52 protein-coding genes (1 of these 52 cut by a window edge) are annotated in these 56944 nt (G+C 60.0%); 17 read left to right on the top strand and 35 right to left on the bottom strand.

The genetic code is table 11. The features are described from left to right. The 9 genes from JQF37_RS12865 to JQF37_RS12825 form a co-directional block, all read right to left on the bottom strand. On the bottom strand, positions 1-2187 hold the 5' portion of the coding sequence (locus JQF37_RS12865) for a malto-oligosyltrehalose synthase (RefSeq protein WP_130206156.1). Its footprint begins 588 nt before the window's first position; 2187 of the gene's 2775 nt are visible here — the first part of the coding sequence; it begins with the start codon at positions 2185-2187; its stop codon lies beyond the left edge, outside the window. Beyond that, positions 2184-4262: a 4-alpha-glucanotransferase gene (gene malQ / locus JQF37_RS12860; RefSeq protein ID WP_130206154.1), complete on the bottom strand. Its 2079-nt coding sequence runs from the start codon at positions 4260-4262 to the stop codon at positions 2184-2186. The genes JQF37_RS12865 and malQ overlap by 4 nt, the downstream gene beginning before the upstream one ends. After that, the gene (gene treZ, locus JQF37_RS12855; RefSeq protein ID WP_130206152.1) at positions 4255-6054 is read right to left on the bottom strand and encodes a malto-oligosyltrehalose trehalohydrolase; all 1800 of its coding nucleotides are present in this window, start codon (positions 6052-6054) and stop codon (positions 4255-4257) included. Before treZ ends, malQ begins: the two co-directional genes overlap by 8 nt. Before the next feature lie 12 nt (positions 6055-6066). After that, positions 6067-7653 (bottom strand): glycogen synthase GlgA, encoded by a 1587-nt coding sequence (gene glgA, locus JQF37_RS12850; protein WP_103406084.1) that lies wholly within the window; start codon positions 7651-7653, stop codon positions 6067-6069. Between the two features lie 554 nt (positions 7654-8207). Further along, a complete protein-coding gene (locus JQF37_RS12845; protein ID WP_130206150.1) occupies positions 8208-9161 on the bottom strand; it encodes a D-2-hydroxyacid dehydrogenase family protein in 954 nt (317 codons plus the stop codon). A gap of 13 nt (positions 9162-9174) precedes the next feature. Then, the gene (locus tag JQF37_RS12840; RefSeq protein ID WP_130206148.1) at positions 9175-10200 is read right to left on the bottom strand and encodes an alpha/beta hydrolase; all 1026 of its coding nucleotides are present in this window, start codon (positions 10198-10200) and stop codon (positions 9175-9177) included. Positions 10201-10283: 83 nt separating this feature from the next. Then, positions 10284-10718 carry a YqaA family protein gene (locus JQF37_RS12835; protein WP_130206298.1) on the bottom strand — a complete coding sequence of 145 codons (435 nt, stop codon included), beginning with the start codon at positions 10716-10718 and terminating at the stop codon, positions 10284-10286. Continuing rightward, complete coding sequence (locus JQF37_RS12830; RefSeq protein ID WP_130206146.1) at positions 10718-11164, bottom strand: DUF411 domain-containing protein; 447 nt, start codon at positions 11162-11164, stop codon at positions 10718-10720. Before JQF37_RS12830 ends, JQF37_RS12835 begins: the two co-directional genes overlap by 1 nt. 384 nt (positions 11165-11548) lie before the next feature. After that, positions 11549-11689: a hypothetical protein gene (locus tag JQF37_RS12825; protein ID WP_167361821.1), complete on the bottom strand. Its 141-nt coding sequence runs from the start codon at positions 11687-11689 to the stop codon at positions 11549-11551. Between the two features lie 169 nt (positions 11690-11858). Between JQF37_RS12825 and JQF37_RS12820 the strand changes: the two genes are divergently transcribed. Next, positions 11859-12047, top strand: coding sequence for a hypothetical protein (locus tag JQF37_RS12820; protein ID WP_130206144.1), 189 nt, complete (start codon positions 11859-11861; stop codon positions 12045-12047). 20 nt (positions 12048-12067) lie between these two features. Here the strand turns inward: JQF37_RS12820 and JQF37_RS12815 are convergent, their stop codons facing one another. The 3 genes from JQF37_RS12815 to JQF37_RS12805 form a co-directional block, all read right to left on the bottom strand. Beyond that, positions 12068-12439 (bottom strand): fe2+ zn2+ uptake regulation protein, encoded by a 372-nt coding sequence (locus JQF37_RS12815; RefSeq protein ID WP_130206142.1) that lies wholly within the window; start codon positions 12437-12439, stop codon positions 12068-12070. Positions 12440-12688: 249 nt separating this feature from the next. Continuing rightward, positions 12689-13693, bottom strand: coding sequence for a FecR family protein (locus JQF37_RS12810; RefSeq protein ID WP_130206140.1), 1005 nt, complete (start codon positions 13691-13693; stop codon positions 12689-12691). A gap of 176 nt (positions 13694-13869) precedes the next feature. Continuing rightward, positions 13870-18696, bottom strand: a complete 4827-nt coding sequence (locus JQF37_RS12805; RefSeq protein ID WP_204149675.1) for a DUF6543 domain-containing protein — start codon at positions 18694-18696, stop codon at positions 13870-13872. 241 nt (positions 18697-18937) lie between these two features. Here JQF37_RS12805 and JQF37_RS12800 point away from each other — a divergent pair, with 241 nt between their 5' ends. Next, on the top strand, positions 18938-19978 hold the full coding sequence (locus tag JQF37_RS12800) for an Ldh family oxidoreductase (protein WP_130206136.1): 1041 nt from the start codon (positions 18938-18940) through the stop codon (positions 19976-19978). A 143-nt stretch (positions 19979-20121) separates the two neighbouring features. On the opposite strand, the gene JQF37_RS12795 is transcribed toward JQF37_RS12800, so the two are convergent. After that, on the bottom strand, positions 20122-20439 hold the full coding sequence (locus tag JQF37_RS12795; RefSeq protein WP_130206134.1) for a DUF883 family protein: 318 nt from the start codon (positions 20437-20439) through the stop codon (positions 20122-20124). A gap of 163 nt (positions 20440-20602) precedes the next feature. Between JQF37_RS12795 and JQF37_RS12790 the strand changes: the two genes are divergently transcribed. Then, positions 20603-20857, top strand: a complete 255-nt coding sequence (locus JQF37_RS12790; protein ID WP_130206132.1) for a hypothetical protein — start codon at positions 20603-20605, stop codon at positions 20855-20857. 3 nt (positions 20858-20860) lie between these two features. Here the strand turns inward: JQF37_RS12790 and JQF37_RS12785 are convergent, their stop codons facing one another. Beyond that, positions 20861-21769 (bottom strand): LysR family transcriptional regulator, encoded by a 909-nt coding sequence (locus tag JQF37_RS12785; protein ID WP_130206130.1) that lies wholly within the window; start codon positions 21767-21769, stop codon positions 20861-20863. 84 nt (positions 21770-21853) lie between these two features. Here JQF37_RS12785 and JQF37_RS12780 point away from each other — a divergent pair, with 84 nt between their 5' ends. Next, positions 21854-22777 (top strand): carbon-nitrogen hydrolase family protein, encoded by a 924-nt coding sequence (locus JQF37_RS12780; RefSeq protein ID WP_130206128.1) that lies wholly within the window; start codon positions 21854-21856, stop codon positions 22775-22777. 42 nt (positions 22778-22819) lie between these two features. Here JQF37_RS12780 and JQF37_RS12775 read toward each other — a convergent pair whose 3' ends face one another. The 3 genes from JQF37_RS12775 to JQF37_RS12765 form a co-directional block, all read right to left on the bottom strand. Next, a complete protein-coding gene (locus JQF37_RS12775; RefSeq protein ID WP_130206126.1) occupies positions 22820-23293 on the bottom strand; it encodes an LEA type 2 family protein in 474 nt (157 codons plus the stop codon). Positions 23294-23352: 59 nt separating this feature from the next. Then, positions 23353-24825 carry a nucleobase:cation symporter-2 family protein gene (locus JQF37_RS12770; RefSeq protein ID WP_130206124.1) on the bottom strand — a complete coding sequence of 491 codons (1473 nt, stop codon included), beginning with the start codon at positions 24823-24825 and terminating at the stop codon, positions 23353-23355. Positions 24826-25043: 218 nt separating this feature from the next. After that, entirely contained in the window at positions 25044-25937 is an 894-nt protein-coding gene (locus tag JQF37_RS12765; protein ID WP_130206120.1) for a LysR family transcriptional regulator, read from the bottom strand. Between the two features lie 101 nt (positions 25938-26038). Here JQF37_RS12765 and JQF37_RS12760 point away from each other — a divergent pair, with 101 nt between their 5' ends. The 5 genes from JQF37_RS12760 (at position 26039) to JQF37_RS12740 (ending at position 30854) form a co-directional block, all read left to right on the top strand. Beyond that, positions 26039-27130, top strand: coding sequence for a polyamine ABC transporter substrate-binding protein (locus tag JQF37_RS12760; RefSeq protein WP_130206118.1), 1092 nt, complete (start codon positions 26039-26041; stop codon positions 27128-27130). A gap of 13 nt (positions 27131-27143) precedes the next feature. Then, on the top strand, positions 27144-28103 hold the full coding sequence (gene speB, locus JQF37_RS12755) for an agmatinase (RefSeq protein WP_130206116.1): 960 nt from the start codon (positions 27144-27146) through the stop codon (positions 28101-28103). A gap of 444 nt (positions 28104-28547) precedes the next feature. After that, positions 28548-29666, top strand: coding sequence for a cell division protein ZapE (zapE, locus tag JQF37_RS12750; RefSeq protein WP_130206114.1), 1119 nt, complete (start codon positions 28548-28550; stop codon positions 29664-29666). An 18-nt stretch (positions 29667-29684) separates the two neighbouring features. Further along, positions 29685-30266: a DinB family protein gene (locus JQF37_RS12745; protein WP_130206112.1), complete on the top strand. Its 582-nt coding sequence runs from the start codon at positions 29685-29687 to the stop codon at positions 30264-30266. Between the two features lie 96 nt (positions 30267-30362). Continuing rightward, positions 30363-30854, top strand: coding sequence for a GNAT family N-acetyltransferase (locus JQF37_RS12740; RefSeq protein WP_130206110.1), 492 nt, complete (start codon positions 30363-30365; stop codon positions 30852-30854). Positions 30855-30948: 94 nt separating this feature from the next. On the opposite strand, the gene JQF37_RS12735 is transcribed toward JQF37_RS12740, so the two are convergent. The 3 genes from JQF37_RS12735 to JQF37_RS12725 form a co-directional block, all read right to left on the bottom strand. Then, on the bottom strand, positions 30949-31164 hold the full coding sequence (locus tag JQF37_RS12735) for a hypothetical protein (protein WP_130206108.1): 216 nt from the start codon (positions 31162-31164) through the stop codon (positions 30949-30951). A gap of 270 nt (positions 31165-31434) precedes the next feature. Beyond that, positions 31435-33171, bottom strand: a complete 1737-nt coding sequence (locus tag JQF37_RS12730) for a phosphoethanolamine transferase CptA (protein ID WP_130206107.1) — start codon at positions 33169-33171, stop codon at positions 31435-31437. A 203-nt stretch (positions 33172-33374) separates the two neighbouring features. Further along, a complete protein-coding gene (locus JQF37_RS12725) occupies positions 33375-33551 on the bottom strand; it encodes a DUF6026 family protein (protein WP_189340362.1) in 177 nt (58 codons plus the stop codon). A gap of 271 nt (positions 33552-33822) precedes the next feature. On the opposite strand from JQF37_RS12725, the gene gnd reads away from it, so the two are divergent. From gnd to JQF37_RS12710, 3 genes are read left to right on the top strand one after another with little or no spacing between them, the layout of a single operon-like run. Beyond that, complete coding sequence (gene gnd, locus JQF37_RS12720) at positions 33823-34803, top strand: phosphogluconate dehydrogenase (NAD(+)-dependent, decarboxylating) (protein ID WP_130206105.1); 981 nt, start codon at positions 33823-33825, stop codon at positions 34801-34803. Beyond that, on the top strand, positions 34800-36323 hold the full coding sequence (gene zwf, locus JQF37_RS12715) for a glucose-6-phosphate dehydrogenase (RefSeq protein WP_130206103.1): 1524 nt from the start codon (positions 34800-34802) through the stop codon (positions 36321-36323). Before gnd ends, zwf begins: the two co-directional genes overlap by 4 nt. Continuing rightward, entirely contained in the window at positions 36320-37141 is an 822-nt protein-coding gene (locus JQF37_RS12710; protein WP_130206101.1) for an HAD family hydrolase, read from the top strand. Before zwf ends, JQF37_RS12710 begins: the two co-directional genes overlap by 4 nt. Positions 37142-37195: 54 nt before the next feature. Here the strand turns inward: JQF37_RS12710 and nhaB are convergent, their stop codons facing one another. The 3 genes from nhaB to JQF37_RS12695 all read right to left on the bottom strand — a co-directional run bounded on the left by nhaB (position 37196) and on the right by JQF37_RS12695 (position 40617). After that, complete coding sequence (gene nhaB, locus JQF37_RS12705; RefSeq protein WP_130206099.1) at positions 37196-38698, bottom strand: sodium/proton antiporter NhaB; 1503 nt, start codon at positions 38696-38698, stop codon at positions 37196-37198. Positions 38699-38776: 78 nt separating this feature from the next. Then, the gene (locus JQF37_RS12700; RefSeq protein WP_130206097.1) at positions 38777-40066 is read right to left on the bottom strand and encodes a hypothetical protein; all 1290 of its coding nucleotides are present in this window, start codon (positions 40064-40066) and stop codon (positions 38777-38779) included. A 284-nt stretch (positions 40067-40350) separates the two neighbouring features. Next, positions 40351-40617, bottom strand: coding sequence for a hypothetical protein (locus JQF37_RS12695; protein ID WP_130206095.1), 267 nt, complete (start codon positions 40615-40617; stop codon positions 40351-40353). A gap of 342 nt (positions 40618-40959) precedes the next feature. Here JQF37_RS12695 and JQF37_RS12690 point away from each other — a divergent pair, with 342 nt between their 5' ends. Next, complete coding sequence (locus tag JQF37_RS12690; RefSeq protein ID WP_130206093.1) at positions 40960-42285, top strand: sigma-54 dependent transcriptional regulator; 1326 nt, start codon at positions 40960-40962, stop codon at positions 42283-42285. A gap of 93 nt (positions 42286-42378) precedes the next feature. Here JQF37_RS12690 and JQF37_RS12685 read toward each other — a convergent pair whose 3' ends face one another. The 9 genes from JQF37_RS12685 to JQF37_RS12645 all read right to left on the bottom strand — a co-directional run bounded on the left by JQF37_RS12685 (position 42379) and on the right by JQF37_RS12645 (position 50780). Next, positions 42379-43659 (bottom strand): hypothetical protein, encoded by a 1281-nt coding sequence (locus tag JQF37_RS12685; protein ID WP_130206091.1) that lies wholly within the window; start codon positions 43657-43659, stop codon positions 42379-42381. Between the two features lie 45 nt (positions 43660-43704). Next, a complete protein-coding gene (locus JQF37_RS12680) occupies positions 43705-44445 on the bottom strand; it encodes a hypothetical protein (protein ID WP_130206089.1) in 741 nt (246 codons plus the stop codon). A gap of 33 nt (positions 44446-44478) precedes the next feature. Continuing rightward, a complete protein-coding gene (locus JQF37_RS12675; protein WP_130206087.1) occupies positions 44479-45159 on the bottom strand; it encodes a C39 family peptidase in 681 nt (226 codons plus the stop codon). A 62-nt stretch (positions 45160-45221) separates the two neighbouring features. Continuing rightward, positions 45222-46535: a heme utilization protein gene (locus tag JQF37_RS12670; protein WP_130206085.1), complete on the bottom strand. Its 1314-nt coding sequence runs from the start codon at positions 46533-46535 to the stop codon at positions 45222-45224. A gap of 51 nt (positions 46536-46586) precedes the next feature. Further along, the gene (locus tag JQF37_RS12665; protein WP_130206083.1) at positions 46587-47162 is read right to left on the bottom strand and encodes an adhesin; all 576 of its coding nucleotides are present in this window, start codon (positions 47160-47162) and stop codon (positions 46587-46589) included. Between the two features lies 1 nt (position 47163). Beyond that, on the bottom strand, positions 47164-47604 hold the full coding sequence (locus tag JQF37_RS12660) for a hypothetical protein (protein WP_130206081.1): 441 nt from the start codon (positions 47602-47604) through the stop codon (positions 47164-47166). 330 nt (positions 47605-47934) lie between these two features. Beyond that, positions 47935-48459 (bottom strand): AAA family ATPase, encoded by a 525-nt coding sequence (locus JQF37_RS12655; protein ID WP_130206296.1) that lies wholly within the window; start codon positions 48457-48459, stop codon positions 47935-47937. Beyond that, positions 48456-49019, bottom strand: coding sequence for a nicotinamide riboside transporter PnuC (pnuC, locus tag JQF37_RS12650; RefSeq protein ID WP_130206079.1), 564 nt, complete (start codon positions 49017-49019; stop codon positions 48456-48458). Before pnuC ends, JQF37_RS12655 begins: the two co-directional genes overlap by 4 nt. A 126-nt stretch (positions 49020-49145) precedes the next feature. After that, positions 49146-50780, bottom strand: coding sequence for a methyl-accepting chemotaxis protein (locus tag JQF37_RS12645; protein WP_130206077.1), 1635 nt, complete (start codon positions 50778-50780; stop codon positions 49146-49148). Between the two features lie 259 nt (positions 50781-51039). Here JQF37_RS12645 and JQF37_RS12640 point away from each other — a divergent pair, with 259 nt between their 5' ends. After that, positions 51040-51870: an undecaprenyl-diphosphate phosphatase gene (locus JQF37_RS12640; protein ID WP_090469468.1), complete on the top strand. Its 831-nt coding sequence runs from the start codon at positions 51040-51042 to the stop codon at positions 51868-51870. Continuing rightward, positions 51867-52295: a DUF1294 domain-containing protein gene (locus tag JQF37_RS12635; RefSeq protein WP_130206075.1), complete on the top strand. Its 429-nt coding sequence runs from the start codon at positions 51867-51869 to the stop codon at positions 52293-52295. The genes JQF37_RS12640 and JQF37_RS12635 overlap by 4 nt, the downstream gene beginning before the upstream one ends. On the opposite strand, the gene JQF37_RS12630 is transcribed toward JQF37_RS12635, so the two are convergent. Further along, positions 52292-52651, bottom strand: coding sequence for an MmcQ/YjbR family DNA-binding protein (locus JQF37_RS12630; RefSeq protein WP_130206073.1), 360 nt, complete (start codon positions 52649-52651; stop codon positions 52292-52294). The two genes, JQF37_RS12635 and JQF37_RS12630, sit on opposite strands and share 4 nt — an antisense overlap. Continuing rightward, on the bottom strand, positions 52648-53556 hold the full coding sequence (locus tag JQF37_RS12625) for a LysR substrate-binding domain-containing protein (RefSeq protein WP_130206071.1): 909 nt from the start codon (positions 53554-53556) through the stop codon (positions 52648-52650). The genes JQF37_RS12630 and JQF37_RS12625 overlap by 4 nt, the downstream gene beginning before the upstream one ends. Positions 53557-53687: 131 nt before the next feature. Here JQF37_RS12625 and JQF37_RS12620 point away from each other — a divergent pair, with 131 nt between their 5' ends. Both JQF37_RS12620 and JQF37_RS12615 read left to right on the top strand, forming a co-directional pair. Continuing rightward, the gene (locus JQF37_RS12620) at positions 53688-54299 is read left to right on the top strand and encodes an FMN-dependent NADH-azoreductase (protein ID WP_047528566.1); all 612 of its coding nucleotides are present in this window, start codon (positions 53688-53690) and stop codon (positions 54297-54299) included. 169 nt (positions 54300-54468) lie between these two features. Next, a complete protein-coding gene (locus tag JQF37_RS12615) occupies positions 54469-55506 on the top strand; it encodes a dienelactone hydrolase (RefSeq protein ID WP_130206069.1) in 1038 nt (345 codons plus the stop codon). Positions 55507-55509: 3 nt separating this feature from the next. Here JQF37_RS12615 and JQF37_RS12610 read toward each other — a convergent pair whose 3' ends face one another. Next, positions 55510-56697, bottom strand: coding sequence for an MFS transporter (locus JQF37_RS12610; protein WP_130206067.1), 1188 nt, complete (start codon positions 56695-56697; stop codon positions 55510-55512). Positions 56698-56944: the final 247 nt, after the last annotated feature.

Genomic DNA, 56944 nt, shown 5'->3' with positions numbered 1-56944 from the left:
CGCAATCGCATGCACGGCCTTGCCGAGCGCCGTGCGCAGAAAGTTGCCCTGCGGGCTCAACAGCAGGCGCTGGATGAAGGTTTCAACCGCTTGCTCGCAGGCTTCGTTGGGCGCGCTCCAGCTGCTTTGCAGCTTGGCTTCACGCAGGGCTTTGCGTTGCCACTGCCAGAGGCGTTCGGCGTAGGCCTGCAGCGCCGGTTGATCGTCAGCGTTCAGGTCCAGCGGCCAACTGCCGAGGATCGCTTGATACAGAATCAATTCATCACCCACAGACGGCTGCTGATCATCGTCGCGCAACGGGCGGGCGAGGGCGCGCCAGAGGCCGATCTGTTCGACGTACCACTGGCCGTGTTCGCTTAACACCGCCAGGCGCGCGCGAGTGTCTTCGCCGCGCTTGTGATCGTGGGTCGCGGTGGCCAGCAGATTGTCCGGGAACTCGGCGAGACGCTGTTCGCATGCCGCGTGAAACCCCTCGACCGGCGCGCTGAACTGTTCGGTGCTGAAGCCGACGTCGTTACGCGACAGCAGCACCGCCGAACGATAGAACGCGGTGTCTTCCACGGCCTTCGCCGCTGCCGGCGAGGTCAACTGCTGAAACCGCACGCAGGCATGTTTGAGGCGCTTGCGCGCGCGTCCGGCCGGGTATTTTCGCCACGGCTCGCCGCCCAGCCAGCGGGCCAGGCAATCGAGTACCGGCCAGTCCGCTTCGCCCAGGGTTTGCCGGGCACCGTCCATGGCCCGCTGGAAAAAAACGTTGTCCTGGGCCGATCGCCCGAGGGGGCTGATGTAGGTGCGGTACACCGGAAAATGCACGATCAGTTCCTGCAGTGCCCGGCGGATCGCGCCCAGGGTCAGGTCGCGGGTCATCAGGTCTTCCCGGGCCACTTGCAGCAGCGCCTGGGCGACACTTTCGAAATCCCCGGCCAGGGAGCCGTTGAGGATCTGTTGCCGGGCCAGTTGCGCCTCCTGCCGGAAATCGGCGGGACGTTCGCTGTGCCGCTGCCAGATTCTGCCCAAGGCCTGCTCGCCTTGGGGATCGTGTTGCAGCAGCGACACCTGGTTCATGAATTCATAGCCGGTGGTGCCGTCCACTGACCAGTCGCGATGCAGGGTTTCGCCTTCGCCGAGGATCTTCTCCACGTAGATCGGCAGGTGCCGGTCGGGGACCAGGCTGTCGACCCGCCGCCGCAGCTTGCGGCAGTAACCCCGAGGGTCGGCGAGGCCGTCGATATGGTCGATGCGCAGGCCATCGACCAGTCCTTGCGCCACCAGTTGGAAAATCTTTGCATGGGTCGCTTCGAACACCGCCGGACGTTCGACCCGCAGGCCGCCCAGTTCGTTGACATCGAAAAAACGCCGCCAGTTGATGTCATCCGCAGCCGTGCGCCAACTGGCGAGGCGATAGCTCTGGCGTTCCAACAGGTTATGCAGGCGCTGGAAACCTTCACGGGTGAGCGAATCATAGGCTTTGACGTTGTGCTCAATGGCCTGGAACATGGCCGGATCGGTGGCCAGCTCACGCAACTCGTCCTGCAAGGGGATCGCCAGGCTGTGGGCATCGGTCTGGTAGCTCAATGTAGTGAATCGATCGGCCAGGGATTTCAGCGGCTCGATGTCGGATTTGAGCAGCTCGCCGTAGGTCATCGGGCAAATCGGAAAGTGGTGTTCGTAATGCTCGACAAAAAACGCGCCGTGTTGCGCATCGAAGCGCAGGGGCAGGGTGCCGTCCTGCAGGGCGACCCCATAGTCGCTGCCCAGGAACGGCAGCAGCAGTTGCCCCTCCATCAACGGGTCGGCGGAGTGCCACTGGATATCGAAGAACTCGCCATAAGGGCTCAGGCGACCCCACTCAAGCAAGTCCAGCCACCAGGGATTGTCACTCCCGCCGACCGCCATATGATTGGAGACGATATCGAGGATCAGCCCCATGCTTTGCTCGCGCAACGCGCTGACCAGGCGGCGCAACGCCGCATCCCCGCCCAGCTCCGGGTTGACCGTGGTCGGGTCCACCACGTCGTAGCCATGCATTGACCCGGCGCGGGCGCTCAGCAGCGGCGAGGCATAGACATGGCTGATGCCGAGGCGGGCGAAGTACGGCACCAGCGGCACCGCATCGTCCAGGGTGAAACCCTTATGAAACTGCAGCCGCAGGGTGGCCCGCAGCGGCTGAATTGGCAGCGTGCTCATTGGTCACGCTCAGCCGCCTGAAGCCGCGCGCAGGCGAGCAATTCCAGGCGTCGCGAGGCGTCCGGGTCGTCCAGCAGGGCCTCGCTATAGCCCGACAGGCGTCGTGACCAGTTGGGATGGGTATCGATGGTGCCGGGCAAGTTGGCCTGCTGTTCGATGCCCAGTGCATCTTCGAGTGGCAGCAACACCAGCGGCGCACGGGTATGACCAAGGAAACGCACACTGGCGTCGAGCACCTGATCGGTTTCGTGGGACTCTTCGCGAAAGTTCTGCGGGTCCTGGCTCAAGGCCCTTCGCAGGCCTTCACGTTCACGTTCGCGGTGATGGCGCCACTCGATTTCAGCGTTGGCATCGATGAGGTTGAGCCGCGCGTTCCAGTCGATGTCGCGGCCATGCCACCAACCGTTGAGGGTTGGCAAATCATGGGTGCTGGTGGTCGCCAGTGCGTTGTCCGGCCAGTCGAGGATCGGCTTGAAGTGGGTGTTGTCCTGTTCGAACAGCAGCACTCGCATGCCCAGCATCGAACGGGCGATGAGTTTTTCCCGCAGACCGTCCGGCACCGTGCCGAGGTCTTCGCCAAGGACGATGGCCTGGTGGCGATGGGATTCCAGGGTCAGCAGCCGCAGCAAGTCGTCCACCGGGTAATACAGGTACGCACCGTCGGCGGGCGGCGCGCCGTTGGGGATGACCCATAAACGTTGCAGGCCCATGACGTGGTCGATACGCAGGCCGCCGGCGTGGGCAAAGTTGGCCCTGAGCATTTCGATGAAGGCGCGAAAGCCGTTGCGTACGAGGCCTTCGGGAGAAAACGCGGAAATCCCCCAGCCCTGGCCGGTGCGGTTGAGAATGTCCGGCGGTGCGCCGACGGTGAGGGAGGCGAGCAATTCGTCCTGGCGACTCCAGGCCTGGCTGCCACCACCGTCAGCGCCGACGGCCAGGTCGGTGATCAGGCCAATGCGCATGCCGCTGCTGCGGGCGGTTGCCTGCGCACGCTCCAGGCAACGGGTGATCAGCCACTGGCAAAAAGCGAAGAAACCGATGCGGCCAGCGTTTTCTTCGGCGAACTCGGCCAGGGCGGCGCTGCGCGGGTCGCGCCATTGCTCGGGCCACTGACGCCAGTCGAGGTTTTCGCCCCGTGCTTCGCGAACCTCTTGAATGGCTTCGAACCGGCAGTGATTTTCCAGGGCTTCGCCCCCGGCGTGACGGAAGCTGCTGAAGTCGGCATGCAACGGGTGTTCGCCCTGTACGAAGCCTTCGTACAACGCTTGCAACAGCCGGTGCTTGGCTTCGGCGGCGGCGGGCCAGTCGATCAAGGCGCGCTCTTCCAGATCCTTGAGCTGTACGCTCAGGCCGGTGGCCTCGATGGCGGCGCGCATCGCATGCTCACCGAGGACCGTCCCCGGCGCGCAATAGAGGCTGTTGAGAAACAACCGGCTGGACGGAGAGTAAGGACTGTAGCGCCGGGTATCGCTGGCAAACATGGCATGCAGCGGACTGATCGCCAGTGCTTCGGCGCCGCGTTCGCCCGCGACCCTGGCCAGGTCTTCCAGGGCCTGGGTATCGCCGAAGCCACCGTCACCTTTGCGTCGCAGGGCATACAACTGCACGCTCAGGCCCCAGGTGCGCGGGATCGGACTGTCCACGGCATCGCCTACGCTAAAGCAACGTTCGGGGGCCACGGCCAGGGTAAAGGTCTGGCCATCGATCCTGACGTGCTGGTAACCCACGGGAATCAACCCCGGCAGAATCGCCTCGGCGTCCAGCTTGAGGGTGAGCCGTGAACCATCCTCGAGGTGGATCTCGCACGGCGCGTGCGGTTCGAAATGATGGGACAGATCGAGACCGACACCGAAGTCGGCGGTAATCAGTGGCGGCAGTTGCCGGGTTTCTTGAACCTGCTGCAATTGCTGAAGGCTGGCGTCGATTTCCTGAGCGCTGCCGGCCGGGTGGCCGAGTCCGGTCAGAACACTGCGCAAGACCGAAGGTGCAACTTTTTGCGGGCGACCATTGGCATCAATCCAGTCGACCGCGAGGCCAGCCCTGCTGGCCAGGATTTCCAGTTGCGCATCACTCATTGGCGCTCTCCATCGGGGGTTGCAAAGGGGTTGCGGCCGTGAGGCTGACAAGCGCGCAATAGGGGGCCAGAGTGCCTTTGTCCAGGTGCTCGGCCGAATGTGGCGGATGTTCGAACAACAAAGAGCTGCTGACCGACGCTGTGTGGAGTACCGGCGTGGCACTAAGGTTCAGATCAATGCGCAACAGACGGCCATCGCCCAGTCGCCATGACGCACTCACCGCACCGACTGCCAACACCTCGGCGCCCAGTGCCTGGGTGCCGGGCAGGTACGGGATGATCTGCCGATGGCGGATATGCAGCAGGCGGCGATACAGCTCGTGCATGGGCGACGATCCATTGGCTGTCAGCACAGGGCGGGATGATTCGAAGGTCTGCGGCGCGTTAGGGTCGGGAATCCGCTCGCGTTTATGCGGATCAGTAAACGCGGCGAAGGCTGCAAACTCGTTACGCCGTCCTTCACGCACCCATTGCGCCAGTTCGCCGTGGTGGCTGGTGAAGAACAGAAAGGGTTGTTCGGCGGCGAACTCGTCGCCCATGAACATCAACGGAATCATCGGCGACAGCAGCAACAGGACGGTGGCGGCCTGCAGTGCCTGAGCAGGGGCCAATTGATGCAGGCGCTCGCCGAAGGCGCGGTTGCCGATCTGGTCATGGTTCTGCAAAAACAGCACGAACGCGCTGGGCGGAAGGTGCCCGCTGGGCTCGCCTCGGGGCTCGCCGCGACGGTTGATGTGTCCCTGGAACACGAAACCCTGACTCAGGCAGCGCGCCAGTTGCCCGGTAGGGTTTTGCGCATAGTCGGCGTAATAGGCGTCGGTTTCTCCCGTCAGCAATACGTGCAAGGCGTTGTGGCCGTCGTCGTTCCACTGCGCGTCGTAACCCTGTTCCAGCAGGCGGGCCTGGTTGTGCTCGTTTTCCACCATCAGCCAGACATGGCGTGACGGATCGCTCTGCCGGCGTACCCGCCGGGCCAGTTCCTGGAGAAAATCCGGGTCGTCGATGGCGTGCACCGCGTCCAGGCGCAAGCCGTCGAAACGGTACTCCAGCACCCACATCAGGGCATTCTCGATGAAAAAATCCCGCACTTCGCGCCGACGGAAGTCGATGGCCGCGCCCCAGGGAGTGTGCACGTCTTCGCGGAAGAAGCCGCTGGCATAGCGATGCAGGTAATTGCCGTCGGGACCGAAGTGGTTGTAGACCACGTCGAGAATCACCGCCAGACCATGACCGTGGGCGGTGTCGATCAGGTGTTTGAGTTGGTCGGGCGAACCATAGGAGGCCTGGGGAGCATAGGGCAGCACCCCGTCGTAGCCCCAGTTACGCTCACCGGGGAATTGCCCCAGGGGCATCAGTTCGATGGCGGTGATGCCCAATTCCACCAGGCGCGCCAGTTGTCGCTCGACGCCCTGGAAGCCGCCGAGCGCCCCGACGTGCAATTCGTAGATCACCGCCTCATTCCAGGGGCGGCCAGCCCAGGCATTGTGTTGCCAGTGATAGGCGAGCGGATCGACCACCACGCTGGGTTGGTGGATATCGCCGGCCTGGGCGCGGGAGGCCGGGTCGGGCACCTCCATTTCGCCATCGATGCTGTATCGATAACGCGTGCCCGCCGGGCAACGGGTTTTGACTACGAACCAGCCGTCGTCCTGTGGCAACAACGGCAAGGATTGTCCATTTTCCAGTTCGACACTGACGTAGAACGCATCTGGCGCCCACAACGCAAATTGCGTGTGCTCCGCGTCCAGCATGATTGCGCCGTGGGGCCAGGTCTTCAGGGTCCGTAACGGCATTTCAAAGCCTCTTTATTGTTTGTGCGATTTCCCCAGCGCCTTGGCCACCAGTTGTTCGTAGAGTTCGGCGTAGGGTTCGACGGCCTTGCACCAGTTGAACGGGGCCGCCATGGCCCGGCAACGCATGGCATGCAGCAGATCGGGGAATGCGAACACCTTGAAGGCACGGCTCAGGGCTTGCTGATAACTCTCCACCGTCGATTCATCGAACAGGAAACCGGTCACACCGTTTTCTATGGTGTCGGCCAGGCCGCCGGTGTTGCGCGCCACCGGCAACGAACCGAAACGCTGGGCGTACATCTGGCTCAAGCCGCAAGGCTCGTAACGCGAAGGCATCAACAGGAAGTCGCTGCCGGCGAACATGCGTCGGGCGTCGGTCTCGTTGAAGCCGATGCGTACGCCGATTTGCCCGGGGAAGCGCAACGCCAGTTCGCGCATGGCTTGTTCTTCTTCCGGTTCGCCCCGGCCGATGATCGCGATCTGGCCACCGGATTTGACAATGTATTCGGAGACCGCTTCGGTCAGGTCCAGGCCTTTCTGGTAGACCAGTCGCGAGACCACGGCGAACAGCGGGCCTTCGGAGTCTTCCAGGCCAAACAGTTCGCGTACGTGGGCGGCGTTGACCGCTTTGCCTTCCCAGTCGCCAATGCTGAAAGGGCGGAACAGGTGAGTGTCGGTGGCCGCATCCCAGCTTTCATCGATGCCGTTGGGAATGCCGCTGAGCAGGCCTTGCTGGGTTTTGGCGGCGAGGAAACCGTCGAGACCGCAGCCGAAGGCCGGCGTGGTGATTTCCTGGGCGTAGGTCGCGCTGACGGTGGTGATGTGGCTCGAATAGGCCATGCCGGCCTTGAGGAACGACATCTTGCCGTAGAACTCCATGCCTTCCTGTTGCAGCGCGTGGTGGGGGATGCCCAGTTCCGGGCAGGAGCCGAGGCTGGTCACGCCCTGATACGCCAGGTTGTGGATGGTGAACAGGGTCGGCGTGCGTTGCCCGCGCCAGTGCATATAGGCGGGCGCCAGGCCGGCCGGCCAGTCGTGGGCATGCACCAGGTCCGGGCACCAGTGAATTTGTGCCAGGTTGGCGGCGATATCGGCGGCCGCCAGGCCCAGGCGGGCGAAGCGAATGTGGTTGTCCGGCCAGTCGCGACCGTTGTTGGCGCCATAAGGCGAACCTTCGCGTTCGTACAACTCGGGGCAGATCAACACATAAATGACCAGGCCGTCGGGCATGTCCATGCGCCCGATCTTGCAGGGTGGCAGGGCGGCATGGCCACCAAGCTCGCCGATGATATGAATCGGGTTTTCGCTGTGCAGCACCTGCGGGTAGCCGGGAATCAGCACGCGCACGTCGTGCAGATGCGACATCGCGCGGGGCAATGCCGCGGAAACGTCGCCCAGGCCCCCGGTTTTCACCAGATCGGCTATCTCGGAGGTCACAAACAGTACTTTTTTCTTGTTCGGGTTCTGACTGGCAACCGGTGTCAGCACCTTGGTGACGGGCACGCTGATCGATTGGGCGCTGTGGGCGCTCACGGCGCTCGATTCACCGACCTGTTGATGAGCACGCTCTCCCTGAATATCCAAAGCCGCACTGATCATATGCATCTCCCGTGTTGTTGATCTAATTCTTAGGTCTGGCAAACGGCATTTCATGGCCAATTCCTGTGGCCGGGCGCAAAAGCGCTACACATCGATGAGCAAGAGCTGCCCAAATGCGCTGAAGCAGAATGGGTGAAGTAGCTGTTGCAAAGATTGCACCAGTCGTAACGCACCTGCCTTTCAGTCGACCGATCACCGAAGGCAAAAGTTTCGACTTTTTTCCCACTTTGTGACCGACCGGTTTTTTCCCGCGAACGTGAGTCTAGGCCAGAACTTAGAGCGGTGAAGCTCAGATGGCAAAATTGTTCGACAATCGGTTTAACGAGGTACGGACGTGCCGGATTGCGGGGCAAACGCACCGACGAAGTGCAGTTTTTTTTGTTAAAACGGCTGAAAAAGAAGCAGAACTGTCACATCGGTGTGCGTAGGCCAACAGTTGAGGTGCACCATTGCGGTGCGGGGGCGGTGTGGTGTTTGATCTGGCCTCTTCGCGAGCAGGCTCGCGCCCACAGAGATTCACGGTGTGAACACAACCTGTGGGAGCGGGCTTGTACTCAGGCCAGTAACCGAATGGGCGTACCGGCGGACCAGGCCTGAATGTCTTCGATCATCTGCGAAAAGAACAGCTGGTAATTCTGTTGGCTGACATACCCGACATGGGGCGTGGCCAATACATTGTCCAGAGTCCTGAAGGGATGAAGAGGTGGCAACGGCTCGATGTCGAACACATCCAGCGCCGCGCCTGCCAGCTGACGTTTCTGCAAGGCCTTGATCAAGGCGGCCTCATCGACAATCGGCCCCCGCGCCGTATTGACCAGCAGCGCCGTGGGTTTCATCCAGCCCAAGGCCTCGGCGTCCACCAGGCCTCTGGAGCGCTCGCTGAGCACCAGATGCACCGACAACACATCGGCCTGTTCGAACAGCTCCTGTTTGCTGACATGGCTCACACCCACTTGCGCGGCCCGTTCGGCGGTAAGGTTCTCACTCCAGGCGATGACGCGCATGCCAAACACCTGCCCGAACTGCGCGACACGCTGGCCGATGCTGCCCAGACCGAGAATCGCCAGGGTCTTGCCGTGCAGGTCGCCGCCCAGCCCTTGCTGCCATACACCGGCACGCAGGGCATTGGCTTCCGCCACGAGGTTGCGGGTGGCGGCCATGATCAGCGCCCAGGTCAGTTCCGGGGCAGCATGCTTGTAGCTGTCGGTGCCGCACACCTGGATGCCCAGGGTGGCGGCGGCTTTGAGGTCGAGGGCGAAATTGCGCATGCCACCGGTGACCAGCAACTTGAGTTTGGGTAACTGGCGAAGCAGCGCCTCATCAAAGCGCGTGCGCTCGCGCATCACGCAGATCACGTCAAACTCACTCAAGCGAGCCGCCATCGTGGCGTCGTCCGCCGGGTATTGATGAATGAAACTCACTGGGCCGATGCCTTCGAGCACTGACCAGTCGACCACGTTGCGGGCCACGTCCTGCCAATCGTCAATTACTGCAATCTGCACCGCCATTTGCCTTATCTCATCAACGCACGGGGTTGGTTTTGTTTAGCCAGGCGAGCAGCGCCTGATGGAATTTTGCCGGTTCTTCCATCTGCGGTGCGTGGCCCAGGCCCGGGAACTCAATCAATGTCGATTGCGCAATCCGTTGTGCCACTTGCTTGCCGAGCACGTCGTAGTGGCCGATTTTTGCCTTGACCTCGGGAGCCGCGATGTCGCTGCCGATGGCGGTGGTGTCGGACGTGCCGATCAGCAGCAGGGTCGGCATCTTCAGGTTCTGGAACTCGTAGTACACCGGTTGGCTGAAGATCATGTCGTAGATCAGCGCCGAATTCCACGCGACCTGTGCATGGCCCGGGCCTTTGTTCAGGCCGGCCAGCATGTCCACCCAGCGGTCGAACTCGGGCTTCCAGCGCCCGGCGTAATAGGTGTTGCGTTCATAGGTGCGGATGCCATCGGCGCTGAGCTTGAGTTCGCGCTCGTACCACTGGTCAACGGAGCGCCAGGGAACGCCCAGGGCTTTCCAGTCTTCCAGGCCGATGGGGTTGACCAGCGCCAGTTGCTCGACTTGTTCGGGGTATTGCAGTGCGTAGCGAGTGGCGAGCATGCCGCCGGTGGAGTGGCCGAGCAGGCTGGCCTTCTGGATACCAAGGGCTTTGAGCAGTTGCCGGGTGTTACTCGCCAGTTGCTGGAAGCTGTACTGATAGCGCTCGGGTTTGCTGGAGGTGCAGAAACCGATCTGGTCCGGGGCAATGACCCGATAACCGGCGTCACTCAGGGCTTTGATCGAGGTGTCCCAGGTCGCACCGCAGAAATTCTTGCCATGCATCAGCACGACGCTGCGGCCATTGGCCTTGCCATGGGCGGCGACATCCATGTAGCCCATTTGCAGGGATTGGCCCTGGGACTCAAACTCGAAATGCTTGACCGTGTAGGGGTAGTCGAACCCTTGCAGCTCAGGTCCGTAGGCCGGGCCCTCGGCGTAAGCGCTGACCGGCAGCGCGGCACTCAGCAGCAGACCGGGCAACCAGCGGGAGAGGGTGGGTGACATGGGGGAACTCCATGGGAAATCCGCCGATGCTGGATCGGCTGGATTAGGGCGACATTAAACAGGCAATCGCCGAGGCGGTTGGTTCAACCCATCCAGCCCAGGGTGATCAGCGCCAGCACCCCATAACGGGCGCCCTTGGCCAGCGTCACGATCAGCAGGAAACGCCCCAACGGTTCACGCATGACGCCGGCCACCAGGGTCAGCGGGTCGCCGATCACCGGCAGCCAGCTCAGCAGCAGCGACCAATGACCGTAACGCTGGTAATGGTGACGGGCCCGTTCCAGATGCCGAGGACTGACCGGAAACCAGCGCCGCTCGCGAAAACGTTCGATGGCGCGGCCCAGCCACCAGTTCAGCAGGGAGCCGAGGACATTGCCCAGCGTCGCCACCGCCAGCAGCACCCACAGCCAGTACCGATCGCTGAGCAGCAGCCCCACCAGGACCGCTTCGGACTGCAAGGGCAGCAACGTCGCGGCACCGAAGGCTGCCAGGAACAGCCCCATGTAAGCGCCGAAAATCAATGGGCCGGGTAGTCCGCCACCACCACATCGGTGCCGTCCTTTTTCAGGCCGATGACTTGATACGCATCGCTCATGCCATCCATCTCCATGCCCGGCGAGCCCATGGGCATGCCGGGCGCGGCAACACCCAGGAGATCGTCACGCTTGCTCAGGGCCAATACCTGCTCGGCCGGTACGTGACCTTCGACGAATTTGCCGTTGATCAAGCCGGTATGGCATGACGCCAGACGCGGTGGCACGCCGTGCTGTTGCTTGAATTCGCTCATGTTGCTTTCGACATGGTCCTCGACCTTGAAGCCGTTGGCCTCCAGGTGGCTGATCCATTTTTTGCAGCAACCGCAATTGGCGTCGCGATGGACTTCGATAGGGACCAGGTCGGCGGCCTGGGCCAGGGAGGAGATCAACAGGGCGCTCAAGGCAACCAGACGCAGATGGATTCGCATGGAAAATGGGTCTCGTCTTGCGGGCAAAGGAAGGCATTCTGACCAAAATATCCTTTCGGGCATTCAAGGATTGTTTCTAATTGATACAGAGTTGCTCAGCCCTAGCCTCGCAGATCCCATCTGACAAGCCGATGAGGCGGACATTACAAAACGGTCAGGTACGTCGTAGAGGGGGGAATGCAGAGCCTGAAACTGATGGCGAGAGCGGCGACCCGGTGCTTAGCCTGGCAAGAACGTCGAAACGCCAGCCTGAATTCGAACAGTGCTGGCCCGCTCAGGCAATCGAACGGGCCAGGCCATTATTTTTCCGGATCAAGATTCCACTAAGAAACCTGGTTGTCAGCACGCTGATTGAATGAAGCGCCGTCTGATGAATGAGGGGTGTTATCGGCGCTGGTAGTAACCCGGTCCGCCGTGATCGTAGTGACGGTCATGGTCGTGCCAGCCACCGTGGGGGAACACGATGCAGCCACTCAGGGACAATAGAGCCAGCAGGGGAATCAGCAGGGTGATTCGACGCAACATTTGAAAATCCTCATGGTTATCGCCGAGATAAAGCTAAAACTCTTCATCGGCTGTAACATGAGACCCCGTTTGCAGCCACTCATCCCCGAAAGACGGTAGGGTCTTGGCATGCATTCGGATACAACGCGGATACATTTTTCAGGTTCAGGCTTACATTCAGGAAATGGCAATGACCCAGTCGCAACGTTTGAAATACTCGATTCTGATTTCCCTGGTGGTGCTGGGAATCATGTTTGGCCTTTCGTATTTGCAGAGCACAGGGGTCATCGGCGAAAAGCTGTTTCAATACATCGCCATTGGCGTGGCGGTGATTGTGGTGGTCATCAATGGTGTGATGCGCCGCAAGGTCAAGCCCTGAGCACTAAGCCCAGGGTTTGATCATGCCTGTTGCAGGACCGCGGCGGCCTTCGGGTGCAGGCTGTAGCTTTTGTCCGGATTGAGGACAATCACGCCTTCACTGCACAGGCGTTTGAGCACTTCGCGCACACTCAGGAAGGACAGCGGAATATCCAGCTCCAGCAATTGAGCGTGCACGCCACGCACGCCCAGGCTGCGCTCTTGTTCGGCGGCCGTCAGCAAGGCGTCGATGACTTTCAGGCGTATCAGACTGGTTCGCAGGCCGAAGCTCTTGAGCAGTAACCTGATCCGCTCATTGCCGTGGCGTTCGGCAGGCGGGTCAAAGGTTTCGCTCTCTATGGCGGTGCTGACTGGCGCATGGCTAGCGTCCGTCGGCAGTTGCGAGTTGTACATGGCAAAACTCCTGTTGCGAGGCTCATCAGGAAAAAACGTGTGCGCTCGTACCTGACTGGACGTATGAGCCCCGCAAATGATGAAGACTCAAATGTAGAAATTTTGTCGTCATTGCGTCAGCGACCCGTGAGCCCCGCAGCATTACCCGCCAATGGCCTGAATTTTTGTCGTTTGTTTCGTTCCGGAGTGGATGCGCTGTGCGTGTCGATACGCAGAACTGAAGGCCGCACCCGGCAAGGGTGGCGGCCTTCAGCTTTTCGGCGTTTGTTGCGGAATGGAGTTGAGGACCGGGTTGCCGTCCTTGTTGCGGGTCAGGTAGACCGGCAGCACCTTGGGCAGTGTCGCCACCAGGGTGTCGAGCTCCTTGATGTTGTAGACCCCGCCGATACGGATCGCACCGGTGCCGTGATCAGCGATCATCAGCGGTTTTTTCAGGTAGCGGTTGATCAATGGCAGCGCATCGCTCAGCGCCAGGTCATCGAGGACCAGTTTGCCGCTACGCCAGGCCAGTGAATTGTCGCGGTCGTCAGTCTGACGGATGCGGGGAACGCGATCACCCTGCTGATAGCTCGCCTGCATGGCAGGGCCGAGTCTCAAACCATCGCCGGACGGGTCATCATGGCTACTGACCAGCACCGAACCTTCGATCAGGTTCACTTTTACCTGGTCTTCGTACATCCAGACATTGAATCGGGTACCGGTAACGCGGATCTTGCCTTCGCCGGCCTTGACCACGAACGGGTGGGCGGTGTCATGGGTGACGCTGAAGAAGGCTTCGCCTTTTTTCAAGGTGACCCGACGCTGATCCTTGTACTGACTGTACGTCAGCTCGCTGCCCAGGTTCAGCTCGACCTGACTGCCATCGGTCAGGGTTACCTGACGAACAGAATCGGTGGCCTCGAAGTGCTGGTACGAATTCGGCAACCAGCCGAGGTTCCAACCGCTGTAGGCCGCCAGCGGGAGGGCCAGGGCACAAACCGCCGCGGCGATGCCGAAGGTACGCCAGGGTGTCCGGGGTCTTGCTTGAACCATCGGTGCGACGACAGGTTCGGGACGGGGCAAATCCCCGGCGACATCCCAGATTTCCAGCATCGCCTGGTACTCGAACGCATGGAGCGGGTGGGCATCCCGCCACCGCTCGAACGCCAGACGTTCCTGCGCGGTGCAGTCATCGGCGTGCAAACGCATGCACCAGTGCGCTGCCGCATCGGTAATGGCATCGTATTCGGCTGGCGAGAGAGCGTTGTCGGTCATTGACTCATCCTGATTTCCCGCATTCTAACCTTGAGGCCAGTCGGCGAGAACATCGGTCATGGCAATTACCCATCAAAGGGCGCTTGTTTTTCGGCAAGACGCGGAAAACCCGGGGTTTCCATCATCGCAGCGAAAAATCATGCGCAGCCTCGCGCGGCTGCGCATGTTCGTGTCGGTCAGGCCTGTGAGGCGGACGTGCCGGGCAACGGGTCCAGTTGTCGGCCCATCTCGCAGATCAGGAATGCAATTGAATCGGCATTGCGCAAGATGATGTCAATCCGCTTGTCCGGGCTGTGCCGGTCGAGAAAGGCTTCCCGTGCCCTTTCCATTGTTCGGGTGCCGACGATGTTCAGGATCGCCTTGCCCACGTGATTCAAGCCTGGAATGTCGTTCAGGTCGATCCATGCCTGCTCATTGTCACTCCAGCGGGCGAACAGTTCTTCCCGAGGTGTCCCGAGCGATAGCGCTGCTCGCTGGAAATCGACCTGGCTTTGCTTCATCGCACGCCCATTTTGGGTAATGGATGTCACCAGATCACTGAATGGCCGTCTGGCCTCCAGCGATGCGATATCCACGGCGTTTGAAAACAGGTGCGCGAACTCATGGATCAGCGTGGCGGCCTGACTGTGTCCGTCGACATTGAAGGGCTCGGTCAAACAGAACTTGTACCAGTCCAGTTGCTGATCGAAGAACCTTTCGGTGAAATGCACGTTTTTGCGTGCATCCTGCTGCACGACGAAAGCGATCAGGTTGGCGTGTTGGTATTTGTTCGAACCGACGATAAATCGTTCGCTGTTCAGCAAGTCTTCATCGGGGTCTACCAGTGCCGTGCAGACGGGAACGATGGTCTGTTTGATTTTGTCGAGCAGGCTGTTATCGACGCTGTGAACATCAAAGAAACGTTTGAGGAAAGTATCCAGTCGCGTACCGGGGAGCAGTTGCCTGAGTTGCGCCAGGTTATGCAGGCTGTTGAAGGCGTAGTAGCGCGCCATATCGATCGCCTGCACGATCATCCGGGCCTTTTCGGGATGGTGGGTGCGTATGTCTACCATGCCCCGCGCTTCGATGTTCAATACTCGCCTGACCTCATGGTTGGTCGCGTATCGATTGTGCATTTTCGACAGGGCTTTGCCGTAGTGGATGGTATGCAGGTCCGGGTCGACCACCATTTGCCGTGTCGGCGATTGCCGCAGCGACGGGCCGCTCTCGTTGTCCCGCAGGAGCTGCCAGACTGCGCCCGGTTTAGCGACGCTGTACACCTTGCCGGCGATGGCGGCATAGCTTTTCTTGCTGACCGGGTCGGAGTAGGTGCCATCAGTCTGGCGCTTGGTAAAGTCTTGCAAGGCCACGGTGGGTGCTTCGAAGGGCTGCAGTGCCGTACGCGACGTCGCCGTCGGGCGGATTTTCGCCCATTGCGGATCGTTCACCGGGGCGATAACCGGCTCGTCTTCGGCGGTCGCTTGATCGGCAATGGCGGAGGTTTCCAGGGACAACCGGCCCAGGGAGACCATTTGTAGGGCACCGGCAATGAAGGCCTGCAAGGCTCTTTGCCAGTGATGATCCTGCAGTGCTTCGGCGGACGCCTCGAAGTCTTTGAAGCTTTGCCACAAAAACGATATGCAGGCGAGTTTGCCCGGCAACAGGCCAATCACCCGTTTGATGCCAGCGCTGAACAGGTTTTTCAGCGCCTCCCAGTCCGACTGACCGCGGGTATCGGACTGGCTGCCGAACATCTGCGACAACAGGTTGACGTTGTCGCTGAACATCTGGCTCAGAAAATTGCCCATCAGGGGGGACGAGGCTAGGGTGATTTCGCTTGGTTGTCCGACGGAGGACTTGAACAGGTTGGCGAACACCGTGCGCTGATTTTCCGGTAAACGGCGAATCAACAGGTCCTGCAGCGGTCCCGGTTCAGTCAGCGCTGCGACAGCGCTGGCCTCGTTCTCGAACTCACTGAAAACCGCGGTGGGATGGTAGGGCGCTAACAGCACCTGCGGTCCGAACTTTCCCGCGCCGGGACCGATCAGGTAAAGGCCCAGGGCTTTCACGGCGGCGCCCCCCGGCGTCTTGATCAACTCCAGCGGCCGGACGACGGCATGCGCCCCTTGCACGGCCGCCCGGGCGATCGCGTCCGGCATGTCCACCACTTGCCCGATCAAGTCGAAGGCGGCGGCAGACAAGTGTTGCTGCAGTTTCAAGGCATGGGCGTGTTGCAACAATTGCCACGGCAGTTGCCGGACAAAACGCAGCTTTCGGCTTTCTGCATCCGCACCGGTCAACGCGTCGTTCACCAAGGTGGCGTAGTCGCGCTGGATCTCCAGCGACTGAAGAAGTTGCTGGATCGCTGTCCGGTCGAGACGGGCTGGCAAGGTCTGGCCGGTCGCCGAAGCGATCTTGAATCCGCTCCCTTGATCGACGTTGATGTGGTTCAGGGCAACCTCGGTCAGGGTTCGGGACGGTCCGGCCAGCGCTAGGCTGGGGGTGATTTCGATCTCGTCAGGGTCCAGCGTCGTTTCGGGGAATCGGCTGGCGAGCAAGGCTTTCAGGCGGGCATGCACGTAGGACGACAGGGTCTGTATCCCGTGCAGATAGTCTTTATCGTCTGTCACGCTGTGGCGATATTGCTCCAGCAATTCCATGTGCAATTGCTGCTCTTGCACCGGTGCCATGCCAAGCCAGCCCGGCAAGGTCTGCTGTCGCGAGATGCTCTTGGCGATCAGCGTGGCCCGGCGCAAATTGGTGTCGATGACGGTATTGGCAAGCGACTTGAGGGCTTTGTGCTTTTTCTCATCGCCAAGGTCCTGTGTGCGTAGGTGCTCGCAGGCCGACAGAAAGTGATCGATGGCCGTTTGCGAGAGGTGCTGCAGGACGTTGCCCTCGATCAATCTCAGGGAGTTGAGTGAATAACGGCCATGGGTTTTGCGCTGGGCGGTCGTGAGGTTTTCCAGCAGTGCCAGGCACTTGCGAGGGTCGAGCAGGCGCAGGTTCAGCGCCTGTTTCACGCTATCGACTGAATCGAAGACCTCCAGCCCTGCCGCCGGCGTCCACAGAATGGCCCGGCCTGAATGCTGGTTATCGAGCCCGCCACGCTCGGTCAGCACCAGGCAGTTGGACAGCGGCAGTACGTCCTGCTGCCCGGAGTACTCAAGGACCAGTGAGTAAGCGTCTGGCCGGAAGCCGTTGAGCGCGCGGCGATTCTTGCGATCCGGTTGGTCCGGGTTGAGCACGGTATCGACGATCGCTTGTTCGAGGTCTCGCAGCGTGGCTTGCAGTACGCGCAGGCTGGCTTCCCCGCGTATCCCGACGGAAAGGGCGTGGGCCAGTCGAGGTTTCATGTCCTCCAGATAGAGCCGTTGCAGTGCCAACGAGGCAAGCGGCTGAGCGGTGAAGTCGACGCGGATCAGCGCCTCCACGTCATTGAAGGTTTTGATGTGCTGGGTGGCGGTGTCTGCCCGCACGATCGAGGGCTGTTGCTTGCCCGCCAATACCGGTCGGGTACTCCAGCGGCCATGGGTGTCGAGCGTCAGCAAGCGTTCACTGAGCATCGAACGTATGTCCAGCGCCTTGTCGAACAGGGCGTGGATGTCCATGTTGCCGTCGCTGTAACGGAACACCTGCAAGGCGTACTCCATGTTTTGCAGTTGTTTGCCGATGATCGCCTCGAACAGGGTGCTGAATATCGAGCCGGAAATCACCTCGCCGGAAACATGAGGTTTATCGAAGCCGAGGAAGCGATTGCGCTCCTCCAGTGTCAGCAAACCATAGAGTTCGTCTTCGTGGCCGGCGGCGCTGAACTTGCTCAGCAACGTGGCCTTGAGGTCCGGATAGTCCTTCAAGACCTGTAGCCCCTGAGTCGGGGTATAGAGGTAGGCCTTGGCATGGCTGATCATCAACGAGCCCGCCAGTTCGACGTAATGCCCCTGGTATTCCCACAGGTGCACGGTTTCCAGGGTCGGGCGCCTGATCGTCGTGGCTGTCGTGGCCGTCTGCTCAATCATGCCGTGCAAGGCCTGGAATTGTTCCGGGCTGATGATCCCGGCTTCGCGTTTGAGCAGTAACTCTGCCCGTGCCTGCTCACCGATCGCACGACTGAAAAACCTGCGGCGCGATCCGCCATCCAGCGCGACCGCTCCCCAGTACCGCTGCAGAAGCCCGGAAAGCAGGTGGTTGAGTTTGCGCGAAGCGGCCTCTACAGCGGTTTCCCAGTGCTGCTGGTCGGTGCTGGTCGATGTCCTGTCCGGATGGGCAAACTCATGAAGTTCGCCGCTGGGCCAGCGTTGATGGCGGTAGTAAAGCAATACCGCGTCACTCAGCGACAGTGAGCTGCGCCAGCGCCGAACCGGTTCCTGGCCATGGTTCTCCGGCGCGGGCAGTGTGTAGAAATTAACTCGCGTCCGGCTTTGATCCAGGCCCGGAAATGCCGACTGCAGCCACTCATCAAGCATCGTATCGAGCAACGAGGCGAGGGTCGGGAGCATGAGCAATTCATCGAGCATCGCCTGATCGTTGAGTCGTTGCTGGTGCGCGATGGCCGCGTGCTGGTCCTCGAACACGTCACCCTCGATGACCTGGAATGTCACCTGGATCTTGTCGCTGGCGGCCAAGGCTTTACGCTGCGCGAGCGACATCAGTGCCAGTAGCCGATCGTCCTGGGTGGCACTGTTGAGGCGCTGTTCAAGTTGGCTTTTCAGCGAGACGAGACGGTCGAACTTCTTGATGCCGTCGTAAGGGGTGTAAAGGATCAAGCCGTTGTCATCTGGCGTCAGGCTCAAGACAAAACTGCCGGCCAGGGACGTGTAATCGAACCCTGTGGCGTTTACCAGGACCTTGTGCGCCAGCATGGGCGGCGTTTGTTGACTGCGCAGCGCCTGGCTGGCCAGTTCCACGTGGCCCAGCCATTCGAAGTCCTTGCGGGACAACCCGTGGATTTTGCCAAGGTCGTTCCAGAGCCCGGGCGATTGCAGGGCCTCGGGGAAAAAAAGTGGGGCGGGGGAAACGGGCATCGTCGAGTCTCTTTCGGGGCGCCGGTGAGTGCGCCTGTGGGTCGAGTCTCGAGCCTAAAAAACCTCGAATGGCAAAAGGTGGTAGATAGTTAGTACCCGGTTGTCAGGTGTTTGTGACACCGCAATACTCCTCCCGGATAACACGGCCTCATCTAAAAGTTGACAGGTCGCTCGCCCCGCGTTGTTAATCGGCGGTCTTTATACGCTGTTGCCCCCTCCAAAAATTAGTCTGGAGCTTCAGATGTCTGCGCCACACGATCAAGTGTCTACTGTTGTCTCGCAAAACCTGTCCCTCGACGAGTTGACAGCGTTGCTTGAGAAGATATTCCAGCGTCATGGCACCTCGGCCGAGGTCGCTCGGGTACTGGCTGAAAACTGCGCGGGCGCCGAACGCGACGGCGCGCACAGCCATGGGGTGTTCCGGATACCGGGATACGTCTCGACGCTGCAGAGCGGTTGGGTAAACGGCAAGGCCGTACCGGTGGTCGAGGATGTGGCTTCGGGGTTTGTCCGGGTCGACGCCGACAACGGCTTCGCGCAACCGGCTCTCGCCGCCGCCCGGGCCTTGCTGGTGGAAAAAGCCCGCAGTGCCGGCATCGCGGTACTGGCGATCCGCAATTCCCACCATTTCGCCGCATTGTGGCCGGACGTCGAGCCGTTCGCTTATGAGGGGCTGGTGGCGCTCAGCGTGGTCAACAGCATGACCTGCGTCGTCCCGCATGGCGCCGACCGACCGTTGTTCGGCACCAACCCGATTGCCTTTGCGGCGCCGCGGGCCGACGGTGATCCGATTGTCTTTGACCTGGCCACCAGTGCCATTGCCCATGGTGACGTGCAGATTGCCGCGCGCAAGGGCGAGCGGTTGCCACCCGGCATGGGCGTGGACAGCCTTGGTCAGCCGACCCAGGATCCGAAGGCAATCCTCGAAGGTGGCGCGTTGCTGCCGTTCGGCGGGCACAAGGGCTCGGCGCTGTCGATGATGGTGGAGTTGTTGGCGGCGGCCCTGACCGGAGGCAATTTCTCTTTCGAGTTCGACTGGAACAACCATCCCGGCGCCAAGACCCCATGGACCGGTCAATTGCTGATCGTGATCGATCCGTCCAAGGCGGCGGGGCAGAGCTTCGCCGAGCGCAGCCAGGAGTTGGTGCGGCAGATGCACGGGGTGGGTTTGAAGCGCTTGCCGGGTGACCGGCGTCATCAGCAACGGGCGAAATCGGCGACGGCGGGTATTGCCCTGGATGAGCAGACACTGGCCAATCTGCGGGAACTGGCGGGGCTTTGATCCTGGAATAACACCCCCCGATGAATGTAGGAGCGAGCTTGCTCCGGGCGGCGTTCCGGCGATAGCGGCGGCACATTGATGTTGAATGTGCCGCCGCCCTCGCGGGAAAGCCCGCTCCTACAGGTTTTCAGAGCGACTGCAATTCAGCGGCGCGCCAGCAACAACCCGACCACCAGGCCAAACCCGGCAGAGACCGCAACGGTTTGCCATGGATGGCCGCCAATGTAGGTTTCGGTGGCGTCGACTGCAGGTTTGGCCCGATCACGCACACTGGTGAGCGAGTCCCGGGCCAGCTGGAGTTTCTGGGCAATCTGCCCACGGAGTGTCTCGGCTTCCTCTCCCACCAGTGAGGCACTGCTTTTCAGCAGCTTCTCCGACTCTTCGATCAGCGCCGATAACTCACTGAATGCCTGATCCTTGATTTGATCTTCGGCGACTTGTGCGGCGGTTTTCCGGGCCATTTAAGGACTCCTTGCAGGTAAGTGGACAGTGAACAATGGAGTGCGCCGCGATTGAAAAAGTTGCAGCGACTTTTCCCACGGACTTGATCCCGCAAAAATCCGGCGCAGGACGATTCATCCTACAGTGTAAGATGTCGCCTATTTTACGCAGCAGGAAATTCCCATGAGCTTCAATCTGGCCGACAAACCCCTTGCCGAGCGCGCTGCGCTTGAAGATGAGAAATCACGTCTGTTCGAACTCTGGCAAACCAACCTGGGCAAAGCCAAGGGCGAAGCCGCGCGGTTGTTTGGCGAGCGCGGCAAACGCAAAGGCAAATGGGCCGAGTGGGTCCGTGCCGAACTGGATGGCATGTCGCCGCCGGAGTTCTCGAACATGGTGCGCAGTGAAGTCAATCGCCTGATGGCGGCCAATAAGTAACGCCTAGGCAAAACTCGCGACGATCGCTTCACGCACTTTCAACACCACCGGATCGAGCTGGGTGCTGGTACGCCAGCCCAGTTCGATCGGGTAGCGGGGCAGCGCCAAAGGGCAGGGCAGCAGCGCCAGCCCTGTGAGCGCCGCGATGCTTCGGGCAGCGTGGGCCGGGATGGTCGCCACCGCCTGACTGCCCTTGAGCAGGTGCGGCAATGCCGCGAAATGCGTGGTCGAGGCACAGACCCGCCGGCTCAAGCCGACCGCCGCCAGGCTTTCGTCGGTGATCCCGATGAATCCACCCGACGACACCAGAATGTGTTCGCGGGCCACAAACTCCTCAAGACTGATGTGCTGCTGCCCCTCGGCCAGGCTGAGCGGATCGACCAGGCACAGGTAGTTTCCTTCACCCAGCACCTGACGACTGAGCAAACGTTCGGCAAACCCGCCGGCGGTAATCGCCAGGTCGATGCTGCGGTCCATCAACGCCTGCGCGACGATCTGGCTGTGAGTCTGGCGAAAGATCAGGCGCAGTTTTGCTGCGCTGCGGGCAATTTCCTCGATCAACCGTCGGCCGTAGGCAATCTCGAAATCATCGGACATGCCCACCGTCACGGCGCGCCCGTCGTAATGATTGGCCGTCGGATCGACCATGGCCAGGCTCTGCCGGCATTTGTTCAGCGCATCGCTGACCACCGGTTTCAATTGATTGGCTTTGAGCGTTGGCGCGAGGCCGCGACCGGTGCGTACGAAAAGCGGATCGCCATACACCTCGCGCAGCCGGCGCAACGCCGCACTGACTGCCGATTGCGTGACGCCCAGGCGCAGGGCGGCGCGACTGGCGCTGGACTCCTCATGCAGGGCTTCGAAGACTTTGAGCAAGTTGAGGTCGACGTCGGTGATATTCATTTGATTCATATCATTCAGCAGTGAATGGGGCTTTATTCATGATTGCGTGAGGCCGGAGAATCAGCAACACCTGATGTGAATGGAGTGACCGCGATGCCCAAATCAATTGTTGCCGCCCTGCAAATTGGCGCCTTGCCCGGTGGCAAGGGCGAAACCCTGGAACAGATCCTGTCGTATGAAAACGCAATCATCGAATCCGCCGCTGCGCTGGTGGTGATGCCTGAAGCCTTGCTGGGCGGTTATCCAAAAGGTGAGGGCTTTGGCACCCAATTAGGCTACAGATTGCCCGAGGGCCGCGAAGCCTTCGCCCGCTATTTCGCCAACGCCATTGATGTACCTGGGGTGGAGACGGATGCGCTGGCCGGATTGTCGGCGCGCACGGGCGCCAACCTGGTCATTGGCGTGATCGAGCGTGCCGGCAGCACCTTGTACTGCACCGCGCTGTATTTCGACCCGCAGGCCGGGCTGGTCGCCAAGCACCGCAAGCTGATGCCCACCGGCACCGAGCGCCTGATCTGGGGCAAGGGCGATGGTTCGACCCTGCCGGTGATCGACAGCCAGGTCGGGCGGATTGGGGCGGTGGTGTGCTGGGAAAACATGATGCCGCTACTGCGCACCGCGATGTACGCCAAAGGCATTGAAGTATGGTGCGCGCCGACCGTGGACGAACGGGAGATGTGGCAGATCAGCATGCGCCATATCGCCCATGAGGGCCGCTGCTTTGTGGTCAGCGCCTGTCAGGTCCAGGATTCGCCGCAAGCCCTGGGCTTGGACATTGCCAACTGGCCGGCGCAGCGACCGCTGATTGCCGGTGGCAGCGTGATCGTCGGCCCCATGGGCGACATTCTGGCAGGGCCGTTACGTGACGGGCCAGGTTTGCTCACGGCTGAAATCGACACCGATGATCTGGTCCGCGCCCGTTACGACTACGACGTGGTGGGCCACTATGCGCGCCCGGATGTGTTCGAGTTGACAGTGGATGAGCGGGCCAGGCCCGGCGTGAAGTTCAGCGCATGACACCTGCAGGAGCGAGCAAGCTCGCTCCTGCCGAAAACGGGCCTAGCGGCTGCCGGTCATCGGCCCTGGCAGGCTGAGTTTGCCGCTGTCCATGAAGCGCGTGGTGCCGAACAGGCCACCGGCCAACTTGCCGCGCAGGACGTAGGGCAGGTTGTTCAGGGTTTGTACCTGGCTCAACCCAATGGTCTGCCGCAGCACCGAGAAGGCCGACACGCTGACCGGCACGGTCAACACGGTCTCGGAATAGCGCGAAATTGAACCGGCCTGATCGCTGACCCCGGAGGCGAAGGGTTGACCGTTGATTTCCAGGTCCAGTGCCACACCGTTGTAGTTGACGTTGGTGCCATTGGGGTTCTGCACGCGAATCTTCACGGCGAAACGAACTTCCATATCCTGGCCTTGCAGCGGCTGGATGCCGACGACGTTGACGTTCAGCGGATCGCTGTTGGGGAGCGAGCTACAGGCGCTCAGGCAGAGCAACAGGAGGGAAAGTAGGACCGCTTGGACACTGCGCATTGACGTGCTCTCGTGGAGAAAAGGGCTGAACCACCAGCGACTCGGCCCTTGAGCGCGATCTAGCGGTTCAACTGTGCGACACCCGCAGGCGTTTGGGGTTCACCCCGGGGCGGGACATCGGGATTCTGCATCACTTGCAGCACCGAGGCCTCGGGGTCGAACTCGTCCTCTTCCAGCTCGATGAACTCTTCAGGCAGGAAGATATTCAGAACGATAGCGCACAGCGCGCCGACGGTGATGGGCGACTCGAAAATGTTGTGCAGGGCCTGGGGCAGTTCACGCAGGACTTCTGGTACTGCCGCCACGCCCAGGCCCATGCCCAGGGAAATCGCGACGATCAGCATGTTGCGCCGATGCAGTCCGGCTTCGGCGAGGATCTTGATCCCGGCCACTGCCACGGTGCCGAACATCACCAGCTCAGCACCGCCGAGCACCGGTTTGGGCATCAGTTGCAGCACCGCGCCGATTATCGGGAACAACCCCAGGAGCACCAACAGGCCGGCAATGAAAAACGCCACGTAACGGCTGGCCACGCCAGTCAGTTGAATCACACCGTTATTCTGGGCGAACGTCACCATCGGCATGCTGTTGAACACCGCGGCCATGGCCGAGTTGAGGCCGTCGGCCAGCAGCCCGGACTTGATGCGGCGGATGTACACCGGGCCTTTGACCGGCTGCCGGGAAATCATCGAGTTGGCCGTCAAGTCACCGGCCGCTTCCAGTGGCGAGACCAGGAAAATCACCGCCACCGGCACGAACGCCACCCAATCGAAGGAGAACCCGTACTTGAACGGCATCGGAACGCTCATCAGCGGCACGGCCGGCAGGCTGGCGAAGTCGACGTGGCCCAATAGCCAGGCGACCCCGTAGCCCAGGGTCAGGCCAATGACAATGGCGCCGAGACGCAGGAACGGCACATCGACCCGGTTCAGCACCACGATCGTCCCGAGCACCAGCGCCGCCAGGCCCAGGTGGCTGGCTGCACCCAGGTCGCTGGCGCCGAAACCGCCGGCGATGTCGGTCATGGCGACCTTGATCAGCGACAGCCCCATGAGGGTGATGATCGTGCCGGTCACCACCGGGGTGATCAGCATGCGCAGTTTGCCGATGAACTGGCTCAACACCACTTCGATGAACGCGGCGAAAAAGCACACGCCGAAAATCGTCGAGAGAATTTCATCGGTGCCGCCCCCTCGGGCCTTGACCATGAAACCGGCGCTGAGGATGACGCTGATGAACGAAAAACTGGTGCCTTGCAGGCACAACAGGCCGGAACCTACCGGCCCGAAACGCCGCGCCTGAACGAAGGTGCCCAGGCCCGAGACGAACAGGGCCATGCTGATCAGGTAAGGGATTTCGCTGTGCAGGCCCAGGGCGCTGCCCATGATCAGTGTCGGGGTGATGATGCCAACGAAACTGGCGAGCACATGTTGCAGGGCGGCGAAGACGGTGGCGGTCAGATGCGGGCGATCGTTGAGGCCATAGATCAGGTCGTTGTGGCGCGGGGCAGGCGGTTTTTCAGAAGCAGTCATGGGGGTGTGCAAGCCAGAGGGCGGGCCGGGTCAGAAAATGGAGGCGCAGGATGCCAGAAAGCCCCTTTTGTGGCGAGCAAAGCCCCGAAACCGCGCACAATCCCCGTGGGAGCGAGCCTGCTCGCGATGGACGTCCACGAAAACGCGGGGAGTCAGACACCCCGCGGTGTTCTCAAATCCATCGCGAGCAAGTTCGTTCCTACAGAGGCATTCGCTGTTCAGGCAAACGCCGCGAGCAAATCCTCTTCAAGCGCCTTCTGGGCATCCCCCGGGACCCGGGCGCGATGACGGGCCAGGTGAAACGCTACCTCGAAGCTCATGCCTTCACGGCGTACGACTCGCAGCAAGCCTTTGTCTTCCCAGCTTCGGGCGAAGTGGCTGGGCAGATACCCGACGTGCTTGCCGGACAGGATAAAGGCGAGGGTGCCTTCGACCTGCTCCGAGCGCGCCGAACACAATTTGCCCTGGAACGGCTCGTCGCTGCGCAGGAAGCGGTAGGGGTGATCGACCCGGTCGCAGGCCTGCAATGCCTGATCAACCGGCGCGTCATTGTCGAACAGCGGATGACCGGGGGCGCAATACAGGTGCTGGGTTTCGCTGAACAACTGGCGGTAGTCGAAAGCGCTTTGTACCTGGGAGAAATAGCCGATGGCCAGGTCCAGCCGCTGTTGCAGCAACAAGCGCTCCATTTCGCCGGGCATCGCGCTGATCAACTCGATGCGCACCGATTCGTCTCGCTCACGGAAACGCCGGATCGCACCGGCCACCTGTTGCAGCACCGATTGATCCAGCGCTTCGGACAGGCCCAGACGCACCTCGCCGATCAATCTTCCGGCCACGCCGTTGGATTGATGGCGGAACGCTTCGATGGATTCGAACAAAGCCTTGGTGGCCGAGAGCAACTGTTCGCCCTTGGGGGTGATCTTGAATCCGCCCTTGCCACGACTGCACAGGCGATAGCCGAGCCGGGTTTCCAGCCTGGCCATTTGCTGGCTGATGCTTGACTGGCTCAAGCCCAGTTCGCCCTGGGCCGCGCTGAAGCCGCCGCAATCCACCACGCTGACGAACAGGCGCAGCAGTTGCAGGTCCAGATCGTGGAGTTGACCGAGCATCAAACATTACTCCTGGGTAATGTCAGGTTAATAAACTTGATATTTCACCAATGTATCCGACGACGCATCCTGCAGTCACTTCCTCTTGTCAGGTGTTCGTCATGGCTCCCAAGCTCAAGCTGTGTTTACCCGCGTTGCTCCTGGCCGTGGCCGCCTCGGCCCAGGCTGAAGACAAAGTCGTCAATCTCTACAGCTGGGCCGATTACGTTGCCCCCGAAACCTTGCAACGTTTCGAGCGGGAAACGGGCATTCATGTGCGCTACGACACTTTCGATGCGCCTGAAGTGCTTGAAACCAAGCTGCTCACCGGTGGCAGCGGCTATGACGTGGTCGTGCCGTCGTCCAGCGTACTGGCGCGTGGCCTGGCGGCGGGCGCGCTGAAAGCGATACCCCATGAAGGCCTCAAGGGCTACGCGAATCTTGATCCGGACCTGTTGGAGAAACTCGCTGCGGTCGATCCCGGCAATCAATATGGCGTGCCCTACACCTGGGGCACCCTGGGGCTGGGAATGAATGTCGAAGCCGTGCGCAAGCGCCTGCCGAACGTGCCGCTCAACAGCCTGGATCTGCTCTTCAAACCGGAATACGCCAGCCAGCTCAAGGACTGTGGCGTCGCGATCATTGATTCGCCGCAGGAAGTGATCGGCCTGGCCTTGCACTACCTGGGCAAAGACCCTTACAGCACCGACAAGAATGATCTGGATGCGGCGCAGGCGTTGTTGCATCAATTGCAGCCGTCGGTGCTGTACGTCGCCAGCGGGCGGCAGATCAACGACCTGGCCAACGGCAGCATCTGCCTGGCACTGGCTTATAACGGCGATGCCAGCATGGCCGCGGATCAGGCGCGCAAGGCCAGCAAGCCGTACGAAATTGCTTACCGGATTCCCAAGGAAGGCACCCTCGTCTGGCAAGACAACCTGGCGATCCCGAAGGACGCACCACACCCAGAAGCCGCCCGCCAGTTCATCGAGTTCATGTTGCGCCCCGAGTCCGTCGCCTCATTGACCAACACGCTGTTCTTCGCCACGGCCAACCAGGCGGCCACGCCGCTGGTGGATGAGGCGGTGCGCACCGATCCGGATATCTATCCGCCCGCCGACATTCGTGACCGCCTGTACGCCGACCGCAGCATGAGCCTCAAGGACATGCGTCAGCGCACTCGTATGTGGACCGCTTTCCGTAGCCGCCAATAACAAGGAACCTTCAATGGACGTCCCAGCACAGAACGACCAAGCCATCACCCGCGACAGCCTTTACGGCACTGCCGCCGAAAGTACCTACGCCGGTATCACCAGCTTCATGCGTCGTCGCTACAGTCGCGATTTACGCGGTGTCGACGTCGCGGTCAGCGGCGTGCCGTTCGACACGGCCACCAGTAACCGTCCCGGGGCTCGCTTCGGACCACGGGGCATCCGCGCCGCGTCCACCGGCATCGCCTGGGAACGCCACTGGCCGTGGACGTTCGACCCGTTCGATCATCTGGCGGTGGTTGACTTTGGCGATTGCGACTTCGATTTCGGTTCGCCGCAGTCGACGCCGGAATGCATCGAAGCCCATGCCGAACACATCCTCAATGCCGGCAGCGCGATGCTGACCTTCGGCGGTGATCATTTCATCACCTACCCGCTGCTCAAGGCCCACGCCCGCAAGCACGGCGCGCTGTCGCTGATTCACTTCGACGCCCATAGCGACACCTGGCCGGACGAGGAGGGCAAGCGCATCGACCACGGCACGATGTTCTGGCACGCCGCCAAGGAGGGGCTGGTCGATCCTTCGCGGTCGGTGCAGATCGGTTTGCGCACCACCAACGACGATCACCAGGGCTTTGAAGTGCTGGACGCACGGCAAGTGCATCGGCGTGGTGTGGACGCGATCGTCGAAGCCATCCGCGCACGGGTCGGCGACCACCCGGTGTACCTGACGTTCGACATCGACTGCCTCGACCCGGCCTTCGCTCCGGGCACTGGAACACCGGTGTGTGGCGGATTGAGCACGGTGCAGGCGCTGGAGATTCTCGGCGGTTTGCGCGGGATCAATCTGGTGGGCATGGACGTGGTGGAAGTGGCGCCGGCCTATGACAGCGCCGACATCACCTCCCTGGCGGCCGCGACCCTGGCGATGGAAATGCTGTGCTTGTACGCGGCCAGGCACAAGGTCGACCGCTGAACGCGATCCGGGACTTGGCTGGCGGTGTAGCCGGAATGGGTGAACGCCCGAAAAACCTGTGGGAGCGAGCCTGCTCGCGATGGCGGCATGTCAGGCGAAATCAATGTTGAATGTGCTGACGCCATCGCTGCGATGCGGCGACCCGACAAGCCGGCTCCCACAGGGTTTGTGGCGGACCTGGAATCGACGTACACCGACAATTCCTTGTGGGAGCGAGCCTGCTCGCGATGGCGGTGTATCAGGCGACGGGGATTGTGGGCTGGTCCAGGGGCTTGCCCCCGCTGAACCGCGGCGCCTAGCCCGCCAGGGTTTCGTGGGGCATGCCCTTCGGCACATCGCTGACTTCATCGAGACGCGCCAGCTGCTCGTCACTTGGCTGCACGATGCAGAATCCTCTGAGACATTTCAGTGAAGACAACGCTGACGAGTGGCATACTGCCGCGCATGAATGTCGACTCCCCTCTCAGCGCCTGGCAACACGCCATCGAACAAAAGGGTTTCGTCCAGGACGAAGCCCAGGAACATGCCGTCTGGGCGTTGCAAAAGTGCCACGAAGCCTTGCATGAAGGTCGGGCACCGATCATGGGCGTGTACCTCTGGGGCCCGGTCGGGCGCGGTAAAACCTGGTTGATGGACCAGTTTTACCAACACCTGCGGGTGCCGGCCCGGCGCCAGCACTTCCACCACTTCATGGGCTGGGTGCATCAGCGTTCGTTTCAACTGACCGGCACTGCCGACCCCTTGAAGGCACTGGCTCGGGAGCTGGCCGAAGAAGTGCGGGTGCTGTGCTTCGACGAGCTGTTCGTCAACGACATCGGTGACGCCATCATTCTCGGGCGCTTGTTCCAGGTCATGTTCGAGCAGGGCGTGGTGGTGGTCTGCACCTCCAACCTGCCGCCCGACCAGTTGTACGCCGACGGCTTCAATCGCGACCGTTTCCTGCCCGCCATTGCGGCGATCAAGCAGCACATGCAGGTGATTGCGGTGGATGGCGGGGAAGACCATCGCCTGCATCCGGGGCAGGGCTTGCAGCGTTATTGGGTGGCCACGCCCGGACAATCGAGTGCCCTTGGCGATGTGTTCAAGGCGTTGACCGTCGGTCAGGCGGTTTCCAGCGCTCCGATCCAGGTTGGCTACCGCTCGCTCAATGTGGTGCAGGCCAGCCGGGGCGTCGTCTGGTGTCGTTACGCCGACCTCTGTGAACAGCCGTTCTCCGCCATGGATTTCATGGCCCTGTGTGACACCTTCAGCGCTATCCTGTTGAGCGACGTACCCAATCTCAGTGCTCGAAAACGCGAAGGGCGCATAGCCCGTGGCACTGAGGATGGGGTCGAGCGAGTGGTGGCCGGCGATCGCGAGTTGCCGCAGTTGTCGGTGCATGATGACGGCGTGCGCCGGTTCATCGCCCTGGTGGATGAGTGCTACGACCGCAAGGTGCCGCTGTACCTTGAAGCGCAGGTGCCCATGGACTCGCTCTACACCCAGGGCTATCTGGAGTTCCCGTTCCGCCGCACCCTCAGTCGCCTGCAGGAGATGCAGCTGCAACGCTTCGCCGAGGCGTGAGAACCAGGAGGCGTGAAGATGAATCAACCGCTGTCACACCATTTGCTGACCATGGCCTACCAGAACGCCTGGGCCAACCATCGACTGGCCAAGGCCTGGTGCCAGTTGAGCCAGGATGAGCTGGCGGCGCCGCGCACCAGTTTCTTTCCCAGTCTCCGCGCGACCCTCAACCATATCCTGACCTGTGACTGGTTTTATGTGGATGCCCTTGAGCGCGAGTTGCGCGGCGATGAGCCGCACCCCGATTGCTACGTTTTTTTCAAGGACGACGAGCCGCACACCCAGGCCGTCGACCTCATGCGCGAGCAATCCCATGTCGATCGACGCTTGATCGCCTACTGCGAGCAAATGCGCGATGCGGACCTGAGCAGGACCGTGACCATCGCCCGGGACACGCCACAGCACGAGAGCCGTCTGCGCCTGTTGTCGCACCTGTTCGAGCACCAGATTCACCATCGCGGTCAGGTCCACGGGATGCTCAGCGCCACTTCAGTCGAGCCGCCACAGCTGGATGAGTTTTTCTGTGTCGGCGAATCGCATCTGCGGGCCGTGGATTTTGCCGAGTTGGGCTGGACCGAGGCTTTGATTTGGGGGCATTGAGCCTGCGATCCTTTGATTTGCAGGGGCGCCCACGATATCTTCACCCGGCCTTCCAGCGCGAACAACGCGATGGGGCTATTGCAAACGAGGATGGAAATGGATTCCGCGGAAATACTAGTACTGCAAGCCAGCTATACCAATCCGGTGCATGCCGAAGCCATCTGTCTGGTGTTGAACAGTTACGCCGAAGACCCGATGGGGGGCGGTCACTCCTTGCCTGCCAGTGTGCTGGAACACCTGCCGGGCGAGCTGGCCAAGCGTCCCCATGCCTTCAGCGTGTTGGCCTTTGTCGGCGGCGAGCCGGCCGGGCTGGTCAACTGTTTCGAAGGTTTTTCGACCTTCGCCTGCCGGCCGTTGGTCAATGTTCACGATGTGGCGGTGGTGCCGAAGTTTCGCGGATTGGGACTGAGCCAGCGGATGTTGCAGAAGGTCGAGGAGATCGCCCGCCAGCGTGGCTGCTGCAAAATCACACTGGAGGTGCTGGAGGGCAATGCGGTGGCCCAGGCGTCGTATGGCAAGTTCGGTTTTGCCCCGGGCGAGTTCGATCCGGCGCACGGGCGCATGATGTTCTGGATCAAGGCGCTTTGATCAAGGTGCTCTGATCATGGCAAAAAAGGGGCGCCCATCAGGACGCCCAATGATCGACTCTGACTGCAGAGCAGGACAGTCAGAGGTGTAACAATCATTTCGGTCTGTAGGACTCGGTCACCTGCGCGGTTTGATCGTCCGGGACCCGCATTGGCGTCGTCTGGCTTTGCGTGGCGCTGCCCAACGCCAGTTGCTGGTTGTATCGCAGGGTTTCGTAGTAGTACCGCATGCGTTCGGCTCCGCCTTCGGCAAAGGCGCAGGTGGAGCCAAGTGTCATCAGGACGGCGAGGGCCAACGTAATACGTTTCATGGTGTGCCTCCCACTAACAGCTGTCGGATGCCATTCGTCCATGAATCAATGAATCGAAGTCGAATCCCGATTATCCGCCGATTCCATTAAAAGGGAATTGGCGAGGTCTGGCGTTTCAAGTCCAGTTTCCTGTCCAGGCTGAATGTCGCCGGTTTATCGGGGGCGGCTCGTCAGTGCCCGCCAATTGCCGGGCAGGAGGCACGCCGTGGCCCGCTCGGCCTCGCGCACGCGCGCAAGAAAAAGGGGCCGGAACCGGCCCCCTGAAAAGGTTTACTGCTGAACGACGGTAGACGCTGTCTTGGGTTTCATCAGGCTGAAGTCGATCAATGGTCGCTGTTGGCGCTCGTACGGATTGCCGATCAGCAAGGGCCGTGGCTTGAAGCTGTCGCTGACCAGGCTCTTGCTGCGATCCAGTTCATCGAAACTCAGGCCGGCCAGGTCGGCCCAGGTGTGGATCAGTTGCGAGCTGCTGTAAGGGCGCCCCAGATCGCCGGCAAAACTCCAGTCATGGGTTTCGCGCCATTTCGGCGAGGCCCAGGCCATGAACGGAATGGTGTACATCGGTGCTGTCGGCTTGTTTTCGTTGCGCCCCAGCGTGCCATGGCCGACGGAATCGAAAACGTCTTCACCATGATCGGAGAGGTACAGCAGGAAGCCGTTCGGATCAGACTTGGCGTAGTCCTTGATCAGGCTCGACACCACGAAGTCGTTGTACAGCACCGCGTTGTCATAGCTGTTGTAGGTGGGCACCTGATCGTCGCGCACGCCCGCCGGTACGCCGTTACGGTCCTTGAACTTGTCGAAGGACGCAGGATAGCGGTACTGGTAGCTCATGTGCGTGCCCAGCAAGTGCACCACAATCAACTTGCGCGGTGCCGCGTCGGCCAGGGCCTTGTTGAATGGCTCGATCACGTCGCCGTCGTATTGGGCGGCATTCTGGTTGCGGTTGTTGTTCAGGTACACCTGCTCGTCGGCCTGCTCGGAGAAGGTCGTGAGCATCGTGTTGCGCTTGGTCATGGTCTGCTGATTGGTGATCCAGAAGGTTTTGTAACCCGCCTGTTTCATCATGCTGACCAGCGACGGCGTCGTCAGGTACAAGTCCGGGTGTTCTTCGTCGGCGAAGGTCAGCACCTGTTGCAGCGCCTCGATCGTGTACGGGCGCGGCGTGATGACGTTGTCGAAAACCGCCAGTTGATCCTTGAGTTTGTCCAGTTCCGGCGTGGTTTCCCGGGGATAGCCGTACAGACTCATGCGCTGACGGTTGGTGGACTCGCCGATGACCAGTACCAGGGTCGCGGGCTGGTTGGCCATCGCGTCCTTCAGGTTATGCAGCGGCGGGATCGTGCTGGCGCTTTTGAGCATGTCCTGCATGCCGGCCAGGGTGTCCCGGTAACGGTGATAAGCCACGGCCATTTGCCACGGCACAGCAGGCTCGATGCGACTTTCGAATTTATCGAATCCTTGCGCGAAACTGCCTGCCCGCACCGTCTGTTTCATCAGGGGATAACCGACCACTGCCACCAGAATGGCGGTCGCGGCCACCAATGCCTTGCCACGGGGCAGGTACACGGGGCGCAGGCGCGTCCAGAGGAAATAGGCAAACGCGGTATGCGCGAGGAACGCGAGCACCATCCACCAGGCGAAGTACTGGGTCATGTACTCGCCGGCTTCAGACACGTTCGACTCGAACATGATGAAGATGACGCTTTGGGAAAATTCCTGCTGATAGATGAAGAAGTAACCCAGGCTCGCCATGGAGCAGGCCCACAACACCACGCCGATCACCGCTGCCATGACGCGTGTTTTTTTCGGGAACAGCAGCATTGGCGCAAGCCAAAGGGCACTCATGAAGAACGCTTGGCGGAACCCGGAGAAACCCGAAGTGCCCGTCAACTGGATCAGCAGTTGGGTGATGCCGGAGAAATACCAGAAGAACAGAAACATCCAGAGAAGGGCGGTCCAATCGAAACCTTTCACAGCCACATCGCTGCGCTTAAACCAAAACATTCAACGCTCCAGCCAGAGTTCATCACCGTCAGTCAGAGGGGGGGGCGACAGACGGGAGGCGCACGCAAGAGGTGGCCACGACAATTAAAGGGGGCCAGAGTATTACCAAGCAAATGTGAAAAATTCGTGAGTTGGCAGGGTAGACGAAAGGCTACCCTGCATCGGAAGCAGGGCTGAGCTGCTTCCGATTTGAGCGAGGGAGGTCAGGCGTGGGGGGCGCCCTGAGTCAAGGGAAAGGGCTGTTGACCCTGGAGCAGCAAGCGCAATTGCGCCAATTCGTGTTTCAACTGATCGCGTTCGTCTTTCAACTGGCGCAATTCATCGCGACGGACAGTGACATAAAGGGTTTGTGCTGGCAGTGCGGTGTGTACTGTGCCCATTGCTCACCTCGCAAATGGCGTGTCTCAACTGTAGATCCGCCCATATCAGCGGCTGATCTACTATCGGCGCCGATTTTGATTTCTTTCGCTCCCGAAGGGAACTTTTTTATTTTTTGCGGTCGTTGTGTCTTCGGCACGATTCCCGACGTTATCAGTCTGGATCGGGCACAATGCCCGGAAACTTCATTCCGACGCTCTGGACTAAGCTTCATTAGTCGCGTTGGGCTATAACCTTTGACACACTTTTATTTGTAGTAGGGAGCATCAGCACATGCAACTCGGGATTATTGGACTGGGCCGCATGGGCGGTAATATTGCGCGGCGCCTGATGCTCAACGGGCACACCACCGTTGTGTACGACCGCAATACCGCCTTCGTCGACGCGTTGAGCGAAGAGGGCGCCACCGGGGTTGCCGATTTGCCAGCCCTGGTCGCTGGCCTGGCCAAACCACGAGCGGTCTGGGTCATGCTGCCGGCGGGCGCGCCGACCGAAGACACCATCGACACCCTGAGCAACCTGCTCGAAGCCGGCGATACCATCATCGACGGCGGCAACACCTTCTATAAGGACGATATCCGTCGCGCGAAAACCCTCTCGGAAAAAGGCCTGCATTACATTGATGTCGGCACTTCCGGCGGCGTGTGGGGCCTGGAACGCGGTTACTGCATGATGATCGGTGGCGACGCCGGGACCGTTGAGCGCCTCGACCCGCTGTTCAAGAGCCTGGCGCCGGGCATGGGCGACATCCCGCGCACCAGGGACCGCAAATCCGATGACAATCGCGCCGAGCACGGCTACATCCATGCCGGTCCGGCGGGTGCCGGGCATTTCGTGAAGATGATTCACAACGGTATCGAGTACGGAATGATGCAGGCCTTCGCCGAAGGTTTCGACATTCTCAAGACCAAGGCCAGCACCAACCTGCCGGAAGACCAGCGTTTCGACTTGAACGTCGCGGACATCGCCGAAGTCTGGCGTCGTGGCAGCGTGGTGTCGTCCTGGCTGCTCGACCTGACCGCCGACGCCCTGGCCAGCGACCCGAAACTCGACGGCTACTCCGGTTCTGTGGCGGACAGCGGTGAAGGCCGCTGGACCATCGAAGCGGCCATGGAGCAAGCGGTACCGGTTCCGGTACTGTCGAACTCGCTGTTCTCCCGCTACCGTTCCCGTGGGCAAGGCACCTTTGGCGACAAAATTCTCTCGGCCCAGCGCTTCGGCTTTGGCGGTCATGTGGAGACACCGAAAAAATGACCCATGTGATCCGCAGAAAATCCAAGGCAGAACCCACGCCACCGACCACGCTGTTTCTGTTTGGCGCCCATGGCGACCTGGTCAAGCGCCTGCTGATGCCGGCGCTGTATAACCTCAAGCGCGACGGGTTACTCGGGGATGGACTGCGGATCATCGGCGTTGACCACAACGCCATCAGCGATGAAGGCTTCGCGCAAAAACTCGAAGACTTCATTCGCAACGAGGCGGCCGCGAAAGTCGGCAAGGGCGATCAGGCCCTTGACCCGCACGTGTGGGCCAAACTCGCCAAAGGCATCAGCTACGTCCAGGGCGATTTCCTGGACGACAGCACTTATCAAGCGCTGGGGGCAAAAATCGCCGCCAGTGGCACTGACAATGCGGTGTTCTACCTGGCCACCGCGCCGCGCTTTTTCACTGAGGTGGTCCGCCGGCTCGGTGCTTCCGGTTTGCTGGAAGAGAGCCCGGAATCCTTCAGGCGAGTGGTGATCGAAAAGCCTTTCGGGTCCGATCTGCAAACCGCCGAAGCCTTGAACGCATGCCTGCTCAATGTCATGACGGAAAAGCAGATCTACCGGATCGATCACTATCTGGGCAAGGAAACCGTGCAGAACATTCTGGTCAGCCGGTTTTCCAACAGCCTGTTCGAAGCATTCTGGAACAACCATTACATCGACCACGTGCAGATCACTGCCGCCGAAACCGTCGGCGTGGAAACCCGTGGCAGTTTTTATGAGCACACCGGCGCCCTGCGGGACATGGTGCCCAATCACCTGTTCCAGTTGCTGGCGATGGTGGCCATGGAGCCTCCGGCGGCCTTTGGCGCCGATGCGGTTCGTGGCGAGAAAGCCAAGGTGGTCGGCGCGATCCGTCCCTGGTCGGTCGAAGACGCCCGGATCAATTCGGTACGCGGTCAATACACCGCCGGCGAAGTCGACGGCAAGCCACTGCCGGGGTATCGCCAGGAAGACAAGGTCGCGCCGGACAGCAACACCGAAACCTACGTGGCCCTGAAGGTCATGATCGACAATTGGCGCTGGGTCGGCGTGCCGTTTTACCTGCGCACCGGCAAGCGCATGAGCGTACGCGACACCGAAATCGTCATCTGCTTCAAGCCTGCGCCCTATGCGCAGTTCCGTGATACCGAGGTCGAAGAGCTTGCACCGACCTATCTGCGAATCCAGATTCAGCCCAATGAAGGCATGTGGTTCGATCTGCTGGCCAAACGGCCTGGCCAGGCACTGAAGATGGAAAACATAGAACTGGGCTTCGCCTACAAGGATTTCTTTGAAATGCAGCCGTCCACCGGCTACGAAACCTTGATCTATGACTGCCTGACCGGCGATCAGACGCTGTTCCAGCGCGCCGACAATATCGAGAACGGCTGGCGGGCCGTACAACCGTTCCTTGACGCCTGGCAGCAGGACTCAACGGTGCAGAGCTATACCGCGGGTGAAAACGGGCCGCAGGCCGCCGAAGAGTTGCTGGCTCGCGACGGTCGCGTCTGGCATGGCCTCGGATGAGTGAGGTGGCGCAACAACCCATCCGTTTTTTGCTCAGTGACATGGACGGCACGTTGCTGCTGCCCGATCACAGCCTCAGTCAGCGCACCATCGACGCGGTACGCGCGTTGCGTGAGGCCGGGGTGCTGTTCAGTCTCGCCACCGGCCGGCCCCCCAAAGCCATGTTGCAGGCGATCGAGGCCCTGGGCGTCGACTTGCCGACGGCGGCCTTCAATGGCGGCACGATCGTCAATCCGGATGGCAGTTTGCTGGTCGCGCATTACTTGCCTGCCACGGCGGCGTTGATTGCCCTGGCATTGTTCGCCGATCAGCCGGATATCGAGGTGTGGGTGTTCAGTGGTGGCGACTGGCTGGTGAAAGATCCTAGCGGCCCCATGGTGCCGCGAGAGCAGCACGGGCTGGGATACCCACCGGTGAGCGTCGACAGTTTCGAGCCGTTTCTTGCTCGCATCGACAAGATCGTCGCCGCCAGCAGCAACGCCGAGTTGCTGGTTGAGCTGGAGGCGCGGTTGTTACCGCTGGTGGAAGGGCAGGCCCAGGTTTCGCGTTCGCAGCCGGTGTATCTGGACGTGACCGCGACGCGTGCCAACAAGGGTGACGCCCTCGCGACATTGGCCGGGTTTCTCGGTGTTCCGCTGCAACAGACGGCGGCCATGGGCGATGGCGGTAATGATCCGGCCATGTTCCATCGCGCCGGTCTGTCGATCGCCATGGGGCAGGCCGAGGAAGAAGTCAGACGCCAGGCCGATGTGGTGACGTGCGCCAATACCGAGGACGGTGCGGCTCGGGCGATTGAGCGGTATATTCTCCCTCGATAACCCTATAGACCCAGTCGTGGGAGCAGGCTCGCTCCCACGTTTTTTGGGGCAGTGTTAGAGCCAGAAGCTCACGGCATACCAACCAAGACCACCCATCACTACCGTATAGGGCAGCGCCATCCACACCATCCGTCCATACGACAGGCGAACCAGCGGTGCAATCGCCGACGTCAGCAGAAACAGAAACGCAGCCTGACCATTGGGTGTCGCCACGCTCGGCAAGTTGGTGCCGGTGTTGATCGCGATGGCCAGCGTCTCGAAATGCTCACGGCTCATGTGCCCGGAAAGGAACGCCTGTTTCACTTCGGTGATGTAGATGGTCGCCACGAACACGTTGTCACTGATGGCCGAGAGCAACCCGTTAGCGATGAACAGCATGCCCGGTTGTTGATCGGCAGGCAGCGCCAGCACCCATTGGATCAATGGCGTGAACAGTTGTTGATCGTGAATCACTGCCACCACGGCGAAAAACACCACCAGTAGCGCGGTGAATGGCATCGCATCCTTAAACGCGTTACCGAGACGGTGTTCATCGGTGATGCCGGTGAGCGCTGTGATCAGCACGATCACCATCAAACCGATCAAGCCCACTTCCGCCACATGAAAGGCCAGGCCGGCAATCAGGATCAGTGCGGCCGCGCCCTGTACGATGAGGGCTGCACGCTGTTGCGAGGTGCGTTCGGCGTTGTCCTCGGCGGCGTAATTGGCCAGCACGGCGCGGACGTTGTCCGGCAGCAAGGTGCCGTAGCCGAACCAGCGCAATTTTTCCAGCAGGACGCAGGTGACCAGACCCGCGACCAGGACAGGGAGTGAAACCGGAGCGACTTTCAGGAAGAACTCGGAAAAATGCCAGCCCATTTCATGGCCGATCAGCAGGTTCTGCGGTTCACCCACCAGCGTGCACACGCCACCCAGCGCCGTACCGACGGCACCGTGCATCAGCAGGCTGCGCAGAAACGCACGAAACTGGTCGAGATCGCCATGATGCAGGGAAGGCAGGTGTCGATCATCGCCGTACTCGCCGTCCTGGCGCGGATCGGTGCCCGAGGCCACCCGGTGGTACACCGAGTAAAAACCGACGGCGGCACTGATGATGACGGCTGTCACGGTCAGGGCGTCGAGAAAGGCCGACAGGAACGCTGACAAAAAGCAAAACATCAACGACAGCAGCGCCTTGGAGCGGACCCCAAGCAGCAACCGCGAGAACAGGAACAACAGCAGGTCTTTCATGAAGTAGATGCCGGCCACCATGAACATCAGCAGCAGGATCACCGGAAAGTTGTGCACCAGCTCGTCATAGAGCGCCTGTGGCGTGGTCATTTTCAGCAACAACGCTTCGACGAGCAGCAAGCCGCCAGGCATCAGTGGATAACACTTGAGCGCCATGGCCAGGGTGAATATGAATTCCAGCACCAGCAACCAGCCGGCTGCCACCGGACCTGCTGTCCACAGCACCAGGGCATTGAGAATCAGGAAACCGACAATACAAACCTTGTACCAGCGGGGTGAGTTGCCCAGAAAATTACGCGCGAACGCCTGGGCCATCGAGCCGGACATTGGCTGCTCCTTGTATTAAGAAGCGCGCAACTTGCCGTAAGCGGAAGGGAAGATCAAGTGTAGGAAAAATACAGTGGGCTAAGCCAGGTAACGGGCGACGATCGCCCGATAGTGGCCGTCCAGGGAATAACCCCCCACGACAATGTTTCCATCACGCTGCACGGCCACCGAGGTGGCGGTGTCCAGGCTGCGACCGAGACGGGTGCGAACCCAACCGTTGCCATCGCCAAAGTCCCGGTCGAGCTGGCCGTCAGGCGCGTATCGACCCAGCAGAAAGTCGGCCTCGACGCCACCAATGGTTGCGCCGGCTACCACCACACTGCCGTCCGGTTGCGCCTGTGCGGCGGTCCATTGGCAACCGTTATGGGCGATTTCCAGCAATTGCGGTTGCCCGCCGTTGCAGTGACTGTCCGGGCGGCCATTGACGTGGACTTTCAAGGCCAGGCAGTGCATCGGCTCACGACTGCTGCCAAAACACTGCACGTCGCCATTGTCTTGCTGGACGATCTGGTTGACCTGAGCGCTATGCCCCCGCGCCTCGAAACTCATGAAGCCGTCCACGGCAAAATGGGTGTCGAGACTGCCGTCCGCGCGATAACGGGCCAGCAATCCTTCTCCGGGAAGGTTGATCGACCCGCCCACAAGGATTCGCCCGTCACGCTGAATCTTCAGGCTGCTGAGCCAAGTGTTCATCAGCAAGTGCCTGACGATCACGAACCCGCGGCCATTGAATGTGCTGTCCAGCGATCCGTCGGGGTTCAGCCGAATGAGCAGGCCGGCATGATCGGCCCGTTCGAAGTGATGGTTGGCCATCAACAGGATCCGACCGTCTGCTTGAACGTCGACATCGCAGGCTTCGGCGCCCGGAACACCGGGTGGAAGCCAGGCGTCACGCATACCATGGGAGAGATTGCCTGGCAGACGCACGATGCAGCGACCATTGTCACCGAAGTCCTGAACGGGACGACCCTGAGGGTCAAACAATGCCAGTGCGGGGAGGGTGCGGTGCGTATTGTCGTAGTGCAGGCCGACGACCAGAATGCGCTCATCGGGGAGCACGCGAACCCTGGCAGCCATGGCTTCGAAACCTCGTTGGAACTGTCCGATGACACTGCCTTGATTGCCAAAGGCGAGATCCGCCGAGCCGTCCTCCAGCAGGCGAGCCAGACCGAAGCGACTGCCGCCCTGGGTACCTACCTTGGCCGCCACCAACAGGCGGTCCCGGGAATCTATTGCGATGTCATTGGCGATGCTTGAAAGACTGCCGGCGAAATACACCTGGGATTTGCCTTGGGTGGCGAATGCAGGATCCAGTTTCCCTGCATGACTGAGTGTGGAGGGTGAAGCCACAATGGACTGGATTGACATGCACGCATCTCCTTGCGAGTCGTCCTGATCCGGGAATTGGGTGGCGACTGTATAAGGGGAATATTCAAAACCTGAATGGTTGAATGCACAACTGTCATAACTAACAGGTGGAGGGTCGCTGTGTGCCACAACAGTGTCTTTTCGAACCAGTGGCAAGCCTGCAATGTATAAAGGCACACGGAAGTTCGAATTAAGGGCATGTCATAAGTTCAGCTGGCGATGATCAGCCAACCTATTAACGACGGGAAAGGGCGCGGATTACCCCGGAGTAATCCGCAAAAAAATTAATGCGGCATTGACCACGACTGGAGCGTGTAACCTTCCTGGCTCAATTCGGCACGCGCCTGTTCGAGCAGGCGTTCAAGTTGTGCCGGGTCGGTGTAGGCGCTGCTCGGGATCAGCTTGCGGCCTATACTGTTTTTGGTGCGGTCGATAACGGTCAGGCTGAGTTCGCCGTTGCCGTCCTGTGGCGCCCAGGCCACGCACTGGAAAGGCTGGAATGCGCGGTCGGCAATCAGAAGAGCTTCGTTGATACGGAGCGGGGCGTTCATTGGATGTTCCCTCGGTTTGCCCAATCAAGTGATAGGCCGACGGTTGGGCTGACCCTCGGCAGGTTACTTGTACTGATGCCCGCAAGGGTGGTTCGGGTCACATGCAATCAAAAGAAATTTCAACTTTCTTTCATATACCCGGTTGGCCCGAGTCATTTTGAATACTGAAGGAAAGCCTGGGCTTGTCAGGTAATTATCAAAGGCTCTTCTTATAACTAATACCAGGGCCGCTCTATAGTCAAACGATACAAGGCCCTGTCAAATTCTTGCTAATGTTACAGTCAGGTTTGCCAAATGACTGTTTTTAATAATTTTTCCTGAATTTGGCGCCAAGGAACAGTCATGAGCGATGCGCCTGCCTTAAGACGTTTACTTGTGGTGGATCCGTGCGACGACTGCCATCGGCTGTTGCCCGGATTACGCTCCGTGGGTTGGGACGTTGACAGCTGCACGCTGGAAAACGCCACCGACCGAACGTGTGACGTAGGCTTGTTGCGTTTGCAGCCTTGGCATCTCGAGCACCCGGACGCCGTCAAAGAGGTGATCAGCCGCAGCGGTACCGAGTGGATCGCCGTGCTCAACCAGGAAGTGCTTCGACTGCAGAATGTCGGGGACTTCGTCTGCGAGTGGTTTTTCGATTTCCATACCTTGCCTTTCGATGTCTCCAGAGTCCAGGTGACGCTGGGCAGGGCTTTCGGCATGGCCCGTCTTCGCGGGCAGGGCACGGTGCATATCGATCAGCCCGAGCACGAGTTGCTCGGTGACAGCAAGCCAATACGCGAGTTGCGCAAGCTCCTGAGCAAACTGGCGCCTACGGAGTCTCCAGTGTTGATTCGCGGCGAAAGCGGAACAGGTAAAGAGTTGGTCGCCCGCACGCTGCATCGGCAATCGTTGCGTCACAACAAACCCTTTGTCGCGATCAATTGTGGCGCGATTCCCGAGCACCTGATTCAGTCCGAACTGTTCGGCCACGAGAAGGGTGCCTTTACTGGCGCCCATCAACGCAAGGTCGGGCGAATAGAAGCGGCTAATGGCGGTACGCTGTTCCTCGACGAAATCGGTGACCTGCCTCTTGAACTACAGGCGAACCTGTTGCGCTTCCTCCAGGAGAAGCATATCGAGCGGGTGGGTGGCAGTCAGCCGATCCCCGTGGATGTGCGAGTGTTGGCCGCGACCCACGTCGATCTCGAGGCCGCGATCGAGAAGAAGCGCTTTCGCGAAGATCTGTATTATCGCCTGAACGTCTTGCAGGTCTCGACCGCGCCCCTGCGTGAGCGCAATGGCGATCTGTCGATGCTGGCCAACCACTTTTCCCATTTCTACAGTCATGAAACCGGCCGCCGTCCGCGCAGCTTCAGTGAGGATGCCTTGATAGCCATGGGCAAGCATGACTGGCCGGGCAATGTTCGCGAACTGGCCAACCGGGTACGACGCGGGTTGGTTCTGGCCGAAGGCCGGCAGATCGAAGCGCGAGACCTGGGGCTGATCAGCCATCAAGCCGTTTCCGCACCGATGGGCACGCTGGAAGACTACAAACACCGGGCAGAACGTCAGGCGTTGTGCGATGTGCTTAACCGTCATAGCGACAACTTGAGCATCGCTGCCAAGGTGTTAGGGATATCCAGGCCGACCTTCTACCGTTTGCTGCACAAGCATCAGATACGTTGATCAACGGATATCTAGCTGCAACTGAATGCTCCGAACGCTCGCAGGATCCAACAAAAAACCCGCTGAAACAGCGGGCTTTTTGTGGGTGCAGCATTAGAAGTAGTACGGGAATTTCAGGCTGAAGGAAAAATCGGGCGCGTCATCGGTCATCCCGATGGACAGTTGCGGGACGATCGTCAGGTTATCGCTTGCTGCCAGGGTCATGCCGATGTTGAAGTTGGCCGAGTTGTAATCGCTGTTGGTGATGGATTGCCAATCACCCCCGTCCGGCTTGATCTTGCTCTTGCGGGCGAATTGATCGGTGAACGAGAACGACATACTCATCTTCTCGTTCAAGGCGAATGCGATGCCGGCACCGATCTGCCAGGAATCGCCCAGTTTCACATCCCCCTTCACCTTGGAGTCGACCTGGGGGCTGATGTCGCTGAAAGATTCCTGCATGTTGTAGGTATAGGCCAGGCTGCCGAACAGCACGGCCGGGTCGAACGTCTTGACCAGCGAGATGCCCGGGGTGATTGACCAGACACCATTACCGGTCGGCAAGCTTTCGGGGACCGCCAGGTTATTGTTGCCCGGGACCTCAACCAATTTGATGCCGTAAGGGTCTTCACCGGTGGGGGCCTTGATGCGCAATGTGGCGACCGCGTCGGGATAGTTGGCCGACTCATCCAGAAACTTGTAGGCAACCCCTACGTTGACATCGCCGATGGTCGGGTCGCGGGTAACGGTTGCGTCCGACGTCACCGGTGCTGCGCCACCGGCACCACCGGAGGAATACGTCGATTCGCGATAAACCACGGGAACGTTGATGTCGAACTGCCAGCGTTGAGCCACGTTGTAGCGGGCGGTCAGGTCCAGGGTCCAGTTATCCGCCTTGATGCGGTCGATGTTGATGTTGCCGAGAAAAATCGAGTCCAGTGCCAGGAAGCCGTTGAGCGTTAACGCGCGGGTATCGTAGTGCGTGTAGGTCAGGCCGGTTTCGACGCTGAACTTGCCGCCTCCGAAGAAGCCGCTGGCTTCGTCATACAGGTTGGAAACGCTTTGCGCAGGCTCCGAGTCATCCTTGAGCGACTGACCGTATGAACTGCCCGTAGCTCCCGACCCAGAGGTGGCCACTGTCTGGCCACCCTTGGTCTTTTCCGCGGGGGATTTGGTCAGGCGCTTGGGTGCCGGTGTCGCCGGTGTTTCTTCGACCTGGCGAACGCGCTGCTCGAGTACCATCAGCGCGTTCTGTTGTGCTTCGTAACGTTGTTTCAGCTCCATGAGTTCTTGTTTTAGTGCTTCGACCTGGGGATCCGGTGCTGCGTACAGCAATGAAGCCGGGGCCAGGCTACTCAAACAAACGATAGCCCTGAACGTTAAAGATCGATGCATGGGTGAGCCGTCCCTTCTGACACGTCTGGTGACACTGAGCGTAGATCAGAATCCGCTGGTGCGTAGCCCTCTGAGCTGGTCTAGATTGCCGCTCAGCGAGCCGGCTGTCGGAACGGTGTCACGCAGCACGACATTGAGCGATGTGATGTTGCGTACCTGGTTGCCGGTGCCGAGCAGCGTCGTGTTCTGCAGCAGCCCGCCCTGGGCCAGGCGTTGTACCGTACTGCCCTGGTTGTTGCTGGCCAGAATGTTGAGTTGTATGCCACTACCGGTCAAGGAAACGCTCATCGAACCCGCATCGTTGGCGCCGGTTAATGTCGAGCCAGCGGCCAATGCCTGGCCCTGCTGTTGTGTGGCTGGTGCCTGATTGGCCTTGGTCACGTTGATATAAACGTTGTTGTAGGCCGTGTTGTAGTCACCGGCAGCACGCGTGACTTGTGTGACACCTTCGGTGCTATTGAGGCCGCTGCCACCAATGACGATGCCGGTGCCTTGTGATCGCGACGTTCCAGTGCCTTTTTCATCGATCTTCGACACGTAGAACTGTGGCTGGATGGTGGATTGTTGAATCTGCATCGAGGACGTTGCCCCGATCACTTCACCGTTGGCATTTTGCCAGGTGCTGGTCATGGCGATGCCGAAGCTGATGATGCGTCCGGGCATGACAAAGCGGCCGCGCAGGGTCGCCAATTGCTGGTCAGTCAGTTCGATGGGTTTGAAAGTCTCTGCATGGGTTGGCAGGCTGGCGGCGAGGCAAGCCAGTGCCAGCCAGATTGGAGTCTTCATTGGATACTCCCGGAGCGTCGTGCTCCCTTGTTATTAGAAGAAGTCGCTTTGGATGAATCCGAAATCCATCAACTCGGCGTCTTGCACCGGGTTGAAGGTATTGATGCGATTCTTGGCGCTCAGTGGCAACGGCGGGTCGAGCAACGCATTGGTTTTGTCGTAGCCCTGACCGATGACGGCAAAGATGATGCCGTTCCAGCCTTTGACAAAGTCGTCGACTTTGTAGCGTTTATGACCGAGTACCGGATCCCCGATATAGACCCAGCCGTCATGAACCCTTTGCATGACTACAAAATGTTTGTAGCCACGGATATCCATGAGTACCACCACCGGGATTTTGATATCACCCAGGGTTTCCGGCGCCACCCGGTAGCCACGGGCGCGCATGCCGATGCTTTCCACGTAGTGCTTCATGTCGAGCATGGAGAAGCCCTGAACGCGGACAAGATCCTGGTCGGAGTGTGCCAGCATGCCTTCGATGATCTGGTCTTCCGTGACGTCCAGCCAATAGGCTTGGCGCAAAATGGTCGCCAGCGCTGCTGCGCCACAACTGAAGTCGGTTTTCTGTTGCACCAGGTCGGCAAATTTACGCTCGCGGATGCTCTGGATCGGCTTGAATACCACCGCACCGCCCGGCAGGACGGACAGCGGCATTTGTGCAGCCTCGATCACACTGGTCACGCAAAGCAAAAATGCCAAGGCGATAATGCGCATGGGGGGATGCCCTCTGGCCATGTTGAAAAAAGGCCCCCGTAAGGGGGCCTCCAGAGACAGCATTAGAACGACTGGTTGGAGATGGCCAGCGAGTTGCTTTGTTGGTTGCCCACACCAGCAGCCACGTTGACACCCAGGTTGCCGCTGCCGCCATTCACCGAACCACTCAGGGTTGCGGTGTTGGTCACAGGGTTTGCCCAGCCGGTTGGAGTCAGCACTTGATAGGAGTAGGTATTACTCAAATCAAATGAACTGCTTTCGCTGTAGCTCTTCGTTACGTCTTTCGACGAAGCGGACGATTTCTCGCCAGATTTGTCGTACGAGGAGTCAAACGATTTTGTGAACGAGGAATCGTGCGATTTTGTGTAGGACGAATCGGACGAATTGCTGTTCGACGTATTGAGAGAACCACTGGCCGATGCATCAAGCGATGCGCTCAGCGATGCATCAGCACTCCGGCTGCGAGTGTGATCGGCGCCGCCGTTATTCCAGGTGAACGATCTGGAAGCACTCGCCGATGCGTCCAGGTTAGCGTTCAGAGAAGCATCGAAAGAAGCACTGCTGGTAGCACTGGAATCCGCGCTTCTGGATCCGCTGGCATCGAAGCTTTTTGATCCGCTTGCATCGAAGCTATTGGAACCGCTCGCGGCCCAGCTGCTGCTAGCGCTCTTATCAACGCTAAAACTGGAGTCCTTGTTAAAGGAGGCACTGCCACTGGCTGTTTTGGTAACAGTCACCGTATCCACGCGATAAGTCCGGTCGGCGACGTTGTTCACGGTCAGGCCAGGGCTGCTTTGATTAGCCGAGGCAGTGGCTGTAGCGCTGCCCAGCGGCGAGTTGGAGTTGGCAATTGCCATGGTGTTTTTCTGTTGGTTAAGGTCACCACCAGCAATGTTGATACCCATATTGCCGCTGCCGCCGTTACCCGAGCCACTCATCGTTGCAGTGTTTGTGACGCCGTAGTTATCGACCCGGTTGTTGTTGCCGTATTGAGTGACTTTGGCGGTGGCAGTGGCATTGCCGAACACGAAGCTGTTATCCAGGCTTGAGTCGGAGGAGGCGTTGGCGATGGCCGCCGCGTTGTCTTGTTGGTTGCCACTGCCGCCTGCCACGTTGACGCCCACGTTGCCGCTGGCACCGGAGGCAGAACTGCTCATCTCGGCAGAGTTTTGAGTGCCTTCGTTATAGATGCGGTTGCCGGTACTGGTCTGCTTGTCGGTGGCACTTGCCGTTGCACTGACAAGGATTTTGGTTGGAGGAGGAGGCGTATGGCCGTGGTGATGGTCACGCCGATCGTTTTGCCCAGCTTGTACAGCAACAGCCATGACCGCAGCAATTGCGAAAACCAGAGGCTTTAGTGCCATCGAAGGTTTCATGGTGATTCTCCGTACTTATTTTAGGTTAAGTGTTGAAACTACCTGTTTGGGTCAATCCGCGACCCGTATGCTGAGGGTGTTAGCCATGCGGTTTCCCACCCCTGCACTCTGATTCAACTGAATTACCCCGCGGCTACCGGTGAAGGCCTGGTCGCTGGTAGCGACCTGGCGAAAGCCTGGTGCAGAGTCAGTTGGATCGGAGTTGTTGAGCAGCGTCACGTTCTGTTGCATGAGGACGCTGTCGTCGATGCTTTGCGGCTGAGCACTGATGCTGATACGCAGTGCGTTGGCTTGCTGGGTATTGGCGCCCGAGCTCTGGTTCACGCCCAGTACGCCGTTGCCGTTACTGAAGGAGTTACCCTGGATGCTCGAGCGCGCATCCATGGCGGGGTCGACCTGGCCGCGCAACCGTTGGCGAATCTGTACCGTCGCGCTGGCTCCATGGCCAATGGCGATGGCCCGGGCGTTGGCCTGTTGCTGTAGATCGCCAGCCGCCTGGTTGACGGAGAAGTTGCCTTGGTATTGCGCGCCTGAATTATCGATTTCGGCATTATTGATGACGGGAGGTTGGGCAAAGGCCGATGTACTACTGCAAAGCATGGCGATAATCAGCAGCGTGCGATTCATCTCAACGGTCTCCCGTTATGATTCTCAAAGCGCCCAGGCCTTGCTGGACGTTTGAATTGACCATGTTGGCAATGCCGTTGTTGCCCGAATTTCCCGAACGCCCGGCGGGGACGTTGGAAAGTTGTGTCTGGTTGGTGATGTTGCCGCCCAGGTTATTGGTGCCTTGGGCGACCAGGCGTGAAATGCCTGCACCACTGGCAACGCTGGCAAAGTCACCGTCGCTCAACTCGCTCGTCTGATTGAGGATTTGTTTCGACGGGTTGGCATTGGCGGTCGTGGGGTTAGGATCGGGAGCCACTGGCGCGCGTGTCGCCATGCGCACCTGGACATCACGTTTGATAATGATGATGCCGTTGTCGGCCTGTACTGGCAGGCAAACACTTGAGCCCAATGCACATCCGATCAGCAGGAGGCTAAAAATGTGGTTATCAAGTTTCCCCACGGCGGCAATTCCTTCTGTAAGTGGAACGCTGGCCCTTATCAGCGTTGCGAGGAAGACAGCAGAAGGTGTGCCGGTTTTTGTTTTTCTTTAAAAAACAGTGAGTTGTATACATTTGTCGTGGCGGTCAAAAAAATTTGTATCACCGCTGAGACAAAACCACGCAAAAACGCCGTCCAGATGGGCGCCATTGCTCGTCAAGGTGGCTTGAGGCAGGTTGTATCAGTGGCTTAACATTTTCTTGTTGCAGCGCTCGGGCCGCTTTAGTTCGAGGGTTTGCGCGGGGGAGGGTGTTTCAGGAATGGACATATGTGAAAGGGCAGGGTAGCCCTGTCAGGCCTTGAGCAAGCGTGTCACGACCTCGAATGCGGTGTCCTTGCGCTGTTGCCAGTCACCTTCAAGTACCTGATAACGCTGGTGGTTCAGCTCAAGCCATTGGCGGCTGGCCTGGAAAAACGCCTGGCGTTCTGCCAGTTGTGGCTGGCAACGTTGTCCATCGTCATGCCAGGCCACGTTTTCCGGGCTCAGCAACAAATGCATGTCGTAGTGCCGTGCCAGCAGTGCCTGCTCGATCCAGGTCGGGCAAGCGCGAAACAACGTACGACTCCAAAGAATGTTGCTTAAAAGATGCGTATCGAGGATCAGCAGCGACGGCTGTGAGGCACGTGCGACATCCTCCCAGGTCAGCTGGCCATGTGCTATTGATTCAATATCATCGTAGCAGGTTTCCCGGGCCTCGCTTTCGATGAAGTGCCTGACGTACTCATCGACCAATATGCCGCCAAAGTTGGCGTGAATCTCACTCGAAAGCCAGCTTTTGCCACTCGATTCCGGCCCTGCCAGCACCAGCACCTTCATGGGCATGGCACCGGATCACTGCGCCATGAGCGCCAGCCCTGAATGGCCAGCAGGGTGAACAGGCCATACAGGGCCGCCGTCACGTACATCCCCTTGTACAGGAACAGGCCGACGAAAATACAATCCAGGACGATCCACAGCGGCCAGCATTGCAAGCGTTTTTGCGCCATCCACCACTGCGCCACGAGGCTGAAGGCGGTGAGGAAAGCGTCGAGCCAAGGCTGGGCGGCATCGGTCCAGTGCGCCATGGCGGCGCCCAGCAACAGACTGCCCGCCGCACCGATGGCCAGTCCCGACGCCACCGCGTGTTTGCCCAGCCGGCTGACCTCGCGTCCATGATGCGCATCGCCGGCGCGCGTCCACTGCCACCAGCCATAGAGCTGCAATGCGGCGTAAATCACTTGCAGCAGCATGTCCGAATACAGCTTCACCTCGAAAAAAATCCAGCTATAGACAAGCACCATGACCAGGCCGATCGGCCAGCACCAGGGGTTCTGTTTGACCGTCAACCAGACGGCAATGACACCGAGGGCGGCGGCAAACAGTTCAAGCCCGGACATGGAGTTTCCTTGGGGGAAGTCGAAGAAGGGGCGGATTGTAACTGAAGATCAAACGATCGCAGCCTTTGGCGGCGCCAGCAGGCGCTGCCAGAGGCTCGGGTCGCGTTCGGACGACCTTTTTTCGAATTAAACCCGGAACTGCCTGAGCAAGCCGTTCAATTGCTCGCTCAATTCCTTCAGCCTCATGCTCGCCTTGCTGGATTGTTCAGCCGCCAGCGCGGTGCTGTGGGACAACCCGGCGGCTTGGGTGACGTTCTGGTTGATGTCTTCGACCACATGGGCCTGTTGCAGGGTGGCGCTGGCGATGGACGCATTCAGGCCGTTGAGGTTGCGCAATGCCTGGCCGATGGCATTCAGACTTGTACCGGCCAGACCCGCCTGCTCGATGGTCAGCTGCGAAGCCCGGCTACTGTCGCCAATCACCTTGACCGCCGCCTCGGAATGACTTTGCAGTTGCTCGATCATCGACTGGATTTCCGCCGTGGACTTCTGGGTCCGCTGGGCCAGCAGTCGAACCTCGTCGGCTACCACCGCGAAACCCCGACCTTGCTCGCCGGCCCTTGCTGCCTCGATGGCAGCGTTGAGCGCCAGCAGGTTGGTCTGATCGGCAATCGAGCGGATCACTTCCAGAACGCCGCCGATCTGCGTGCTTTCGGTGGCCAGGGTGCGGATCACGTCCACGGCCTGATTGATGGTGCACGACAACGTGTCGATCTGCTGCAGGCTGCCATCAATGTTGACCTGGCCTTGTTGGGCCTGGGCTTCGGCATCGCGCATTTCGCTGGCGGCATGTTCGGCATTCTTTGCCACATCCTGCACGCCGGAAGTCACTTCATTGATCGCCGTAGCCACCCGTTCCATCTGCTGCGACTGTTGCTGGCTGCGTTGCTGGGCCTGGGTTGCGTCGTTGCCCAATTCGCTGGACGATTGGCCTAACGCGCTGGCGCAGACCTGCAGTTCACCGATGACCTGGCGCAATTTGGCGGTAAAGGCATTGAAGTGCCGGGCCAATTGTGTGACTTCATCCTGACCGTGGGTGTCGAGGCTGCGGGTCAAATCGCTTTCACCGCTGGCGATGTTGGCCATCGCGTTGACGGTTTCCTGAAGCGGGCGAACGATGCTGCGGGCGATGAGGATCACCAGTGCCGCCATGATCAGCGCGATTGCAAAGCCAATGACCGAGGCTTTCCAGAACTGGCCATTGAATTCGGCTTGCATGTCATCGATGTACACGCCCGAGCCGATCATCCAGCCCCAGGGCTCGAAGAGTTTGACGTAGGAGGTTTTTTCCACGGGCTCGCTGGCGCCGGGTTTTGGCCAGCGGTAATTGATGATCCCGGCGCCCTTGCTCCTGGCCACCGTGACCATCTCATTGAATATCGCAACACCGTCGGGGTCGCGGATCGCCGAGAGATTCTGGCCGTCCAGCTTGGGGTTGGCCGGGTGCATGATCATCACCGGCGTCAGATCGTTGATCCAGAAGTAATCGTTCTGGTCGTAACGCAGTCCGCGAACGGCGGTCAGCGCCTGTTTCTGCGCGGCCTCGCGGGTGAGCGTGCCGGCGGTTTCGAGGTCGTGATAGTAAGTGAGGATGCCACTGGCGGTTTGCACCACATGCTGGGTTTTCTGTGCCTTGGCGACATACAGGTCATCGTGAATCTGCTTGAGCATCAAGACGCCCAAGGCCAGCAGCATCATGACGGCCACGACCAGGATGAGCCACAAGCGCCGGCTGATCGACATATTGCGCAAGCTGTTCATAACGCGGTGCTCCGTTTTCTTGTTCTTGTAATGAATGATCGCCTGCATTCGGCCTGGCCCGATATCGCGAAAGCACTTATCGGACTTGTCTGATAGGATTTCGGCCCCGCACGGGAAAACCTGAATCCAAATGTTTCACGGATTTTTCATGGCCAGGTGTGGATCCTGAAAGCGTGCGAATTCAACTACGCTGGTCGCGATAAATGTTTTTAAAAATACTAACGGGGCATGCACGGGTGCATAGCCTTTTGGGGGATTGATGGATCTTTGGACTGCCTTTCAGGCTTTGATTCTTGGCGTTGTAGAAGGGCTGACAGAGTTTTTGCCCATTTCCAGTACCGGGCACCAGATTATCGTGGCCGACTTGCTCGACTTCGGTGGCGAGCGGGCCATGGCATTCAACATCATCATCCAGCTCGGGGCGATCCTGGCGGTGGTGTGGGAGTTCCGCCGCAAGATTTTCGATGTGGTCATCGGTTTGCCGACCCAACCCAGTGCGCGACGCTTTACCGCGAACCTGTTGATCGCCTTCCTGCCTGCCGTGGTTCTGGGAGTGATTTTTGCTGACCTGATCCACCATTACCTGTTCAACCCGATCACCGTGGCGACGGCCCTGGTGGTGGGTGGCATCATCATGCTATGGGCTGAACAGCGTCAGCATGAAGTGCATGCCGATACCGTGGACGAGATCACTTGGAAAGACGCACTGAAAGTCGGGTTCGCCCAGTGCCTGGCGATGATTCCGGGTACTTCGCGTTCCGGCTCGACGATCATCGGCGGCCTGTTGTTTGGTCTGTCGCGTAAAACCGCCACCGAGTTCTCGTTCTTCCTGGCCATGCCGACCATGGTGGGTGCGGCCGTGTACTCGGGCTACAAGTACCACAAGCTGTTCGTGGCGGCTGATTTTCCGGTGTTCGCCCTTGGCTTCGTGACCGCATTCATTTTCGCGATGATTGCCGTGCGCGGGTTGCTCAAGTTCATCGCCAGCCACAGCTACGCGGCGTTCGCCTGGTATCGCATCGCCTTCGGCCTGCTGATTCTGGCCACGTGGCAGTTTGGCTGGATAGACTGGACCGCGGCCAAGCCATGAGTGATTCCAGCGCGCGCTATCATTGCGGAGGCAAGTCCGGTGGACATATCCAGCATCTACGCCTGAAGCTGCTGGTGTTCGTGACCCTGTGCGCGCTGCCGTTGTTCGGGTCGATGTCGTTGTGGTTGCGTGGGGTGTCTTTGATTCCCCTCGCGGCCTACGGCATCGTCAGCCTGCTGACGTTTTTGCTGTACTGGAGCGATAAGCGCAAGGCCCGTGTCGATCAATGGCGAACGCCGGAAAACGTGCTGCATGCACTGGAGTTCGCAGGCGGCTGGCCGGGGGCGTTGCTGGCGCAACAAGTGTTTCGGCACAAGACGCGCAAGGTCTCGTTTCAACTGGTGTTCTGGCTCATCGTGATGCTGCACCAAGTGTTCTGGATCGACTTGCTGTTTCTCGGCGCAAACCTGTTGGCACTGTTCTAAAGCAATAACCCGACCTGCGTTCGTTTGGGCAGTTTGCTCACCACCAGTTGATGAGAGCGTTGCAACAAGCCTTGCAACTCTTCGGCACCCAGCGGGTAGGGCGCGTTCATGATGATCCACTGGGCCCGCGCCAGATAAGGCGCTGGATGAATGCCCGGACGGTCGCAATGACCGAGGAACAAATCCTTGTCGACCTTGAACGCCAGGGATTCGCCGCGCAGGTTCTGCAGCGCGAACATCTTGTTTCCGGCAACCGAAAACACCCGTACGCCTCCCCATTTATAGTCTTCCCGCGCACCGGGCAGTGCCAGGCAGAATGTCGCGACGTCCACTTCGCTCATGCGTCCAGCCTTCATATCAAACGGTCCCCGCAGGCATTGAATGTTTCGATCAAATGGTCGAGCCAGGCACGCACGGCCGGCATCACCCCGCGTCGATGAGGGTAGACCGCTTGCAGCCAGCCACCCGGCAGCGACCATTCAGGCAACAACTGCACCAGCGAACCATTGGCCAGTTCTTGCTCGCAATACATCATCGGTAGCGTGGTAAACCCCTGCCCGGCGAGGGCGCAGGTCTTGCGTACGATGAAGTCGTCGACGCCCAGGCGCGCTTCCATTGCCAGATCGTGGCTTTTGCCCTGGTGATCGAGCAGGCGGATGTGTACCAGCCGATCCGGTTCGAGGGCGCCGAGCACTGGCAGGTCTTTCAAATCATCGGGGCGGTTGATTTCATGTCCCAGCAGGAATGTGGGGCTGGCCACCAGGAGCATCTGTGCCTGGCGCAAGCGGCGGGTCACCAACAGCGGATCTTCATCGCCCGGTTCACGCACGCGCAGCGCGACATCCACGCCTTCGGTGACCAGATCGACGCGGCGATTGACCAGCACCACCTCGAGTTGCACCTGGGGGAATTTCTCCAGAAAGCTGCTGATGACTTCCGGCAGAATCTCGTGGGCCAGGCCGACCGGGGAGGACACCCGCAAACGTCCTCGGGGTTCGCTGGACATGCTGGCGACGGCTTCATCGGCCATTTCGGCTTCCAGCAGCATGGCCTGACAGTGCCGCAGGTAGCGTTCGCCCACGGCGGTCAGTTTCAGCTGGCGAGTGGTTCGTTGCAGCAGGCGCGCGCCCAGGCGTTCTTCCAGTTCGGCGATACGTCGCGACAACCGCGACTTGGGAATGCCCAGCAAACGCCCGGCCGCCGCGAAGCCGCCGGCTTCCACCACCTTGGCGAAATAATAAAGGTCATTGAGGTCTTGCATGGCTGATGACTCTATCGTTCTATCAGTGAGACAAACTATCGCATTGTTGCGCCCTAATCACCTATTGGTTTCATCTGTAGGATTGTTTCCATCAGATCGCCCTTGTAGCGATCCTCACCTGGAGATCCCACATGAAACTGCTGCATATCGATTCGAGCATTCTTGGTGACAACTCGGCTTCCCGTCAGCTGAGCAGTGAAGTCGTGAAAGCCTGGCAAGTCGCCGAACCATCCGCCGTGGTGACTTACCGCGACCTGGCAGCCGATGCCATCAGCCATTTTTCGTCGACCACCCTGGTGGCTGCCGGCACCGCCGCTGAATTGCGCAACGCCGCACAGCAGCACGAAGCCGAACTCAGCGCTTCCACACTGGCCGAATTCCTCGCCGCCGATGCCGTGGTGATTGCAGCCCCGATGTACAACTTCACTGTTCCGACCCAACTGAAGGCCTGGATCGATCGCATCGCCGTTGCCGGTCAGACCTTCCGCTACACCGAGGCCGGTCCCGAGGGGCTGTGCGGTGGCAAGAAAGTGGTGATCGTTTCGACTTCCGGCGGGCTGCATGCCGGCCAGGCAACCGGCGTTGCCCACGAAGACTACTTGAAAGTGTTGTTCGGTTTCATCGGCATCACTGACATCGAATTCGTGCGTGCCCATGGCCTGGCCTATGGTGACGATGTCCGTAACAAAGCCATGAGCGACGCTCACGAGCAGATCAGCGAGCAGTTGTTCGCCGCCGCGTAAGGCTTGCGTAAAGACTTCAAGCCGGTTGGGCAAACCCTCAAAAAACTCTGTATTCTGAATGCGCAAGTATCAGATGCGGAGTTTTTTGTTTCTGTCTATTTCGTTTTGTGGCCCAAGTTATGCAGTCGAGGGTTTATGTCTTTAATCCGGTAACAAGGTGGGGCATCCCATGGTGCGTCTTTGTGCAACTTTACTGATTTGCCTGCTCAGCAGCCTGAATACAGTGCACGCCGCCCCTGCGCCGCATCCTCACTGGAGCGTCGGCTACCACGAGATGAAGTTTCTCGACCCGCTGGACTTGCAACCGATGCGTGCCATCGCCTTCTACCCATCGAGCGAAAAGGAACACTCCAGCCGACTCGAGGGTTACACCGTCGAGGCAGGTGAAGACACTAAAGTCGCCATCGGCCGATTCCCCATGCTGATGCTGTCCCACGGCAACACCGGAACCCCGCTGGCCCTGCATGACCTCGCCACCTCGCTGGCGCGCAAGGGTTTTGTGGTGGTGGCGGTGATTCACCCCGGCGACAACTCCAAGGATCACAGTCGTCTCGGCACCTTAAGCAATCTGTACGGGCGGCCGATCCAGATTTCCGAAGCCATCACTGCGACCCTGGGCGACCGCATGCTGTCGCCGTTCGTCAATGCTGATCAGGTGGGCGTCATCGGTTACTCGGCCGGAGGCGAGACAGCATTGATTCTGTCCGGTGCGACTCCGGACCTGGACCGCCTGCGCCGTTATTGCCAGGAGCGTCCGGATGACCGTGATGCCTGCAACACCCGGGGGGAATTGATCGTCGACCGCGATGACCTGCAACCGGTGGCCGATCCACGCGTCCACGCGCTAATGCTGATGGCGCCGCTGAGCTTGAAGTTCGGTCGCCACACGCTGGCCGATGTGCACGTGCCCGTGCTGCTTTACAGCGGTGACGGCGACAAACTGGTGCCCATCGACAAAAACGCGGTGGCTTTGGCGCGCAAGCTGCCTGTCGCGCCGGACTTCAAGTTGCTGGCCGGGGCAGGGCACTTTGTATTCATGGCACCGTGCAACGACGAGCAGATCGTCATCATGCCGGCGCTGTGTACTGATGCCGATGGCGTTGACCGCGAAGACATTCACCGCAACATGATCTCTGAAGCCGGGAGCTTCTTCTCCCGCACGCTGGGCAAGGCGACGCGGGCCGGGATGCAGACTGCCGATCAGTAGGCGTCACGCCATGGCCCGGTGCTTGAGCAACAGGGTCAACCCCAATCCGCTGACCGACAACACCGCTGCGCTGAAGAAAATCCATGCGTACCCCAGGTTCAGCGCGATCGCGCCCATCAAGGGGCCGGCAATCGCCAGCGCCAGGTCGAAAAACACGGCATAAGCGCTCAATCCGGCACCACGGCTGGCGTTGGGCACCTGCTTGATCGCCTCGACACCCAGCGCCGGGTACACCAACGACAGGCCGAAGCCGGTCAGGCCGGCACCGATCAAGGCGTAGGCGGTCGAAGGCGCGAACCACAGCAGCATCAGGCCGACGGTTTCAATGGTCATGCAGGCGATGGCCGAGGCGAATCCACCGAAACGGCTGATGCTGGAGATGAACAGCAGGCGCGCCAGAATGAAACACACGCCGAAGACGGTGAGGCAATAAGCCGCGCCGGTCCAGCCACGATTGAGGTAATACAAGGTGATGAAAGTGGTCAGGGTGCCGTAGCCAATGGAGGCCAGGCACAGGCTCGCACCGAACGGCGCAATGCGCCCGAAAACTGCCCAGAAGGGCAAGCGCTCGCCCCGGATCACTGGTACCGACGGCTTGTTACGAATCAGCAGCAGTGCTGCCAGGGCCAGCACCGACAGGGCGATGCCCAGGCTGACGAAGCCCAGTTGATCGACCATCACCACGCCCAGTGGCGCGCCGATGGCAATCGCGCCATACGAAGCGATGCCGTTCCAGGAAATCGAACGCGCGGTGTGTTCGGCCCCTACCTGGCCCATGCACCAACTGATGGTGCCGACTCCGATCAAGCCTTGGGCAATCCCAAGCAGCAAGCGGCCGGCGATCAGGATCAACAAGCTTAATAAAGGAACGCTTTGCAGCAAGGTCGACAGCCACGTCAACACGCCGCTCAACACAATCCCGGACAACCCGTAAATGATCGCCCGCTTGGTGCCGACATTGTCGGACATGCGTCCCGCCATGGGCCGACTGAGCAGGGTAGCGAGATATTGCGAACCGATGGTCAGCCCTGCGACAACGGCACTGAACCCCAGTTGTTCATGGACATAGCCGGGCAGCACCGCAATCGGCAGGCCGATGCAGAGAAAGGCAATAAAGGTATAGAAGACGATGGAGACGATCTGCAGGGTGATCGCCATGGAGCTTTGCGGTGGCTGTTGCTGCGCAGACATGAGAGCTCGTTCGCGGGCGGCGGTGGGAGAACGGCATGATGGCTTGGCGTTGATATAAAAGAAAACAGGCTAACTACTTTTGCCATGACATTTTCGCTGTTGCTCGCGATGATTGATGCACCGACAAGAAACCTTGGTCTGAAATGCAAAAAAGCCCCGTCACAAGGACATAATGCTGTTCACTTAAGCATTTGAGTCAAAGCCGGGCTTCCTAGAAAATCCGATGCCAGACCTCTGGCATCGGATT

It is taken from the genome of Pseudomonas sp. MIL9 (genome assembly GCF_016887925.1).
GTDB lineage: Bacteria > Pseudomonadota > Gammaproteobacteria > Pseudomonadales > Pseudomonadaceae > Aquipseudomonas > Aquipseudomonas mohnii.
The sequence above is the reverse complement of the archived record's forward strand: the minus strand, read 5'-3'. Positions and strand labels throughout refer to the sequence as shown.

Bases quoted from the DNA above. Each gene is read 5' to 3' on its own strand.
- JQF37_RS12700 (WP_130206097.1), bottom strand. From the start codon at position 40,066: ATGTCAATCCAGTCCATTGTGGCTTCACCCTCCACACTCAGTCATGCA.
- JQF37_RS12845 (WP_130206150.1), bottom strand. From the start codon at position 9,161: ATGGCGGTGCAGATTGCAGTAATTGACGATTGGCAGGACGTGGCCCGC.
- JQF37_RS12690 (WP_130206093.1), top strand. From the start codon at position 40,960: ATGAGCGATGCGCCTGCCTTAAGACGTTTACTTGTGGTGGATCCGTGC.
- JQF37_RS12770 (WP_130206124.1), bottom strand. From the start codon at position 24,825: ATGACTGCTTCTGAAAAACCGCCTGCCCCGCGCCACAACGACCTGATC.
- JQF37_RS12795 (WP_130206134.1), bottom strand. From the start codon at position 20,439: ATGGCCCGGAAAACCGCCGCACAAGTCGCCGAAGATCAAATCAAGGAT.
- JQF37_RS12725 (WP_189340362.1), bottom strand. From the start codon at position 33,551: ATGGGCACAGTACACACCGCACTGCCAGCACAAACCCTTTATGTCACT.
- JQF37_RS12685 (WP_130206091.1), bottom strand. From the start codon at position 43,659: ATGCATCGATCTTTAACGTTCAGGGCTATCGTTTGTTTGAGTAGCCTG.
- JQF37_RS12805 (WP_204149675.1), bottom strand. From the start codon at position 18,696: ATGCCCGTTTCCCCCGCCCCACTTTTTTTCCCCGAGGCCCTGCAATCG.
- JQF37_RS12775 (WP_130206126.1), bottom strand. From the start codon at position 23,293: ATGCGCAGTGTCCAAGCGGTCCTACTTTCCCTCCTGTTGCTCTGCCTG.
- JQF37_RS12785 (WP_130206130.1), bottom strand. From the start codon at position 21,769: ATGAATCAAATGAATATCACCGACGTCGACCTCAACTTGCTCAAAGTC.
- JQF37_RS12680 (WP_130206089.1), bottom strand. From the start codon at position 44,445: ATGAAGACTCCAATCTGGCTGGCACTGGCTTGCCTCGCCGCCAGCCTG.
- JQF37_RS12790 (WP_130206132.1), top strand. From the start codon at position 20,603: ATGAGCTTCAATCTGGCCGACAAACCCCTTGCCGAGCGCGCTGCGCTT.
- JQF37_RS12830 (WP_130206146.1), bottom strand. From the start codon at position 11,164: ATGCGAATCCATCTGCGTCTGGTTGCCTTGAGCGCCCTGTTGATCTCC.
- JQF37_RS12695 (WP_130206095.1), bottom strand. From the start codon at position 40,617: ATGAACGCCCCGCTCCGTATCAACGAAGCTCTTCTGATTGCCGACCGC.
- zwf (WP_130206103.1), top strand. From the start codon at position 34,800: ATGACCCATGTGATCCGCAGAAAATCCAAGGCAGAACCCACGCCACCG.
- JQF37_RS12800 (WP_130206136.1), top strand. From the start codon at position 18,938: ATGTCTGCGCCACACGATCAAGTGTCTACTGTTGTCTCGCAAAACCTG.
- zapE (WP_130206114.1), top strand. From the start codon at position 28,548: ATGAATGTCGACTCCCCTCTCAGCGCCTGGCAACACGCCATCGAACAA.
- JQF37_RS12675 (WP_130206087.1), bottom strand. From the start codon at position 45,159: ATGCGCATTATCGCCTTGGCATTTTTGCTTTGCGTGACCAGTGTGATC.
- JQF37_RS12645 (WP_130206077.1), bottom strand. From the start codon at position 50,780: ATGAACAGCTTGCGCAATATGTCGATCAGCCGGCGCTTGTGGCTCATC.
- JQF37_RS12615 (WP_130206069.1), top strand. From the start codon at position 54,469: ATGGTGCGTCTTTGTGCAACTTTACTGATTTGCCTGCTCAGCAGCCTG.
- JQF37_RS12655 (WP_130206296.1), bottom strand. From the start codon at position 48,459: ATGAAGGTGCTGGTGCTGGCAGGGCCGGAATCGAGTGGCAAAAGCTGG.
- JQF37_RS12630 (WP_130206073.1), bottom strand. From the start codon at position 52,651: ATGAAGGCTGGACGCATGAGCGAAGTGGACGTCGCGACATTCTGCCTG.
- JQF37_RS12745 (WP_130206112.1), top strand. From the start codon at position 29,685: ATGAATCAACCGCTGTCACACCATTTGCTGACCATGGCCTACCAGAAC.
- gnd (WP_130206105.1), top strand. From the start codon at position 33,823: ATGCAACTCGGGATTATTGGACTGGGCCGCATGGGCGGTAATATTGCG.
- JQF37_RS12760 (WP_130206118.1), top strand. From the start codon at position 26,039: ATGGCTCCCAAGCTCAAGCTGTGTTTACCCGCGTTGCTCCTGGCCGTG.
- JQF37_RS12735 (WP_130206108.1), bottom strand. From the start codon at position 31,164: ATGAAACGTATTACGTTGGCCCTCGCCGTCCTGATGACACTTGGCTCC.
- malQ (WP_130206154.1), bottom strand. From the start codon at position 4,262: ATGAGTGATGCGCAACTGGAAATCCTGGCCAGCAGGGCTGGCCTCGCG.
- JQF37_RS12730 (WP_130206107.1), bottom strand. From the start codon at position 33,171: ATGTTTTGGTTTAAGCGCAGCGATGTGGCTGTGAAAGGTTTCGATTGG.
- JQF37_RS12765 (WP_130206120.1), bottom strand. From the start codon at position 25,937: ATGCTCGGTCAACTCCACGATCTGGACCTGCAACTGCTGCGCCTGTTC.
- JQF37_RS12665 (WP_130206083.1), bottom strand. From the start codon at position 47,162: ATGAATCGCACGCTGCTGATTATCGCCATGCTTTGCAGTAGTACATCG.
- treZ (WP_130206152.1), bottom strand. From the start codon at position 6,054: ATGCCGTTACGGACCCTGAAGACCTGGCCCCACGGCGCAATCATGCTG.
- pnuC (WP_130206079.1), bottom strand. From the start codon at position 49,019: ATGTCCGGGCTTGAACTGTTTGCCGCCGCCCTCGGTGTCATTGCCGTC.
- JQF37_RS12820 (WP_130206144.1), top strand. From the start codon at position 11,859: ATGACCCAGTCGCAACGTTTGAAATACTCGATTCTGATTTCCCTGGTG.
- JQF37_RS12635 (WP_130206075.1), top strand. From the start codon at position 51,867: ATGAGTGATTCCAGCGCGCGCTATCATTGCGGAGGCAAGTCCGGTGGA.
- JQF37_RS12815 (WP_130206142.1), bottom strand. From the start codon at position 12,439: ATGTACAACTCGCAACTGCCGACGGACGCTAGCCATGCGCCAGTCAGC.
- JQF37_RS12625 (WP_130206071.1), bottom strand. From the start codon at position 53,556: ATGCAAGACCTCAATGACCTTTATTATTTCGCCAAGGTGGTGGAAGCC.
- JQF37_RS12780 (WP_130206128.1), top strand. From the start codon at position 21,854: ATGCCCAAATCAATTGTTGCCGCCCTGCAAATTGGCGCCTTGCCCGGT.
- JQF37_RS12710 (WP_130206101.1), top strand. From the start codon at position 36,320: ATGAGTGAGGTGGCGCAACAACCCATCCGTTTTTTGCTCAGTGACATG.
- JQF37_RS12620 (WP_047528566.1), top strand. From the start codon at position 53,688: ATGAAACTGCTGCATATCGATTCGAGCATTCTTGGTGACAACTCGGCT.
- nhaB (WP_130206099.1), bottom strand. From the start codon at position 38,698: ATGTCCGGCTCGATGGCCCAGGCGTTCGCGCGTAATTTTCTGGGCAAC.
- JQF37_RS12640 (WP_090469468.1), top strand. From the start codon at position 51,040: ATGGATCTTTGGACTGCCTTTCAGGCTTTGATTCTTGGCGTTGTAGAA.
- JQF37_RS12610 (WP_130206067.1), bottom strand. From the start codon at position 56,697: ATGTCTGCGCAGCAACAGCCACCGCAAAGCTCCATGGCGATCACCCTG.
- glgA (WP_103406084.1), bottom strand. From the start codon at position 7,653: ATGATCAGTGCGGCTTTGGATATTCAGGGAGAGCGTGCTCATCAACAG.
- JQF37_RS12670 (WP_130206085.1), bottom strand. From the start codon at position 46,535: ATGAAACCTTCGATGGCACTAAAGCCTCTGGTTTTCGCAATTGCTGCG.
- JQF37_RS12825 (WP_167361821.1), bottom strand. From the start codon at position 11,689: ATGTTGCGTCGAATCACCCTGCTGATTCCCCTGCTGGCTCTATTGTCC.
- speB (WP_130206116.1), top strand. From the start codon at position 27,144: ATGGACGTCCCAGCACAGAACGACCAAGCCATCACCCGCGACAGCCTT.
- JQF37_RS12840 (WP_130206148.1), bottom strand. From the start codon at position 10,200: ATGTCACCCACCCTCTCCCGCTGGTTGCCCGGTCTGCTGCTGAGTGCC.
- JQF37_RS12810 (WP_130206140.1), bottom strand. From the start codon at position 13,693: ATGACCGACAACGCTCTCTCGCCAGCCGAATACGATGCCATTACCGAT.
- JQF37_RS12740 (WP_130206110.1), top strand. From the start codon at position 30,363: ATGGATTCCGCGGAAATACTAGTACTGCAAGCCAGCTATACCAATCCG.